This is a genomic window from Streptomyces huasconensis (assembly GCF_021028635.1).
Taxonomy (GTDB): Bacteria; Actinomycetota; Actinomycetes; order Streptomycetales; family Streptomycetaceae; genus Streptomyces; species Streptomyces huasconensis.
The window spans coordinates 5,961,458-6,010,000 of record NZ_CP086119.1; the positions used below are offsets into that span (position 1 = coordinate 5,961,458).

Consider the following 48,543-nt stretch of genomic DNA (forward strand, 5'->3'; position numbering starts at 1 on the left):
CATCACCCAGCACATCGGTGCCTACCAGGTCGCGACCGAGGTGAACGGCGAAGAGCGCGCCATCACCTTCATCGACACCCCCGGTCACGAGGCGTTCACCGCCATGCGTGCCCGTGGTGCGAAGTCCACCGACATCGCGATCCTCGTGGTCGCGGCGAACGACGGTGTGATGCCGCAGACGATCGAGGCGCTGAACCACGCCAAGGCGGCCGACGTGCCGATCGTGGTCGCGGTCAACAAGATCGACGTCGAGGGTGCCGACCCGACCAAGGTGCGCGGTCAGCTCACCGAGTTCGGTCTGGTGGCCGAGGAGTACGGCGGCGACACGATGTTCGTCGACATCTCCGCGCGCCAGGGCCTCAACATCGAGCAGCTGCTCGAGGCCGTGGTCCTGACCGCGGACGCCTCGCTCGACCTGCGGGCCAACCCGGAGCAGGACGCGCAGGGCATCGCCATCGAGGCCCACCTCGACAAGGGCCGCGGCGCCGTCGCGACCGTCCTCGTCCAGCGCGGTACCCTCCGCGTCGGCGACACGATGGTCGCCGGTGACGCCTACGGCCGAGTCCGCGCCATGCTCGACGACAAGGGCGAGAACGTGGAGGAGGCGACCCCGTCGACCCCCGTCCTCGTGCTCGGTCTCACCAACGTCCCGGGTGCGGGCGACAACTTCCTGGTCGTCGACGAGGACCGTACGGCCCGTCAGATCGCCGAGAAGCGTGCCGCCCGTGAGCGCAACGCCGCGTTCGCCAAGCGCACCCGCCGGGTCTCCCTCGAGGACCTCGACCAGGTGCTCAAGGCCGGCCTGGTCCAGGACCTCAACATCATCATCAAGGGTGACGCGTCCGGTTCGGTGGAGGCTCTCGAGTCCTCGCTGCTCCAGCTGGACGTCGGCGAAGAGGTCGACATCCGCGTCCTGCACCGCGGTGTGGGTGCGGTCACCGAGTCCGACATCGACCTGGCGATGGGCTCCGACGCCATCGTCATCGGCTTCAACGTCCGCGCGGCCGGCCGTGCCGCGCAGATGGCGGAGCGCGAGGGCGTCGACGTCCGCTACTACTCGGTGATCTACCAGGCCATCGAGGAGATCGAGGCGGCCCTCAAGGGCATGCTCAAGCCGGAGTACGAGGAGGTCGAGCTCGGCACCGCGGAGATCCGCGAGGTCTTCCGCTCGTCCAAGCTCGGCAACATCGCCGGTGTCCTCATCCGCTCGGGCGAGGTCAGGCGCAACACCAAGGCCCGCCTGCTGCGCGACGGCAAGGTCATCGCGGAGAACCTCAACATCGAGGGTCTGCGCCGCTTCAAGGACGACGTCACCGAGATCCGCGAAGGCTTCGAGGGCGGTATCAACCTCGGCAACTTCAACGACATCAAGGTCGACGACGTCATCGCGACGTACGAGATGCGCGAGAAGCCGCGCGGCTGATCGACTGCCTCACGGCAGTGACTGCCCTGCGGCAGTCTGATCCGCGCGGTCAGTGTCGGGGCCGGTCGAGGGGAGAAATCCCGTCGATCGGCCCCGGCCGTTCCGTGTACGGTTCTTGTGTCCCTGCCAAGTGGTTGGCGGGGCACCGAACCCGTACCGGCGGGACATCCGGATACACATGTATGTGGGGACTCTGTCCTTCGATCTGCTCCTCGGCGACGTACATTCGCTGAAGGAGAAACGCTCTGTCGTCCGCCCGATCGTCGCCGAGCTCCAGCGGAAGTACGCGGTGAGCGTGGCGGAGGTGGGCGGTCAGAACCTGCACCGCAGGGCCGAGATCGGCCTCGCCGCGGTGGCGGGTGACTGGGGCCATCTCACGGACGTACTGGACCGGTGCGAGCGCCTCGTCGCCGCCCGGCCCGAAGTGGAGCTGCTGTCGGTCCGACGGCGGCTGCACGGCGACGACGACTGAACAACAGCAAGACAAGCCCAGGGAATGCCCGGGGATAAGGGAGACGGAGCAGTGGCCGACAACGCGCGGGCGAAAAGGCTGGCGGACCTCATTCGAGAGGTGGTTGCTCAGAAGCTGCAGCGCGGGATCAAGGACCCGCGGCTCGGGACGCACGTGACCATCACGGACACCCGGGTGACCGGTGACCTGCGGGAGGCGACCGTCTTCTACACGGTCTACGGCGACGACGAGGACCGCGCCGCCGCCGCGGCGGGCCTGGAGAGCGCCAAGGGCGTCCTCCGTTCGGCGGTCGGCCAGGCCGCGGGCGTGAAGTTCACGCCGACCCTGTCCTTCGTCGCGGACGCCCTGCCGGACAACGCCCGGGCCATCGAGGACCTCCTCGACAAGGCCCGGATGTCGGACGAGAAGGTGCGGGAGGTCTCCGCGGGCGCCGAGTTCGCCGGTGACGCGGACCCGTACAAGAAGCCCGAGGACGACACGGACGAGACGGACGGCGACGCCCGCGCATGAGCAAGAGCAGCACCACGACGCCGGACGGACTTGTCATCGTCGACAAGCCGTCCGGCTTCACTTCGCACGACGTGGTGGCCAAGATGCGCGGGATCGCCAAGACCCGCCGCGTCGGTCACGCGGGCACCCTGGACCCCATGGCGACGGGCGTCCTCGTGCTCGGGGTGGAGCGCGCCACCAAGCTCCTCGGCCACCTGGCGCTGACCGAGAAGGAGTACCTGGGCACCATCCGCCTCGGCCAGAACACCATCACCGATGACGCCGAGGGCGAGATCACCTCGTCCGCCGACGCCTCCGGGGTCACCCGTGAGGCGATCGACGCGGGCATCGCCAAGCTCTCCGGCGACATCATGCAGGTGCCCTCCAAGGTGAGCGCCATCAAGATCGACGGCAAGCGGTCGTACGCGCGCGCCCGCAAGGGCGAGGAGTTCGAGATCCCGGCCCGGCCGGTGACGGTCTCCGCCTTCACCGTGTACGACGTCCGCGACGCCGTCGCCGAGGACGGCACCCCCGTCCTCGACCTGGTCGTCTCGGTCGTCTGCTCCTCGGGGACGTACATCCGGGCGCTCGCCCGCGACCTCGGCGCGGGCCTCGGCGTCGGCGGCCATCTGACCGCGCTGCGCCGCACCCGCGTCGGGCCGTACAAGCTGGACGCGGCCAAGACCCTGGACCAGCTCCAGGAAGAGCTGACGGTGATGCCGGTGGCCGAGGCCGCCGACCGGGCCTTCCCTCGCTGGGAGGTGGACGACAAGCGCGGCCGGCTGCTGCTCAACGGCGTCCGGATCGACATGCCCGAGGAGTACGCGGGTGTGGGCGCCGTCGCCGTCTTCGACCCGGAGGGCCGCTTCCTGGTCCTCGCGGAGGAGTCGCGGGGCAAGGCCAAGAGCCTGGCCGTCTTCGCCTGAGCGAGGACCGCTCGTATCCCGCTCGTCGTGCAGCCTCGCTTCGTCGTGGGGCCTCGCTCCGTCGTGGAGCGGCGGACACCGGTACGCCGCTCCACGTTCCCCCCACGGTCCCCCCACTCAAGGTGTTTCCACCTCACCGCGCCGATTCACCCCTTCGGGCAGGCGCTCGGAGTGAACCGAGGGAGCGGAAGGGGGCGCGTTCGCGTCGAGTTCTGTTCCGCTGATCACCGCCGACCTACGGTCGACGGACGGGGACCAGCCGGGAGGTTCGAGCATGGCGGGACGGGGTCCGCAGGCCGAGGGCGCCGGGGACGCCGCGGCCGCGGGGGAGCGGAGCGGCCGGACGGTGCCGGGACCGGCCCTCGTGCAGGTGTGCGACCCGGTGGGGCGCCCGCGGGGCACGGGGTTCGCCGCCGACGAGCACGGCACGGTCGTCACCAGCCACGAGGCCGTCGACGGCCTCACGCGGATCGTCCTGCACGCGCCGGACGGACGCACCTGCGTGGTGCCCGCCGACGCCGTCGTGGCGCTGCCCGGCGCCGGCCTCGCGCTCGTGCGCACCGAAGGCCTCGGACTGCGGCCCCTGCCCCTGGCCGTACGGGACTCCGTGGTGGCCGGCGCCTATGTGCGGATCGCCGCGCCCGGCTGGCGCGAGGCACGCGTCCTCGGCTCGTCCCCGGTGACGTACACCGCGGCCGACCGCGAGCACCCGGTGGGCGCCGCCCTGGAGCTGGCGATCGGCACGGACGGCGCCGACGCGCTGCGGCCCGGCGGCGGGGCCACGGGCGGGCCGGTCGTGGACGCCGCGTCCGGCGCGGTCCTCGCCGTACTCGGCACGGCGCTGCTGCCCCGTGACCCGGGCCCCCGCCCACCGGGCGACGCGCCCCGCACCCACCGCCCGCCCGGCTTCGCGATCCCGCTGCGGGAGGCGGCCGCCGCCGATCCCGGCGGGCCGCTCGCGGAGCTGATCGCCCGCAACGCGGCGACCGTCCCCGGGTACGGCCACGACCTCAACCTGGCGGGCGCCCTGCACCTGACGGCCACCTCGGCGGGCTCCGACGGGCCGGGCGAGACCCCCCTGGAGCCGGTCGAACGGCCGGAGGTGACGCGGGAGTTCGACGCCTTCCTCGACGGCCCGGCGCACGTGCTCGGCCTGGTCGGGAACCCCGGCACGGGGCGTACGACGGAGCTGGCCGCGCTCGCCGCCCGGCGCGCCCAGGGCGGCGAGCCCGCGCCGACGCTGTGGCTGCGCGGCGCCGAGCTGCGGGGCACGGACGCGTCCGTCGCCGACGCCGTGGAGCGGGCCCTCGGCCGGGCCGGACGGATCATCCTGGCGGCCGCGCAGGAGGTGCCGGGCAGCGAGGGGCTCGGGGACGTCTCGGCAGGGCGCGTGGCGCGACTCGTGCGGGACGCGGGGCGGCCGCTGCTGGTGCTGCTCGACGGGCCCGAGGAGATGCCGCCCCTGCCCGCCGAGCGCCTCGCCGCGTGGAGTGCGGCCACGGCGGCCTGGCTGCGGGACACGGGCACGCGCCTCGTCGTCGCCTGCCGGGAGGAGTACTGGGAGCAGGCGGGGGCGCACTTCGACAGGGCGTTGCTCCACGGGCCGGCGACAGGGACGGACGCCGTCTCCGGCTTCCCCCGCCGCGTACGACTCGGTGACCTGTCCGAGCCGCAGGCACGTCGGGCCCGCGCGCGGTACGGCATCCCGGAGGGGGCGCTCGCCGAGGCCGACGCGCGGCACCCGCTGACCCTGCGGCTGCTCGGCGAGGTGCGCGCGGCCCGCCCCGACGCGCCGCCGCCGGGCACCCCCGGGCGGGACGAGGTCTTCGCCGCCCACCTGGATCTGCTGTGCCTGCGGGTCGCGGTGCGGCTCGCGGCGGCGAACGGACTGCGCGGCACCGCCGTACGACGCCTCGCCGCGAAGGTGTCCGGGCAGGTCCACGAGGCGGCGCGGCGCTGCCTGGGGCCGGCGCAGGGGGAGCTGGACCGGGCCTCCTTCGAGGACGTCTTCCCGTGGGGCGGGCTCCCCGGTTCCCCCGGCTGCGCGGGGTGGGCGTCGGCCGTGCTGACGGAGGGCCTGCTCGTACCGGCGGGCACGGGCTACCGCTTCGCGCACGAGGAGGTGGCCGACTGGCTCCAGGGCACGCACCTCGACGTGGACGGCGCGCTGGCCTCCCTGGTCCACCGGCACCGGGGCACGACTCGCTCCCCGGTGGTCCCGGAGCAGCGGCGGCGCGGCCCCGTCCCCGACCGCCCGGCCCCGGTGCCGCGCCACCGCATCGGCCCCGTGACCGAGGCCCTGCTGTCCCTTGCCCGGCAGCGCGGCCCGGCGGAACTCGGCGAGCGGCTGCGGGAGTTGGCGGAGGCGCTGACCGACCTCACGCAGGAGGCGGCCTCGGGTCGTGAGGTGGAGGCGGCGTCGGGTGGTGAGGTGGAGGCGGCGTCGGGCGGTGAGGTGGAGGCGGCGTCGGGCGGTGACGCGGAGGCGGTGGCCGAGGCCCGGTGGTGGGCCGTGCGTCTGCTGCGCGGGACGTTGCAGCGTGTGCCCGACGCGGAGCCCTACCTTCCGGTGCTCGAAGTCCTCGCCGAGCGGGGCCTGTTCGAGCCCGCCTTCTGGCTGGGGCTGCCGCTGGGGGAGGCCCCGCGGTTCGCGCTGCTGCGGCGGCGCGTCGTCCGCGACGGGCCGCCGGGCACCTCGGGCCGCTGCCTCGACGCCGTCGCCGGACTCCTCGCCGCCGACCCCGCGGGCGTACAGCCGCATCTGGTCCGCTGGTTCTCCGACGAGCGGCCGCTGGAGGCCGCGCCCGACGCCACCGTCGGCTCCGCCGCACAGGCGCTGCTCCACACCCACCGCCACCGGGCCGTCGACGACCTCACCGAAGTCCTCGTCGACTGTGCCCACGCCCGCGCCGACGAACTGCTCGCCGCCCTCGCCGAGGAGGAGCCCTCCGCCGTCTGCCGCGCCGTCGGCCGCTGGGCGCACGAGGAGCGGCCCGCCCGGCGCGCGGCCGCCGCCCGCCACGGCCTGCGCGCCGCCCCGCACACCACCGCCGACGCCGACCGCGCGCACCTGCGGCACGCCGCCCTCGTCCTGCTCGTCCACACGGACGACGACGCCCTGCACGGCGCCGCCCTCGCCCTGCTCGTCCATGACCCGCAGACGCGCTCCCGGTACCTGTCCCGCGCCCTGCGGCGCTTCGCCGCCGGGGACCCGGCGCTGCCCGCGAGCGCGCCGGCCGAGGCCCTGGCCACCCACCCCGACGAGGCGCTCGCCGCCTTCGCCGCCCGCCTGAAACTGCCGGGCCCGGTCGACGACGACGCCCTGCGCCGCCTGGCCGACGTGACCACGCCCGCCCTCGCCCACCGCGTCGCCACCCTGGTGCGCGACGTCCTGGAGACCCGCCCCGAGGCCGCCGGGCCCGCCGCCGCGTACCTCGATCAGCGGCTCGAACAAGCGCCCGAGGATCACGTCGTCCTCTTCCCCCTGGTGGCCGGGCTGCTGCACAGCCGTCCCCCGCAGGTCAGGGCGGCCCTCGCGCCCGTACTCGCCGCCCCGGGCACCGCCGCCTCGCGGGCCCTGCGGAGCGGACTGCTCGACGTGCTGCTCGGCCAGGAGCGCGACCCCGCCGTCCTGGAGAGCGTCCTGCGGTCCGTGGCCCGCGGCGCCGCCGAACTCGGCGAGGCTGCCACCCGTGAACGCGTCCACCGCACGGGCCTGCTCCTCGGCCGCACCCCGGAGGGCGGCACCCGCTTCGACCGGTGCGTGGTCGAACTGGCGCGCTCCGACCCCGGCTTCGCCACCCTCGTGACCGGCTGGCTGCGCGACGCCCCGCGGGAGTGGGCCGCCTTGGTCGGCCCGAGCGCCGCGCGGACCCTGACGGACCTCGCGGGCGGCGCCCCGGTGCCGGCCTAGCCCGGAGTGACCCCCGCCACCCCCGTCGGGCAGACACCGATGCGAGCCGGGGCCCCGCGGCATGGCAGTCTTAGACCTGCGTAATCGGCAATGGGAACGTACAGACGTAGCGGACGTACACAGGTTCGGCGAGGAGCAAAGAAGTGCAGCGCTGGCGTGGCTTGGAGGACATCCCCCAGGACTGGGGGCGCAGCGTCGTCACCATCGGTTCCTACGACGGCGTGCACCGCGGTCACCAGCTGATCATCGGCCGCGCCGTGGGGCGCGCCCGGCAGCTCGGCGTGCCCGCCGTGGTCGTCACCTTCGACCCGCACCCCAGCGAGGTCGTGCGCCCCGGCAGCCACCCGCCGCTGCTCGCCCCGCACCACCGGCGCGCCGAACTGATGGCCGACCTCGGCGTGGACGCGGTGCTGATCCTGCCCTTCACCACCGAGTTCTCGAAGCTGTCGCCCGCCGACTTCGTCGTGAAGGTCCTCGTCGACAAGCTCCACGCGCGCGTGGTCGTCGAGGGCCCCAACTTCCGCTTCGGCCACAAGGCCGCGGGCAACGTCGACCTCCTCGCCGAGCTCGGCCGGACGTACGACTACGAAGTCGACGTCATCGACCTGTACGTGACCGGCGAGGCCGGTGGCGGCCGCCCCTTCTCCTCGACGCTGACCCGCAGCCTGGTGGCCGAGGGCGACATGACGGGCGCCGCGGAGATCCTCGGCCGCCCGCACCGCGTCGAGGGCGTCGTCGTGCGCGGCGCCCAGCGCGGCCGCGAGCTGGGCTACCCCACCGCCAACGTGGAGACGCTGCCGCACACCGCCATCCCCGCCGACGGCGTCTACGCCGGCTGGCTGCACGTCGAGGGCGAGGCGATGCCGGCGGCGATCTCCGTCGGCACGAACCCGCAGTTCGACGGCACCGAGCGGACCGTCGAGGCGTACGCGATCGACCGGGTCGGTCTGGATCTGTACGGGCTGCATGTCGCGGTGGACTTCCTGGCCTTCGTCCGGGGCCAGGCGAAGTTCGACTCCATCGAGGCGCTGCTGGTCGCCATCGCGGATGACGTGAAGCGGTGCCGGGCGCTGATCGAGGCCGCCTAGTCGCCGTTGGCGGTGCGGGTGCGCGCGCGGCTGCGAGTGCGTCGTGGTTGCGCGCGCAGTTCCCCGCGCCCCTTACGGGGCTTGCCTGGGCGCCCCTGAAGGGGCGGGCGCCCCGCCGGAAACCGCCCAGTGGCACGCCACCTGCGTCTCGCCCCCGCCCGACAGCACCGCCAGATCCTCCCCGCGGCAGCGACCCGCCACCCCCGCCCGCTCCGCCTCGCCCGAGGCCAGCACCTGGCACCGGACATGGAACCGGCAGCCGCCCGGGATGCGGGACGGGTCCGGCGGCTCACCGGTGAGGACCACGGGCTCCCCGGGGGCCTCCGGGAGAACCGACAACAGGGCCTGGGTGTACGGATGCTGAGGTGACGTCAGGACCTCCTCCACCGTGCCCGTCTCGACGATGCGGCCCAGATACATCACCGCCACCCGGTCCGCGATGTTCCACGCGAGGCCCAGATCGTGCGTCACCACCAGTGCGGACAGGCCGAGTTCGTCCCGCAGGCGCAGCAGCAGCGCGAGGATCTCGCCGCGCACGGACGCGTCCAGGGAGGCCACCGGCTCGTCGGCGACGATGAGTTCGGGCTCCAGGACCAGCGCGCCCGCGATGACGACCCGCTGGCGCTGGCCGCCCGACAGCTCGTGCGGGTAGCGCAGGAAGAAGCGCTCCGGGGGGCGCAGCCCGGCCCGGGAGAGCGCCCCGGCGACCGCGGCCCGCTCGTCGCCCCCGTACCCGTGGATGCGCAGCCCCTCGGCCACGGCCTCGTACACCGTGTGCCGGGGGTTGAGCGAACCGCTCGGGTCCTGGAGGACCAGCTGGACGCGTTTGCGGTACGCCTTGAGGGAGCGCGCCGAGTACTCCAGCGGCTGCCCGGCGAACGTCACCGTGCCGGAGGTCGGAGAGACCAGGCCGAGCAGGGAACGGGCCAGGGTCGTCTTGCCGCAGCCCGACTCGCCGACCAGGGCGACGATCTCGCCGCCCTTGATGTCGAGGTCGACGCCGTCCACCGCCCGCGCGGTCGGCGCGCCCCGGCGGCCGGGGAAGGCGATGTGCAGGTCGGCGGCGGAGAGCAGCGGCCCGCCGTCCGGCTCGGCGATGGTCATGCGCGGCTCCTTGTCACGGGTGCTCTGGGTCACGGCGCGCGCTCCGCCGTCGTGGGCGCCGCCGTGGGCTGCGCAGGGAGCGGGGCGCCCGCGTGGACGCAGGCCGCGCGGTGGTGCGGGCCCGCCTCCCGCAGGGCCTGGTCCTCCGTCGCGCAGGAGTCCAGGGCGACCGAGCAGCGCGGATGGAACGTACAGCCCGTGGGGAGCGCCGACGGGTCGGGCGGGTCGCCGGGCAGGCCGCGTGGCGCGAACCGGGACGCCGGGTCGCCGATGCGGGGGAAGGCCGCGGAGAGGGCCTTGCCGTAGGGGTGCCGGGCGTTCTCGTAGACCTGGGTGGCCGGGCCCTCCTCGACGACGCGGCCCGCGTACATCACCGCGAGCCGGTCGCAGGTGTCGGAGAGCACCGCCAGGTCGTGGCTGATCATCATCAGGCCGAGGTCCTGCTCGGACACCAGCTGTTCGATGAGGCGCAGGATCTGGGCCTGGATCATCACGTCGAGCGCGGTGGTCGGCTCGTCCGCGATGATCAGGCGGGGATCGCAGGCCAGCGCCATGGCGATCATGACGCGCTGGCGCTGGCCGCCGGACAGCTCGTGCGGATAGGCGTCCGCGCGTGCGGCGGGCAGCCCCACGTGTTCGAGCAGCTCGCCGACCTTCTTCCGGGCCGCCGCCTGTGTCACCTTCTTGTGCAGGAGGATCGGCTCGGCGATCTGGTCGCCGATGCGGTGCACGGCGTTCAACGAGTGCATCGCGCCCTGGAAGACGATCGAGGCGCCCGCCCAGCGGACCGCACGCACCCGGCCCCACTTCATGGCCAGCACGTCCTCGCCGTCGAGCAGGATCTCGCCGGACACCTTCGTGCCCGCGGGCAGCAGCCGCAGCAGGGCCAGCGCCAGCGTGGACTTGCCGCAGCCGGACTCGCCCGCGACGCCCAGCTTCTGGCCCGCGTCGACGGCGAGGTGCACGCCACGGACGGCGGCGGCGCCGTTCGCGTACGTCACTTCGAGGTCGCGCACGTCCAGAAGCCGGTGCCCTTCGGCCCGGTGCCCTTCGGTTGTCACTACGTCGTTCAACGGGTGGCCCCCAGCCTGGGGTTGAGCACGGATTCCACGGCACGCCCGCAGAGCGTGAACGCGAGCGCGACGATCGCGATGGCGAGGCCGGGCGGTGCGAGGTACCACCAGTGGCCCGCGCTGACCGCGCCTGCCTCGCGCGCGTCCTGGAGCAGGCCGCCCCACGACACGTTGGTCGGGTCGCCGAGGCCGAGGAAGGCGAGCGTGGCCTCGGTGAGGATGGCGCCGGAGATCACGAGGGTGGTCTGTGCGAGGACCAGCGGCATGACGTTCGGCAGCACGTGCCGGGCCATGATGTGGCCGTGGCCGCCGCCGAGCGCCTGCGCCCGTTCGATGTAGGGCCGGGACTCGACGGCGAGCGTCTGCGCGCGGACCAGGCGTGCCGTCGTCGGCCAGGTCGTGACGCCGATCGCCAGGATGATCGTCCAGATCGTGCCGGACATCACCGCGGCCAGCGCGATGGCGAGCACCAGCGTCGGCATCACCAGGAACCAGTCGGTGATCCGCATGATGACGGTCGCGTACCAGCCCTTGAAGTGCCCCGCCGTGATGCCCACGAGGGTGCCGATGGCCACGGACAGGACGGCGGCGAGCAGTCCCACGGAGAGCGAGATGCGCGCGCCCCACACCAGCAGGCCGAGCAGATCGCGCCCGAACTGGTCGGTGCCGAGCGGATAGGCGGCGCTCGGCGACTCCATCGGCTTGCCCGGCGCGTCGGTGACGCTCTGCGCGTCCGAGCCGACGAGCAGCGGGGCGAAGACCGCGGCGAGCGCGATCAGGACGAGCACGGCCAGGCCGAAGAGCCCGGCCCGATGGGTGCGGTACTCCCGCCAGAACCGGGCCGCGGAGTGCCGTCGGCGGGCCCGGGCGAGCGACCGCGCGCTCCCGCCCGGCGCGGCGGCTGCGGTGGGCGCGGCCGCCGCGGACGCGGAAGCCGGTGTGGGCGGGGGAGTCGGCGTGGACGGGGGAGTCGGTGCGGAATCGGTCGTCATCGGCCCACCCGGGGATCGAGCAGCGGATAGATCACGTCGGCCAGCGTGTTCATCAGGATCACCGCGACGGAGAAGACGAAGAACAGCCCCTGCACCAGCGGCAGGTCCGGCACGCTCAGCGCCTGGTAGAAGAGCCCGCCGAGCCCCGGCCAGGAGAAGACGGTCTCGACGAGGATCGCGCCCGCCACCACCGTGCCGAGATTGACGAACATCAGGGTGACGGTCGGCAGCAGCGCGTTCGGCACGGCGTGCCGGCGGCGTACGAGATCGTCGCGGAGCCCCTTGGCACGCGCCGTCGTCAGGTAGTCGCCGCCCATCTCGTCGAGGAGCGAGGACCGCATGACGAGCAGCGTCTGCGCGTACCCGACGGCGACCAGTGTGATCACGGGAAGCACCATGTGGTGCGCGACGTCGACGACGTACGCGAACCCGGTCTCACCGCCCGACTCCAGGCCGCCCGTCGGGAACATCCCGGGAATCGGCCCGATCCCCACCGCGAAGGTGATGATCAGCAGCAGCCCGAGCCAGAACGACGGCACGGAGTACAGCGTGAGCGCGAGTCCGGTGTTGAGGCGGTCGCCCAGCCTGCCGTTGCGCCACGCCGTGCGCGTGCCCAGCCAGATGCCGAGCAGCGTGTAGAGGACGTACGCCGTTCCGGTGAGCAGCAGCGTCGCGGGCAGCGCCTCCGTGATCTTCTCCATCACGGGGGCGTGGAACTGGTACGACGTACCGAAGTCGCCGCTCAGCACCTTGCCGGTGTAGTCCCAGAACTGGGCCATCACGGGCTTGTCGAGGCCGAATTCCTTGCGCATCGCGGCGAGCTGCTCGGCCGAGACGCGCTTGCCGCCCGTCATCTGCTTGACGGGGTCGCCGGGGATGAGCCGGAAGAGGAAGAAGCTGGTGACGAGCACGGCGAACAGCGACACGATGGCGCCGCCGAGCTTGCCCGCCACATAGAGGAGATAGGCGCGGGTGTTGCGGGCCCGTGGCCCGCGGGCCGACGCCGGCCCGGCCTTCGCCGGGTCGCCGTCGGCCCCGGGACCCGGCGGGCCCTCGGTGTCGAGCAGAGCGGGGTTGCTGTCAGCGGTCATGCTTACTCGCGGTCCTCTGCGGTCGAACGGCGGCGCAGGGCGAACAGGACTCCGCCGCCCACGAGCACCACCGCGGCAGCGGCGATACCGATGATGACACCGGTCGAGCTGCCGTCCTTGGAGGAACTCTTCCCATCCGCGGGGACGGCCGACCACCAGCTCCAATATCCGTCCTGGCCGTAAATGTTGCCCGCGGCCGTCGGCATGGTGGTGATGGACTTGATCTGGTCGGTGCGGTAGGCCTCGACGGCGTTCGGATACGCGAGGACGTTCATGTACCCCGAGTCGTACAGCCACGACTGCATCTGCCTGACGATGTCGGCGCGCTTGGCGGGGTCGTACTCGGCGAGCTGCTTGGCGTACAGCTCGTCGTACTTCTTGTCGCAGATGAAGTTGTCGGTGGCGGCGCTCTCCTTGGCCTTCACCGGCAGCGCGGCGCAGGTGTGGATGCCGAGCACGAAGTCCGGGTCGGGGTTGACGGACCAGCCGTCGAAGGCGAGGTCGTACTCACCCGCGTACCAGGGCACGGACACGTCGTCGAGGCAGTTGACCTTCAGCCCGATCCCGAGATCCCCCCACCACTCCTTGAGGTACTTGCCGACCGCCTTGTCGTTCGGGTCGGTGGCGTGGCACAGGATGCGCAGGTCGAGCGGCCTGCCGTCCTTGCCGACGCGCTTGCCGTCGCCGTTCTTCTTGTAGCCCGCCTCGTCGAGGAGCCGGGCGGCCTTCTTCGGGTCGTACGTCATCTTCTGGTCGGCGGAGGGCTTCCAGGCGTAGTCGGAGAAGCGGGGCGGGATGTACCCCGCGCCCTCGACGGCGTTGCCCTGGAACACTTTGTCGACGATCGCCTTGCGGTCGACGGAGAGGAACAGCGCCTGGCGGACCCGCTTGTCGAGCAGGGCCGGATGGCCGTCACCGAACTTCTCGCCGTCCTTCGTCCGTGCGCCCGGGTTGGTGGCGATGGCGAAGAAGCGGCGGCCCGGTCCTTCGTTGACCTTGACGTTCTCCGCGCCCTGCAGCGAGTTCGCCTGCGCCGGGGTGAGCGCCGGCTGACCGGCGACGAAGGACACCTCGCCCTTCCTGAGCGCGGAGACCGCCGCGTCCTGGTCCTTGTACGTCCGGAAGACCAGCTCGTCGAACTTGGGTGCGCCGCGCCAGAAGTCCTTGTTGGCCTTGAACCGCACGTACTGGTCGACCTTGTAGTCCGTCAGGATGAACGGGCCGTTGCCGACGACCGGGAAGTCCTTGTCGTTGTTGAACTTCGAGATGTCGTCGACCTTCTCCCAGATGTGCTTGGGAACGATCGGCACGTCGAGCGCGGCCATGGTGGCCTGCGGCTTCTTCAGCTCGATGACCAGCTTGGTGGGGCTCGGCGCGGTCACCTTCCTGAAGTTGGTGACGAAGTTGGAGTTCGCGGTGGCGGTGCCCTCCTTGGACATCACCTTGTTGAACGTCCACGCGGCGTCCTCGGCGGTCGCCTTCTTCCCGTCCGACCACGTGGAGTCGTCCCGGATCGTGTACGTCCAGGTCAGCTTGTCGGCGGACGGCTTCCAGTCGGTGGCGAAGCCGTCGATCGCACGGTTGTTCTTCGCGTCGTAGTTCGTCAGGTACTCGTACGTGAGGCGGTGCAGGCTGGTGCTGAGCAGCCGCTGGGCGAGGAAGGGACTGAGCGAGTCGACGCTCTGCGCCACGGCGACGGTGAGGACCTTCTTGCCTCCGTCATCCTTGGCCTCGGCTTGCTGCGGAGCGGGGTTGAGGGGCGAGGCGAGACCGGCCGTCAGGGCGAGGGCGGCGGCGCCGGCGGCGAGGAGGGGCCTCAGGGGGCCGCGGCTTCGGCGGGGCCGTGGGGCTGGCGTCGGTGGCGGTGCCGTGGGTGCTGCTGGTCTGCCGTGCTGATCTTGTGTGTCCATGGTCGGTGACCTCGCGTCATCGCTCGCACAGGGATGGCTGGTTGCACGCTGGTTGATCAAGGGACGTCAGCTGATTGATGTGTGTGTCTACCAGCGCCGGTCTGGGCGAGTCAACGGCAGGTGAACCCCATGTGGCCTGCGGAAATAACGAATTGAGACGTGATTTCACCCGCATTGGTCAAGACCTCTGACGCGTCGCTGGTCGGGGCGTGGTGGTGGGGGGAGGGGCTGGTGGGGGCCTCGCTGTGGGGGGTGTTCCGTACGGCGGAACGGTGGGGCGCGGGGCGCCGGGCGCGGTTGCTGTTGCGGTTCCTGATGCTGGGTGAGGCTGGCGGGTCGGGAGAAGTGGGGCGGGAACGCGAGAGGGCCCGCGCCGAGGAGTGGCGCGGGCCCATGGGTGTTCTGCGGGGCCTATTGCTCGGGCTGCGAGGGCTGGTGGGGTGGCTGCGGCTGCTGGGGCTGCTGCGCCTGGTGGGGTGGCTGGAACGGGGCGCCCGGCTGGAAGGGTGCTCCGGGCTGTACCGGCTGGGCGACCTGCTGCTCCGGCTGGGGCTGCGGCTGGCCATGCGGCTGCTGGGGAGCCTGCGGCTGCTGGGGAGCCTGCGGCTGGTGCGGGGCCTGGGGGTGGTACGGGGCTTCGGGTTGCTGCGGATGGCCCTGCTGGGGCTGGGGCTGCCAGGCCTGCGGGGCGCCCGGCTGCTGCGGGTAGGGCTGGGGCGGCATCTGCTGCTGGGGCGGCTGCGGCTGCGGTTGCCCCTGGGGCTGCGGCTGCCCCTGCTGCGGGATCTGTGGCTGGCCGTGCTGGGGGGCCTGCGGTTGGGCGTGCGGCTGCCCCTGCTGCGGGATCTGCGGCTGGCCCTGCGGCTGCGAAGGAACGTACGGCTGCTGTGCCGGCTGCCCCTGCTGCCCGCCGTACGGCACCTGCTGTCCCGGCAGCGGCGGAGCCATGTGCGGCGGCGGATTCCCGTCCGACGTCCAGAGCCCCTGCTGCTGCTGGGCCCGCACGAAGTCCTCGGCGACCATCGCGGAGAGGTTGAAGTACGCCTCCCGCACCTTCGGCCGCATCATGTCGAGGTCGACCTCCGCGCCGGCGGCCAGATGCTCGTCGAAGGGGACGACGACCACGCCCCGGCACCGCGTCTCGAAGTGCGACACGATGTCATCGACCTTGATCATCTTGCCGGTCTCGCGCACACCGGAGATGACGGTGATGGACCGCGAGACCAGGTCGGCGTACCCGTGCGCGGACAGCCAGTCCAGCGTCGTGGACGCGCTGCTCGCACCGTCCACGGACGGGGTGGAGATGATGATCAGCTGGTCGGCGAGATCGAGCACCCCGCGCATGGCGCTGTAGAGCAGACCCGTACCGGAGTCCGTCAGGATGATCGGGTACTGCTTCCCGAGTACGTCGATCGCGCGCCGGTAGTCCTCGTCGTTGAACGTGGTCGACACGGCCGGGTCGACGTCGTTGGCGATGATCTCCAGCCCGGAGGACGCCTGCGAGGTGAAGCGGCGGATGTCCATGTACGAGTTGAGGTACGGGATCGCCTGGACGAGGTCACGGATGGTCGCCCCGGTCTCACGCCGCACACGGCGCCCGAGCGTACCGGCGTCGGGGTTGGCGTCGATGGCGAGGATCTTGTCCTGCCGCTCGGTCGCCAGCGTCGAACCCAGCGCGGTGGTCGTGGTCGTCTTGCCCACGCCGCCCTTGAGGCTGATGACGGCGATCCGGTAGCAGGAGAGGACCGGCGTCCGGATCAGCTCCAACTTCCGCTGCCGCTCCGCCTCTTCCTTCTTGCCGCCGAGCTTGAACCGCGAACCGCCGCCCGAGGGCCGGCTGCTCTTCGTCTTCGGCTTGGTGTTGCGCAGCAGCCGGTCGGATGAGAGCTCCACGGCGGCGGTGTAACCGAGGGGTGCCCCCGGGTTGGTGCGCTCCCGCTGATCGTGCTGGAGGGGCTGGGGCCAGGCGGCGCCGGTACGGGGGTCGATGGGCGGCTGCCCCGGCTGTCCCGGCTGGCCTTGCTGAGGGGCCTGCGGTGCCTGCGGCTGAGGCTGGGCGGCGACGGGGGGCAGCGGCTGGGCCTGGACAGGCGGCTGGGGCTGGGCCTGCGGAGCCTGGGGCTGCTGGGGCTGGGCCGGGAGCGGCTGCTGTCCCTGGGGGGCGGGCGGCTGCGGGAAGCCGTAACCACCGCCCTGCGCGGGCAGGTTGGGCGCGGCAGGAGCGGGCGTTCCCTGCTGCGGGAACCCGTACGCGGCCTGCGGGGCGGGAGCGTCCGGCGCGGCGGGGGCGGGGGCAGGGGTAGGGGCGGGGGCAGGCATCGGCGCGGGCGCGGGCGCGGGAGCCGGCGCGGGCTGCGGCGCGGGCGTGAAGGGCGCACCGGGCGCCGCCTGCGGGAATCCGTAACCACCGGCCTGCGGAGCCTGGGGCTGAACCGGAGCCTGGTGCTGCGGCTGGACCGGCGCCTGGGGCTGCTGAACCGGCGCTTGAGGCTGCTGAACCGGCGCCTGAGGCTGCGGCTGCGGCGGGACAGGGGCCTGCGCCTGTACGGGTTCGGGGGCCGGGGCAGGGGCAGGCGCGGGCTCGGCCTGAACCGGCTGCGCGGGCGGTGCACTCGGCGTAGGCACGGGCCACTGCGGCGCCGAGGCCGGAGCCGCGGGCTGGTAGGCGGGAGGCAGCGGCGGGATTCCGCTCTGCGGCGGGGGCGGCGGAGTCCAGGAGGACGGCACGGAGTCCTGCACATCATCGACGACGGCGGCGGGCACGGCGTCCTCAGGCGCGTCTTCCTCCGTGACGGCGGCGGGTCCGGCGACGACCGGCTCCTCGTCACGCCCCTCATCGGCACCGGCTACGTCGGGCTCGGCCTCGACCACGGCCTTGGGTTCCGGCACCGACTCGGGGGCGGGCTCGGGCTCAGGGTCCGACTTGGCCGCAGGAGCCGAGGCAGCGGCACGCTCCTCGATCTCGCGCTGGAGGGCACGTGCGGAGAACCGCATGGTGGCGCCACTCTCCAGGTCACCGTTCCCTGCAACAGGCTCGACGACCTCGGCGTCGCGCTCAGGCTCCTCCGCACCAGCCTCGGACGAGCCACCGGAGCCCGCACCAGGCGCCGACTCCTCGACCTCAACCCCAGTCTCCGCCTCGGCACCGGCTTCCGTCTCCGCCTCCGCCTCCGCCTTGGCTTCGGCAAGGGCGTCCACCTCGTTCTTCGGTACGACACCGGTCACGTGGACGGAGGCGGCCGGCCCCGCAACAGCGGCGCTCCAGTCGGTGGCCCCGCCACCGGACACCACGGGGGACTCAGCCCCGGAGTCCGTCTCCTCTGCCTCCTCCTTCTCCTCCTTCTCTCCCGTCTCCTCGTCCCGAGCCGCAGGCTGGAACCCGCTCCCGACCGGAAGCTTCGGCACCACGCCGGGAACAGAGGGGGAGGGAGCCGCCGCAGGGGTCTCGGCAGGCTCAACCGGCTCCGCGCGCAGCGGCGGAACCGGCCCCGCGGGCGGAACGATGGGCACGGGCGGCGCAGCGAAGGAAGGCATGGCCGGAGCGGCCGCGGAACCGTCCGAACGCGCAGCATCCGAACCACCAGCGTCCGACCCAACCGGAGTGGACGCCGACGGAGTAGAAACGGACGGAGCAGGGACAGACGAAGTAGAGGCAGGCGGTGTGGAGACGGGCGGACTGGAGACGGGCGGACTGGAGACGGGCGGAGTGGAGACGGGCGGAGTGGAGACGGGCGGCGTGGAACCGCCCGACGTCGAAGCGGCGGACGCCGAAGGCGTCTCCCCGGCACTGCCCGAAGCGTTCTGCGTGTACCAGGCGGGCGGCGCGTAGTCGATGGTGAACTCGCCCGTCGTCTCGGCGGCGGACTCCGCGTCGGACTGATCATCGACGGGTGAGTCCCAGCCCCCGCGGATCTCGTCCCGATCGCTGTTCACAATGCCTCCTGGTGTGGTCGAGCACCCTCGTGCCGTGGTGGGGGGCGACCGTTCCTGTCGTCCGATCCGCCTGGCTCTCCCCGTTGAGGACGCACACGACCCGCTCGCGGGTTTCTGGCGTCGCGCCCTGCCCCAGACTAATCATCAAAACCACCGGTACGGCAGGGCAGCCCACCCCGCCTACGCCGTCCATTGCGTCACGCGCTGCCCGGCAGTGATCCACGTACGACAAAACCTGACGGACAAAACACCCAACAGGGGATAGAGCACGCTGATTTCGCCACGAAAACGGTCTCCGCCCGGCCTCAGTCCATCCGGCGGGCGGCACCCAACAATCCGGTCTCGGCATCGGTGGCCTGCGTCATCACGTACTGCCGGTCGCCATCGGCGCACCACAACGTCACGCCGTCGGCAAGCGTCGGCAACGAATCCACGTCCGCACCCGGCAACCCCAGCTCCCGCCCGATCAGCGTGGCTTCATCAGGCGACACCCGCTGGACCCCCACGAGCCGGGCCTGCCGCATCAACCGGGGAGCGACAGGACTGAGATAGGGCAACACCGTCAGCACCGACTGCCAGGGCCCGGCCACCACCCGCCCCCGAGGCGGCCGCATCCCGCAGTCCCGCACCACGAGCACAGGACTCCCCGCCGAGGCTCCCTGCGGCGGCACCCGCCCCACCTCATGCACAGCCATCCCACTGGGCCCGACCCCAAGCGCCTGAACAAGCCGCCCCCACGCCCCGGCCCGCCCGGTCTCCACAGCCACCCGAGTCCCGATGGCGGCGGCCCGCAACGCGATGACCTGAGCGGTCCACAGGCCACCGATGAACAGGATGTCGTACGGCGTCGGACGGTTGAGCCCGAGAGTCGCGGGCCGGCTCTCCGCGTCCACCCCGATCACCACCCCGTCATCCCCGATGGGCAGGGTGAGCACATCCACCTGATCAGCCGTGAGTCCGTGTCGCCCGTGCCGGGGCCCGATCAGCCCGAAGCCCCCACGCACGGCATCCAGAGCCGTCACCGCGCACCTCCCAGGGGAAGCGTCGCCAACATCCCCGGCAGCTGCTCCCGATCCAACCGCAGCAAGCCCGCTCCCACCTGTCGCGCTCCTCGCTCCAGCCCCTGCCGTGCCGCCGAGAGCTCAACGTCGCTGCGGCCCGTGACCCGCACATGACCGCTCAAGGTGATCTCCTGCCGCGTACCCCGCCCGAGCGTGAGACTGAACGTCGTGGCGAGTGCCGGAACCGCGGTGAGTACAGCGACGAGTTGAGGCAGCGCAGGTCCGCCGTCGCCACCGAGCCGGGGCCACCGCCGTACCCAGTAGGTGGTGTGCCGCCGGTTGTCGCACCGCCACGCGCGCAAGGACTCCTCGGTCCTGCGCTCCGCCAGTTCCGCACGCCCGGCCTGGGCGGTCATCAGAGGGTTGGCACAGGCGGAGGTCGCCACAGCGGCGGCCACCTCGTCCTCGTTCAGCACCGTCACCCGGAATCCCGCCCCCTTCAGCCGGCTCGAAAGCTGGTCGACGGCGCGCACCAGACACTTCTGGGCCCCCGCCAGCCCGCCCCCGCGCGCCGCCACGGCCTCTGGGCACAGCTCCGGGTCCAACTTGAGGGCGATCCACGTGATGCGCACGGCCGGCGCCCCGGTCTGGGCCTGTAGCGGCGCGTAATTGCTGACGGCCACGGACTGCTGAGGCAGGTGCAGTGCGGGTGCGGGCTGTGTGTGGATCACTATCTGCGCGGATTCCAGCCGGATTCCGTCCACTTCGAGTGCCGCGCGGACCAGCCCGACCGGCAGCGGCTGCCGTCCCCGCTCGGCCCGCAACGCGGTCGCGTCGGATTCGATCTGCAACACCGCCGTCAGGAACGTCCCGTCCCCGGCCATGCCGACCTGCCGCCGCGAACGGCCCCTGTAGGCATACGTCCGCAGGGCGGGATCGCATTCGACGGCCAGGGCGAAGGAGGGGTCCGTGCCGGGCGGCACCATCACTTCGGCCGAACGTCGCACGCGCCCCCGGAACTCCCGGGTGATGGCCAGCCATTCATGCCACGGGCGGCCATGGCGACGCCCGAAGGCGAAGAACACCAGCACCGCCGCGATCACCGCTGCCGCTGCGGCCGCCAGGGGATCGACGAGCCAGGCCGCCCCCACCAGGGCAAGGGCCAACTCCACGAGGACCATGGGGCGCAAGCCTGACCAACCGAACTGCGGTGAGCGGGACGTGAGGTGAGGAGCGAAGACGCTGTGGGGGAGAGGTGCAGGTGAAGCGGCCGCCGGTGCCGGTGCACGCGTCCCGGATTCGGCACGACGCCGCCCGGGCCGGGTCCGCACTGACGTAGCCATCGACATAACCCCTCGTAGGTCTCAAATCGGCGTGCGGAACGCGAACTTGAGGCCCCTCGCCCTCACCCACCTCACACGCGCGATCACACAACAGGCATAGTAGGGGGCCGGTCTGACAGCGGAGGCCCGGGGCAGGCGTCCGCCCCGGCCCTGCTCGGGTGGAGCGACGATCGCCCACGCTCGCTCATAGGGGGAACGCAGACGCGCATGGCATCACGACGGGACGAACTCAACGCCTACACCTTCGCGAAGCGCCGCACGCTGGCCGCCTTCGTCCAGCCCTCACCGTCGGGCTCGGAGGAAGGGGCCCCGCGTCCGCTGCGCGCGGTGGTGCCCGGCCTCATCGTCGCCGTGGTGGTCCTGGCGGTGTTCGGAGCGTGGGGGATGTTCCGGCCGGCGGCGAAACCGGGCTGGGACCAGCCCAAAGAACACGTGATCATCGCGAGCGACTCGACGACCCGCTACGTCATCCTGCAGACCGACGGCAAGCGCCAACTGCACCCCGTCCTGAACATGGCCTCCGCCAAGCTCCTCCTCGACTCGGGCAAGGGCGAAGTCATCAAAGTCGACGAGTCGATCCTCGACAAGGGCACGATCCCGCACGGCGCGACGATCGGCATCCCGTACGCCCCCGACCGCCTCCCCTCCGCGTCCGAGGCCGGCACGGCCAAGCGCTGGGCGGTGTGCGAACGCCCCGTCGAAGGCGGAAGCAGCATCCAGAAGGCCGCGTTCGTGCTGGGCGACCGGGACCGGAACAAGACCGAGGGACGCCAACGCCTGCGAGGTGGCGAGCTGCTGTACGTCGTCGGCCCCGACAAGGCCAGGTACGTGGTCGACGCGCGCGGAACCAAGTACCGGATCGCGGAGAAGGAGGACCGCGAACTCCTGCTGCGTGTCCTCGTGAGGTCGGACCACGAACCGCAGCGTGTCTCCAAGCAGTGGCTCGACACGCTGCACCCCGGCGGCGCCATCGCGTTCCCCGAGATCGAGGGTGTCCCAGGAGCCGACGCGAAGGTGCCGGGCCTCCAGAATCGGGCGGCCGACAAGGTCGGCACGATCATCGAGGCGACCGACGGCGACAGGACACGGCACTACGTGGTCCTCCCGGGACGCATCGCCCCCGTGTCCGACTTCACCGCGAAGCTGCTGCTCGGCAGCCCCGACCTCGTCGACCTGGAGCAGGACGGCCGAGCCCGTCCACTGAGCGCCGGAGCCTTCACCCCCGACACCACGGAGTTCGGGGCGGACAACAGGTGGCCGCGTGCGATGCCGACGGCGGCCAACGAGGCATCGACCACGGACGGCAGCCGCAACACCGTCTGCAACGTCCTGCGCGACGTCGACGCCGACAACGGCAAGACCACTCTCAGCACGTGGGCGGGCGCCGACTTCCCGGCCCCGCTCCCCACCGGATCGTCGAGCGCTTACGTCACTCCGGGCTCGGGCCAGCTCTACCGGCAGTTCCTCGGCTCCGAGACCAAGGCGGGCGGTATCTTCCTGGCCACCGACACTGGTTTGCGGTACGCGCTGCAGTCCAACAGCGACAGCGCGACGGACGACGCGAGCATCGGCCTGTCCGCCAAGCAGCGCAAGCAGCAGCAACAGGAGGCACAACAGGCGCAGACACGCCTCGGATACGGGGATACGGACGTGACCCTGATCCCCGCGGCCTGGTCCGCGTTCCTGCCCACGGGCCCGCGCCTGTCAACGGCCGCGGCTCGGCAGCCGCAAGGTGCCTGAGGCCAGGAAGGGAGCGCTGACATGACGTACGCGACCGCTACGTCCGCCGCGCGTGCACGCCGCGCGAGAAAAGCCACGGGTACGGCCGCGGCAGCACTGGCGCTCGGGCTGGCCACGCCGATGCCGGCCGCCGCCGACCCGTCGTCGTCCGGGCAGTGCACATTCCCCTCCAAGAAGTACGAGGGCCGCCCTTGGTCCCTGCAACGCGTGCTCCTGGACGAGCTGTGGCGCCAGTCCACGGGCAAAGGCGTGCGGGTCGCGGTGATCGACACGGGGGTGGACACCCAGAACCCCCAGCTGAGGCCCGCGGTGGACGCGGCACGCGGCCGCAACTTCCTGCCCACCAAGGACGAGAAGGGCAAGAAGATCGATCGAGGCAAGGCCGACGGCACCACGGACACGGTCGGTCACGGCACGCGCGTGGCGGGCATCATCGCGGCGCGCCCCGCCAAGGGAACCGGCTTCGTGGGCCTCGCTCCCGAGGCGACGATCATCCCGATCAGGCAGAACGACGCGGAGGGCCATGGCACCGCGGAGACTCTCGCGCAATCGATCGACTACGCGGTCGGCGCCGGAGCGGACGTCATCAACATCTCGCAGGACACCGCGAACGCGGCCGAGCCCTCTCCCGAACTCAAACGGGCGGTGGACAGGGCGCTCGGCCTGCGGCGGGTGATCGTCGCGTCGGCAGGCAATGACGGCCTGGGCGGCAACGTCAAGAAGACCTACCCCGCCTCCTACGAGGGCGTCCTCGCGGTGGCGGCCTCCGACCGCAACAACGAACGAGCCGCCTTCTCCCAGTCCGGCGGCTTCGTCGACGTGGCGGCCCCGGGCGTCGACATGATCTCGACCGTCCCTCTGGGCGGCCACTGCGCCGACAGCGGCACCAGTTTCGCGGCCCCGTACGTCACCGGCCTCGCGGCCCTCATCAAGTCCAAGCACCCCAACTGGACGCCACGCCAGATCACGGCTCAGATCCAACAAACAGCGGAACGCTCTGTGGCCGGCCATGACCGCCTGGTCGGCTGGGGCGTGGCGGACCCGACCCGGGCCCTGACGGAAGACGCCCACCCACGCGAACGCCCCACGGCCGCGGAGGGAGTACGCGGAGCGGAGGCCCCAACTCCCGCGGAACTCCACGTCGGTGAGACCTCGGAGGAGCGCACGGCCCGCATCGCCACGTATGTCGCCGTGGGCGCCGTCGTGGTGGTGGCGGGGCTGGGTGGAGTTGGGGTGGCGGTGCGGGATGCCGGGCGGCGACGGCGTGGCCGGTAGCCGTCTGGATCAATGCCAGCCGGAACGGCGAGGACTACGCCCATGTCGACTCCGGCAACCGCAGGTAATGCGCTCGCAAAGAAGCGCGTTACGTCTGTCTCAGTTCTTGGGTGTCTCACTCAACGGGTCATTGGAGGACCAGAATTCCGAGCGGACGTTGGGGCGCGGAACAGGGTAAACGTCCTCGTACGATGGCCCGTTGGGCTTGGCCGTGGGGTCAGCTACTTCAGACTCCGTGACGCATGGGGTGGCGACCTCGAAGAATGCCTGGCCGCCCCCACCGATGGTCAAACTGATTCCGAAACCATCGCGTGTCTTGGCGAAAATGGCAGGAAATTTTTCACTCTTGTTGACTTCGGTGATGCGGAAACCGTGACTCCGCCAATGGCGTTCGATGACGCCCAAGAAGCTGCCGCGCCGTTCCTTTGAGATGATCGTCATTACGGTACGTCGCCGTGACACATCGCAACTCCCGGCGGTAGTAGGACCATGGGCCCAATTGACCTCAGGTTTGATGGCGGAGAAAGTGGCGTCGAGCATCGCGTCGGCCCGTTCGGCGGCCTCTTGCATATTCATGTCGGTCTTTTCTTTCTTGTTGCCAGGAGCTCCCTGGCGGTCAGGCGAGCTGCATCCCGTGATCAGAAGGATGCAGCCCATGATGACTGTCGCGGACAGTCGCGGCCAGGTATTCATCGGTAGCGCTCCACTTTGATATCGCCAGAATTGCCGGAAACGACCCTGGCGACGTTGTCTGCTGACACCTGGTCCTTCTGTGGATTAAAATAATTGGAGTGCGCGGGAGTCGGCCCCTGGCCGTCAATGAACGGACGAGGGCCGTCATCTACGACGAAACGTCTGGCGCCGAATGCTTCGCTGGCCGGGTCCTTTCCGAACCAGAGGTCGTCGTCGCCCTTGTCCGCAAAATCGCCCAGGACGTAGGATCCCATCGGCCCGCCGACGAAGAACCCTCCCGCGCCGACTGCTGCCTCCGTCTTGGAGGGAAGGTGCGACACCGGGTCGTTCTCCGCCGCGCCGACGAAAACATGGTCCTTTCCCACGCCGAGATCCTCGGCGCGGTCGACGCCGACGCCTGGGCTGCCCAGGAGAATGATGTCGTCCGCGCCCGGGATGCCGCCCGCCTCTTGAGTCGCCGCGCCCACTGTTCGAGAGCCGTACGAGTGGCCGATGGCGGTGAGATGCGGATCCCCGTTACGATTCGTGACATCCAAACCGTCCATAAAACTGTTGTAGGCCGGAGCCCCCTTCTCGGCCCGGTCCGAGCCCATGACGGCGACATTGCCCAATAGGCTCTCGCGGTCAGGGAGTTGCGGTGCGTCGTATCCCAGCCAGACGATCGAAGCGCTGGACGAGTCGTATGCCTGTGCCCCGATGGCCGTATCGCGTGCCCGTTTGAGGTCGTTCTTGGCGAAATCCTCATCCAGTGCTGTGCCTAGGCCCGGGACGTAGGCGGAGACGTTCCTCGCTGTGTCAGGATTGCCGAAACTGACGATGGCGCGGCCATTCCCTTCGTCTCCGATGCCGAGAAGGAACATGGGCGGCTTGCTGCCGGACGCGAGCTGTCGGTCGATCTCCGCCAACCCTGCCAGCTGCGTCCGAGACTTCTCGTCGTCCTGCCCCGCCAGCTTCCCCATCAGGAGCTGCAAGTTCTCGCGGTTGGCCGCATCCCGCACTTCGGCCGGAATCCCGTCGAGATTGCCGATCACGTCGGGGTAGACGGCCATGTACTCTTCGCGCTGCTCCTGGCTCAGTCCTTCCCACCACTTCATGCGTTCGGTGGCAGACTTTTCATAAGGGATGTCATCGGACAAATATTCTGCCGCAGTTCTTACCGCCTCGGCGTCGGCGGCGGCATCAGCCCACGTCTTGGTATCGACAGTCAAGCCAGGGGCGGCCTTGAGCTTGTGCAGTGCTGAGCTGTACCGTGCGTCGATCTCTTGGGCTTCCCGCAGGGCACGTGCGATGCGATCGGCTATGTCCTGGGCCTTCGCCTGGTGAGGGTTGGCGATGAAAATATGGGGAATGCTAGGAGGTTGGTACCGGAGATAACTGTCCGACGGGCCCAAGCCTGCGTTGCCCGATGTGAGCATTCCGTTGTGACCCACGGCCGTCCCACCCGGGTTCTTCTTCCCGGTAGTCATATTTTCGCCGCCGGCCGGATAATCGATACTGCCGTCGGTGTTCACTGCGTAGGACAGCGCCGCGGCATCGTCCAAGGCGTCCCTCAGCTGTCGCCGAGGCGCACTCAACTCCTCCGCCAAGCCGTGCAGTGCCGAGCGAATCAGGCCCGACTCCGTCTGGATGTAGTGGTAATTTCGTTCAAGTCGCTTCAAGCGGCGGACGGCGGACCGCGCTGATTCGCTCTCCTGCGTTTTCGACAGTGCGCCCGCCATTCCGCCTTCCACGGACGTGCGCGCCGAGTCCGCCTGACGGGACACAGCCCCCCAGCTGTCACCCGCATCATTGAGTTCCGAAAGCTTAAGGTCTCGTAACTGCTGCCAAGTCAGCACGGTGATCACCTCTCTCGTCTGGGTTCAGGCAAGTCCACCGCGTCGGCCTTGCGACCGACTCGGACGTCCACCTCGCCCAGTTCTCTTGCGACGCCACGCAGCTTGGGCTCCAGCGCATCACATTCGTCCCGCACGGTGGCCAGACGTTTCTCCCATGAAGTGAGGACGGCCTTCAAGGCGCCGAGACTCGACAGCCCCTCCGCGCCACTGGTGACCCCCACGTGCCCGGTGGACAGATCCCTTTTGGCCTGGGCAGTACTGGTCCTCAGGTCATGTGCAGTCTGTGCGGCGCGAATCCAGGGCTTTCCTGTGTGCCGAAGAGTCCCGGCGCCGCTGTCTCCCCCGCCGCCCGGCTCGGCAGCGGCTGTCGATGCCTGGTTGAGCTCCATCTGTGTGGAGTGGCGCCCAGCCGCATCGGCTTTGAGTCGCTCCCACTCGTCCCACGCCATGCGTGGCCTCCCTCCTTCATGCGCTCATGTGGACGTCAGCCGCGCTCCGAATGCCCAGCTCAGCATGACGTCGTGAACGTGCGTGAGAGTAGCGGCAATGGACCGCGAGGGATTGAGTACGTGTACTCAGACGGATTGAGCATCGGCTGCGGTGCGTCGGCTGAGCGCAGATGACACCATGCATCTTGGGACTGCCGGCGGGGGACGATGGTGGCCGGTTCCTAACCCTGCTCCGCTGTAACGAAGTTGGTGCGGCTGCGGGGTGTAACTAGAGTGACGCATGCGCGATCAGCGACCACCAGCCGACCCGATCACGCGAGCGTCGGCCGGGTGGGGGACGGGGAGGGAAGGCCTAGTGCTTCCTACGGACGGGCACGGGGGCACTGCGCCGACATCAGGTGCCGATGTCAAGCGTGGGCTCGAAGCGTTGAAGACGTTTCGCCGACGCATCAACACGCTGCTCACGGAGTTCGAGGGCTCGGCCGGAAGCGCGTCGAAGGTCGGGACGCAGAAGGTCTCCCGCACCTCGTTCAGCGGCACGGGCAGCGCCTTCCCTGAGGCCGACGGGCTGTACTCGCAGTACGACCAGGTACACGAAAGGCTGACCTCGCTCTCAAAGATGCTCGGTGACCAGATCGAGGCGATGGGGATCGCCGTTCATGGCGCGGACATCGGCTTCGACAACCTCGAGGATGATCTGCGGCAGCGCTTCTGGGCGATTCAGACCAGGGTCGACCACGAGCAGGAGGCGGCCGGGCGCGAGCGTGGTGGCAGGCCGGACGATCAGGGTGGCCACGGCAGTGACAGGTCCGGGGCGGGGTGGTCCTAGTGGGTTTCGAAGGACACCGGCTGAACGACATGATCGACCTGGTCGAGCAGGCGAAACCAAGTGACCTGGAGAGTGCCGGCGAGGCGCTGTTGAAGGCGCGGGACGCGATCGCCGCGGCAGCCGAGGAACTCGGTCAGCACATCGACAGGGTCGACTGGGAGGGCGAGGCGGGCCGGGCCTTTCGCAAGTGGGGCAAGAACCTGGTCAAGGACACGCACAAACTCTCCGACTTCGCTGACACCGCGGGAACGCACATGGGCTCCGCGGGGGCTGGGTTGGCATCGGTACGTAGCTCGATGCCGCCGCGCGACAATCGGGCCGACGCGAAGACCGTGGAGGACATCCCCTCCCCGAAGAGGGTTGAGGGGACCGAGGAGTACGTCGCCGCTGTCAAGGCGGAGAGGCACCGCCAAGAGGCGATCAACCAGATGAATCGGCTGGCGTCCTTCTACCGGGTCTCGCAGGATGGGATGGCGCGGCAGCAGGCACCTGCGTTTTCGGCGATGCCCAACGTGGGCATGCCGCAGCCGGATCGGAGGAGAACGCCCGTCACTCCCGGAGGGGGCCAGGGCGTACAGCCCTCTGGTTCGGCAGCCACAGTTGCGCAAGCAGCCTCCCCTCCCGACCCGGCTGATCTCAAGGGGGCGGGTGACGGTGCACCGGGAGGCAGTGGCTCCCCAGTGCCGAGGGGTGAAGTGCACGGCCCCATCGCCGTTCCGGATCGTCCTGTGGGCATGGAGATCAACAGTGTCCACACGTTGCCCCCACAGTCCGTAGCCCCCGGGCCTGGTCCTCATGCTCCAGTCCCCGGTCCCGTGCCGCATGACGGCGGTCCGGGTTCCCCGGTCGGCAGCGGACGTATCCATCCGAAGGTCGGTGGGCCCACCCCACGCACACCTGCTCCCGCAGGCAACGGGAAAGCGACGACGTCGGCTCAGGGCCGAGCGGGCAGCTCAAGGGGAGTGCATGACGGAGCTGGGCACCCGGCGGCACCGCCCTTCGGGCGTGGGGGTTCCACCGGTCCATACGCACAAGGGCGGACCATCAGTGGTCCGACGGCATCAGGACAACCAGCAATGGGGCGCAGCGTCACCGGCGGCACTCCGCGACCCGTCGGGGCACCGGGCCAGCCTCCTGGAGGCCGGAACAGTGCTGCTGCAGGCAGAGCCCAAGGTGTGATCGGGGGTCGGCCTGCTTCGAGCCCCGTCTCCGGCGCGGGCGGGCCAAGAGCGCTGCGAGGGCCCGTCATCGGTGCCGCAGGGCCGGGAATCTCCGGAACGGAGCGTGGCAGTGGCGGCCAGCGCGGAGTCAGAGGAGGGGCTGCTCAAGGCGCTGCCGACCGGGGGCAGGCCCCTCGCCGTCTCCCAGGGTCCTCGGGTGGCGTTGTCGGAACACCGACTGGACGCATGGCTACCGCGAAAGGGACTGGAGAGGGATTCACGGTCGGCGGCGCGGGCCTGGTGCGAGGAACTGCGGATGATCAGCAACGGTCCACCCCTGAAGGGAACGGGATGATGCAGGAGCCCGACTGCGTGGTCAGCGCTGAAGAGACGCGTCTACGGGACGGACAGTAGCGCCCTGCATCCCCAGTGATCGGTTAGTCGCGAGCGAGGAAGTGCAGGGCATGAAGGCAGGATTCGGTCAGGTCGGCAGCGGATGGGTGCCGTTGGCAGGGCCTGGGCAGAGACGCTTCAGCCGCGTGGCCACGGTGGCCGGGTTGCTGACACTCCTCGCGGTGGGGGCGGCGCCCGGCGTCGCGGCCGACGACGTTCAGTCCAAGCAGTGGTACTTGTCGGCGATGAAGGCCGATGAAGTCTGGAAGTCCAGCACGGGTGTGGGCGTCAAGATTGCAGTGATCGACACCGGCGTCTCGCGGACGCCCTCTCTCAAGGGACGGGTGGAGTCCGGCAAGGACTTCTCGGGCGTGAGCGGCGGACCCTTGGATGATTACGACGGTCACGGGACCACAATGGCGGAACTCATCGTGGGAACGGGGCGAGGAGGGCTGAAGGGTCTGGCTCCCGGAGCCGAGGTCATCTCCTTTCGCATCGGTCTGGGCAAGCGCTTTGACGACAAGCCGGACAGAGTGCCTGCTGCCATTCGTGCCGCTGCCGACAGTGATGCGCAGATCATCAGCATGTCGTTCACCAGTGAGTACATGAGCCCCACCGAGAAGAAGGCCGTGCAATATGCCCGGTCCAAGGGGAAGCTGCTGTTCGCCGGTGTCGGAAACGATGCGGAGAAGAAGAACTACATCGGCTATCCGGCTGCGTACGCGGACGTCACTGGAGTGTCCGCCGCTGGCAAGACGGGAAAGGTGGCCAAGTACTCGGAATTCGGCGCCTTCGTGGACTTGGCCGCCCCCGGCCTCGGCATCCCCCACTGGTGCGACGCAACCTTCCGCTCCTACTGCCAAGAGGGCGGTGGCGGCACCAGTTCCGCCACCGCTATCGCCTCCGCCTCCGCCGCCCTCGTCTGGTCCAAGCACCCGAAGTGGACCGCCAACCAGGTTCTCCGCGTCCTCATCGACACCGCGGGGCGTGACTGGCCCAAGGACGAGCCCAGTGACTATCTCGGGTACGGGCTGATCCGCCCGGCCCGCAATGTCGTGAAGGGTGAGGGAAAGCCCGGCCCCGCGGACATCGATCCCCTGACGAACAAGAAGACCGCGGTCGCTGGAAGCGACGAGGACGGCACCGCTCCTTCCGCCTCCGCCTCCGCGCCCGCACCGCCCGCGCAGAAGGCCACCTCAGGCGAGCAACAAGCCACCGCGGCGAAGTCCTCGGACGGCGACGGCTCCTCCCGGATGTGGCTCATCGGCGGTGGCCTCGCCGCTGTCGCCGTGTTCTGCGGGGGCGGTTACGCCGCGGTGCGCGCACGGCGCGGAGCCTGAACTCGGCACCTGCTGATACATCCCGACGAAGGACCATGAAGGGAGCCCACCGTGGCTGAGGGCCAGAAGTTGAACAACCAGCAAGTGGCACTTCTGAAGAAAGAGATCGTGGGCAAGTACGACTCGGTCCAGAAGCAGCTCAAGCGTCTCCAGGGCACGCTCGACACGATGGAGGGCAACTGGCGGGGCATCGGAGCGCATGCCTTCGACAAGAAGCAGACCGAGATCAACGAGCACATGCGGGCGATCGGCAACATCCTGGTGGACTTCCTCGAAGGCATCAGCGGCAACGAAAAGCTCGTGGACGGCCTCGAGGATCAGGTCCAGTCGACGATGAACAGCATCGACGTCCAGTACGGCGGCAAGCACTCGGCCATCAGCAGCTACTGAGCGCCGGAGCACTGAGCAAGAATCAACCACTGAGAAACGGGGCAGGCATGGCAAACGTTCACCTCGACGAGCTCGCCGTCAAGTACGGCGGCCTTGACGCCATCACCACCGAACTCGGCATCCAGGCCAAGCAGCTCGAAGCCGACCTCGCCGACATCAAGCGCGCCGTGGCCAAGGTGGCCGAGGGCTGGGAGGGCGAGGCCCACACGGCGTACACCGTCAAGCAGAAGGAGTGGGACAAGCACGTCGAGGCGATTCACCGGGCCCTTGTGGAGATCGGCCGGAAGGTCGGCCAGGCCGGCGGCGATTACCGCGGCGGCGACCTCAAGGGTGCCAGCTACTTCCAGTGAGCCCGCGCGACTGCGGGACGAGAAGGCAGTCGTAGGACGTGTTGCAGGGGTGGACGCGCGCGGGAGGCGTCCACCCCTTCACGTCGCCCGGGGGCGCCGTTCCTCACTCCGCGGGGAGCCCGCCGTTCCGCGGGGACGGCTCCAGATCGAACTCCCCGTCCCGCGCCCCCAGCACGAACGCCCGCCACTCCGCCTCGGTGTACCGCAGTACCGTCTCCGGCTCCAGCGACGACCGCATCGCCACCGCACCCCCGGGCAGATCCGCGATCTCGACCCGCTCCTCGTGCTGTTCGGTGCCGGGAGCGCTGCGCCACTCGACGCCGGAGATGTCGAGGGCGTAGAGCTCCTCCTTCTCGCGTTCCTTGCGGGCCTTGGTCTGCGCCTCGGTTTCGGGTGCGTCGGTCATGGCGGAAGGGTCCCTTCACAACATACGAAAGTGCTGGAGACTCACCCTACTTGGGGCACTCCGTCGCTGTTCAGAGGTTGGCAAGGCCCACGACGGCCGCCGGTTCGGCCCTGGCGGCGGTGGTCAGTACTCCCCGGCCACCAACCCCGTCTGCACCATCGGCTTGCCCCGCCGACGTGACACGAAGATCCCTCGCCCGGCCGGCATCGGACGCGGCCGTACGCCGCCCAGGATGTCGCCCTCGTCCGGGTCGCCGGCCAGGACCACCCCCTGCGCGCCCAGCTCCTTCATCCGCTGCATGAACGGCTCGTACGCCGCACGCCCCGCGCCCGCCGTCGAGCGGGCGACGATGAAGCGGACGCCCACGTCCCGGGCGAAGGGCAGAAGCTCGGTGAGGGCCCCCAGCGGGTTGCCGCTGGACGTGGACACCAGGTCGTAGTCGTCGACGATCACGTACACCGTCGGGCCCCGCCACCAACTGCGCTCGCGGAGCTGCCGCGCGGTGACCTCCGCCGTCGGGGTACGCCGCTGGATCAGGTCGGCCAGCGCGGCCATGTGGTGGTCCATGGCGTTGGACATGGGGATGTATTCGGCCAGGTGGGAGGCCGGGGCGGCGTCGAGGAGGGTGCGGCGGTTGTCGACCACGAAGAGCTTGCAGACGTCACCGCTGTAGCGCTCCGTCAGCCGCTTGATGAGCAGCCTGAGCAGGTTGGACTTGCCCGACTCGCTCTCGCCGAAGACGAGGAAGAACGGGTCCTGCTCGAAGTCCACGAAGACCGGTTCGAGGTTGTTCTCGTCGAGGGCGAAGGAGACGCCCCGGTCGGGGAAGACGTTGCCCGGGGGCAGCTGTTCGGCCGGAAGCTCGCGCGGCAGCAGGCGGACCGCCGGGGCGCCGGGCTCCGTCCAGTGGCGGGAGACCTCGGCGGCCATTGCGGCCGTCGCGTCGGCCAGGTCCGTGTCGGAGGAGAGCCCGTCGATGCGGGGCACGGCTGCCATGAAGTGCTGCTTCTGCGGGGTCTGGCCCCTGCCGGGGACACCGGCGGGGACGTTGGCCGCGACCTTGCGGTCGAACTCGGAGTCCATGGTGTCGCCGAGCCGCAGTTCGAGCCGGTTCATGAGGTGGTCCTTGAGGTTCGCGCGGACCTCCATGGAGCGTGACGCGGTGAGGATCAGGTGGACGCCGTAGCCGAGGCCGCGGGCCGCGATGTCGAGCACGGCGGGTTCCAGACCTTCGTACTCGGCACGGAAGGTGCCCCATCCATCGATGATCAAAAAGACGTCACCCCACGGCTGGTCCGTCACCGAGATCTCGCCGCGCGCCCGACGTGCCCGGAAGTCGGCGATCGACGCGATGCCCGCCGTACGGAAGTACTCCTCGCGGCGGGTCAGCACGCCGTACACCTCGGCGAGCGTGCGCCGCACCCGCTCGGGGTCGAGCCGCGAGGCGACCCCGCCGACGTGCGGGAGGCCGGCGACGGACGCCATGCCTCCGCCGCCGAAGTCGAGTCCGTAGAGCTGCACTTCGTACGGTGTGTGGGTGAGGGCGAAAGCCGCCATCAGCGAGCGCAGCAGGATCGACTTGCCGGACTGGGGGCCGCCGACGACCTGCATGTGACCCGCCGCGCCGGAGAAGTCGCACCACAGGGGTTCGCGACGCTGCTCGTACGGCTTGTCGACCAGGCCCAGCGGTACGACGAGGCGTCCCGCGCCCGCGTAACCGGGCTGGGTGAGTCCGCGTCCCTCGACGGCGGTGAGACCTGTCAGCAGCGCATCCAGCGGTGGCGGGCTCTCCAACGGCGGCAGCCACACCTGGTGGGCGGCGGGGCCCTGTGCCTCCAGCCGCCGTACGATGACGTCGAGCACGGTGTCGGCGAGCGCGTCGTCCGTGTCGGGGGCGTCGGGGCCGGTCGCGGGACGCGGCGCCGGCATCGGCGCGGTCCCGTACCGCACCGGCACCTCGGCCGCCGTGAACAGCACCGGACGGCGGTCCACCGGGCGTGGTCCGCCGGGGGCCGCGGCCTGCGCCGATCCGGAGCGGTAGACACCTGAGACGTACGCCGCCTTGAACCGCACCATCTCGTCCGTGCCGAACTTGAGGTAGCCGGAGCCGGGGACGTTCGGCAGGTGATAGGCGTCCGGCACGCCGAGCGCGGCGCGCGACTCGGCGGCGGAGAAGGTGCGCAGCCCGACGCGGTAGGAGAGATACGTCTCCAGCCCTCGGAGCCGCCCCTCCTCCAAGCGTTGCGAGGCGAGCAGCAGATGCACACCGAGTGACCGGCCGATCCGGCCGATCTGCACGAACATGTCGATGAAGTCGGGCTTGGCGGTGAGGAGTTCGCTGAACTCGTCGATCACCAGGACCAGCGAGGGGATGGACTGGAGCGGGGCGCCCGCCACCCGCGCCTTCTCGTAGTCGTGGATGTTCGCGTAGTTGCCCGCGTCCCGCAGCAGTTCCTGCCGTCGGTTCAGCTCGCCCCGGATGGAGTCGCCCATGCGGTCGACCAGTGTCAGGTCGTCCGCCAGGTTGGTGATGACCGCCGCGACGTGCGGCATCTGCGCCATGCCGGCGAAGGTGGCACCGCCCTTGAAGTCGGCGAGTACGAAGTTCAGGGTCTCGGAGGAGTGCGTCACCGCGAGGCCGAGGACCAGAGTGCGCAGCAGCTCCGACTTTCCGGAGCCGGTGGCGCCGACGCACAGGCCGTGCGGGCCCATGCCCTCCTGCGCGGCCTCCTTGAGGTCGAGCATCACGGGACGGCCGTCCTCACCGACCCCGATGGGGACACGCAGCCGCTCCGCCTCGGTGCGCGGACGCCACGTCCTGCTGGTGTCCACCGAATCGGCGTCGCCCAGATTCAGCAGATCCGTGAACTCCAGGTTGGCGAGCAGGGGTTCGGCCTCGTCGCCACCGGAGGGCACGCGCAGGGGCGCGAGTTGGCGGGCCAGCGCCTCGGCCCCTTCGTAGGACAGGACGTCGGGTGTCCCCTCGTAGACCAGGCCGTGGCCCGACTCGATCCGCATCGACCCCGGACGTACCGCGAGCGACAGACCCCCGCGCCCCTCGGCCAGCTCTCCCGGGACCAGCTCCACGACCGTCACACCCTGCAACCCCTCGGGCGAGGCCAGGGCCGACAGCGGAGGCAGCGACAGACCGTCGAGCATGACGACGATGTGCGGCTCCTCCGGCAGCGGGTCGCCCTCCGGATGGAAGCGCGGACGCCCCTGGAGCCGGGCGGCGAGCATGCTCTCCAGCTCCGTCGGGTCACCGGTGATGAGACGGCGGCTGCCGGCCCCGTCCGCGGCGCCCGGCATCTGGCTGTGCGGCAGCCACTTGATCCACTCCCAGGCGGGCCCCGCGGACCGGCCCGCACCGACGGCGATCACCAGGTCCTGAGGGGAGTGCAGCGAGGCGAGGGACGCGCCGAGCGCACGGGCCGTGCCGCGTGCCGTCTCGGGGTCCCCGCTGATCGTCACGTGGTAGAAGGCGCGCAGCGAGACGGCCATCGGGAGATCTTCGAGCGTGCTGTGCGCGACGAGGAAGCGCTGCATCGCGCCTGCGGTGAGCGGCTCCAGCTCGTCCACCGGAGCGGTCTGCGGCGGAACGAGGGGAGTGGCGAGCTCCTGCGGGCCGAGACCGACGCGCACCTGCCCGAAGTCCTCGTCGCCCGCGCGGCGTTCCCAGACCCGGCTGCACTCGGCGACCAGCGCCCACAGCTGCTCGGGTGAGGGGTGGAGGTAGTACTGGGCGTCGCGCTGAGCCTTCGCGGTCTCCCGCGCCGCGCGGCGGGTCTGCTGCAGGTACCGCAGGTAGTCGCGTCGGAGGTCGGCCAACTGCCCCTGGCTGCCGCGCCGGTAGCGGATGAGCATGGCCACCGACATGGCCACCGTCGAGGCGACCATGACCATGCCCATGATCTTCATGAACGGATGTGCGTTGGGCATGAAGAAGAAGACCACGGAGCCACCCATGCCGAGCATGGGCAGCAACTGCATCATCGCGCCCTCCTGCTGGTCCCGCGGTAGCTCGGGCGGAGGCTGCAACACCACCTCTTCGCTGGGCACTGCCGAGGGCAGAGCCCGAGGTGGGCGCTTGACGACGATGTGGCTCACTGGGCACCAAATCCCTTGCCGGCCGCGGCGTTCCGTCCGCCGCCCCGTGTCGGGCGGACGGTGACCGTCGGCTGATCCTACTGACATGCACGCAGACGATCGGGCGATAGGGTGCCGGTGCGCGTGTGAACGCAAGTGAACCAAGCCGCAGGGTGGCGTGGACAACGGATCGCATACGCCCGCGACGTCACGCCGCAGGGCCCGCACGCGGGATCAAGATCCGGCCGGGTGTGCTCATACGCCACCTGACACGGTCCGTCACACGGCACAGTGTTGCGGCACACACGGACCGGCGTCAGCGATTGAGGGGGAGCAGCAGGTGAGCATGACGGCCTCCGCGACGGCCGGCGGAGCAGCACAGCCCAGCCGTGGCGAAGCGTCGGGGACCAACGCGGGGTTCGGGTTCTGCCGGGTCACCATCGTCGCGCCGGACAGCCGGATCGACGTGTCGCTGCCCGACGACGTCCCTGTCGCCGACCTCTACCCGGAGATCCTGCGCCTGTCCCGGCAGGGCCCGGTGGAGGGCGCACCGGTCGGCTACCACCTCGTACGCCGGGACGGCCTCGTCCTGGACAGTGGCCGCTCCTTCGCGACGCAGCGCATCCTCGAGGGCGAACTGCTCACCCTGCGCCCCTTCTCGGAGTCGCTTCCACCGCCCGTGTTCGACGATGTGTCCGAAGCGGTCGCGTCCGCGGTGACGCGCGACCGCATGCTGTGGAACGGCGACCTGACGCGCCGCGCCGGCCTCACCGGCACCACGGTGCTCTCGGTCCTCCTGGCCTTTGTGACGTGGACGACCGCCCCTGGCCACGACATGCACGGGCTCCCGGGAATCCTGGCCGCCGTCGCGGGTGTCCTGCTGCTCACCCTTTCCGCCGTGCGGGCACGGATCTACGACGACCGCGCCGCATCGGTGGCCCTCGGTCTCGGTGCGTTGCCGAACCTCGCCGTGGCGGGGTCGGGGCTGCTGGCGCTGACCGCGGGGCACGGCATCGGCCGGCTCCAGGCGCTGCTCGCCTTCGCGGCCGTGCTCGTCGCTTCGACCATCCTCACCCTGGTGTCGCCGCGCGGGGACGCCCCGTTCGTCGCCTGCCTCTTCGCCTCGGCCGTGAGCCTGCTCGCGACGTTCCTCGCGGCGCTGTGGCGGCTGTCCCCCGTCGAGACTGCCGCCCTGTGTGCCCCGCTCGCCGTCGGGGCCCTCGCCTTCCTGCCGGGACTGTCCATGCGGTTCGCCCGCCTTCCCATCGGGTTCGAGCCGCCGCACGGCAGCCGCAGCGGGTACGACGCGGAGCCCGCCCAGCAGGAACCCGTCGACGCCGAGCGCATCGCCGCCCAGGCGCGCCGCGGTCACGAGCTGCTCGTCGGTCTCGTCGGCGGCTGCGCCTTGCTGACCATCGGTTCGGCAGCCGTCCTCGGCTTCTCCGATGACGTATGGGCGCAGCTCCTCGCCCTCGCCACCGGCATCGCCATGCTGATGCGCGCCCACCTCTTCCGCTACACCGCGCAGGTCGGCTCCGCCTTGGGCGCCGGTCTGGCCTCCCTGGTCCTGCTCGGCGCCGGCCTCTGTCTCAACCCGCCGGAGGGCCTCATGCGCGCCGCGCGGGCGGGCGACACGGCCGCGCTCGACCTGCGCACCGTATGGCTCGTCGCGGCCATCGCGGCGGCGGTGGTGCTGGTGACGGCTCTCGGGCTCATCACTTCGCGCACCGGTGTGACGCCCTTCTGGGGCCGCTTCCTGGAGATCGCCGAGGCCTTCGTGCTGCTGACGTTGGTGCCACTGGCCCTCGCGGTCTTCGACGTGTACGCCAGGGCCAGAGCGATGACGAGCTGACGAAGGCTGGCTGCCCAGCCGACCAGCGGCCCTGCTGCCCAGTTGACGAGCCGAGTGATCACCCCACCGCCCAGACCCGCAGAAGGGCCCTACCCGCGCGATTTTCGGTCCGCCCCCGTCCCCTTTCACCCAGTCCCGGCTCACGGCATCCGAGGGCAGGAAGAAGTGGACCTCGCTGCTCGTCGGCGTACTGCTCGCGCTGGTCGCGGCACTCTGTTCGGCGGGCTGGCTCCTCTGGGGACCGGGTTCCGACGGGACGGCATCGGCCAACAGTCCGGAATCGGCCCCGCGGGCGCCCGACGCCATCAGGGAGACGGTCGAGACGCCCCCCAAGACCCCCGAGGGCGACACCGCCGCCAAGCACGCGGTCGAGCTCAGGGAAGGCGGGACGGCTCCGACGCCCGGTTTGTGGGCGACCGACAAGATCGTGGCCAAGGGGATCGCCGATGTCGTCAAGGGCCCCGGCCACCCGATGTTCCCGCTGCGCATGAGCGGCGGGAAAGTCATCGCCTACCGGGAAGCCGCGAGCTCACCCTCCGCGGCCGTCAGCCTCGATCCCGAGTCGGGCGAGGAAACCATCCTGCTGCTCTTCGGGCAGGCCTCCGTGCCGGAGGTGACCGCCCTCGAACCTCCCGACGTGGTGTACGAGCGCGGCCGGATCTTCCTCTCCGCGACCGGGGTCGCACGAGCGGAGGACGACGGTCCCCGCCTGCCGCTGATGAGAGGATTCGAGAGCAGCGGCTGACGGCGGGTTCCCCCACCCGGGGTGCGCGGTCGGGGCCGGGCAAGCCGACTGGTACCCTGTGTGACGACCGTCTTTCTGCGCTCCCGGCCCTCGATGGCCGGACCCCGCGCCCGACGGCCCATCCCCGCCTCCCGAGTCCCGGAAGCTCCCCTGAGATGTAGACCAGGGGCACTCGGAGGCACACGAAGACATCACGAGGAGTACGCGTGTCGCTCGACGCCGCTACGAAGAAGCAGATCATGACCGAGTTCGGCCAGAAGGAGGGCGACACCGGCTCCCCCGAGGTTCAGGTCGCGCTGCTCTCCCGCCGTATCTCGGACCTGACCGAGCACCTCAAGACGCACAAGCACGACCACCACTCCCGTCGTGGTCTGCTGATCCTGGTCGGCCAGCGTCGCCGCCTTCTCCAGTACCTGGCCAAGAAGGACATCCAGCGCTTCCGTGCCCTGGTTGACCGCCTCGGCATCCGTCGCGGTGCGGCGGGCGCCAAGTAAGTCGCCGTGAAGGGAGCGGTTCCCACTCGAAGCACTCGAAGGGGGCCGCTCCCTTTGCTGTACGTGCGCGGTGTCACCGACGCTTTGTAGTCTGGTGACACGATGCGCACCCTCACAGGTGCGTGGGTACCCATACGTGGGTACGAGCAGAATCCGTACCCCCCAGTGGGTACGAGCACAACCCCATGAGGGAGAGGCGCACCTCGCCGCCGCCGGTCCTCGGTAGTGGCCCCCGGGAGATGTCCCGGGTGCTTCGATCGAAGACCGGCCCGCACAAACGGCGCGCTTCTCCACACAGTCCCGGTCCACGCAGGGCACACGTCCACGCAGGACACACGGGACGCCGCCTCCGGGCCACACGGGCCCAGGGGCGAGAAGACGAAACGTAGACACGTAGGAGAACAGTGGAGAACGAGACCCACTACGCCGAGGCCGTCATCGACAACGGCACGTTCGGCACCCGCACCATCCGCTTCGAGACGGGCCGCCTCGCCCGTCAGGCCGCCGGCTCCGCCGTGGCCTACCTGGACGACGACACGATGGTCCTCTCGGCCACCACCGCGTCCAAGAAGCCCAAGGACCAGCTCGACTTCTTCCCCCTCACGGTGGACGTCGAGGAGCGCATGTACTCGGCCGGCAAGATCCCCGGCTCCTTCTTCCGCCGCGAGGGCCGCCCGTCCGAGGACGCGATCCTCACGTGCCGCCTGATCGACCGGCCGCTGCGTCCCTCCTTCAAGAAGGGCCTGCGCAACGAGATCCAGGTCGTCGAGACGATCATGGCGCTCAACCCCGACCACCTGTACGACGTGGTCGCGATCAATGCCGCCTCCTGCTCCACGCAGCTGGCCGGCCTGCCCTTCTCGGGTCCGATCGGTGCCACGCGCGTGGCGCTCATCAAGGGCCAGTGGGTCGCCTTCCCGACCCACACCGAGCTCGAGGACGCCGTCTTCGACATGGTCGTCGCCGGTCGCGTCCTGGAGGACGGCGACGTCGCGATCATGATGGTCGAGGCCGAGGCCACCGAGAAGACCATCGAGCTCGTCAAGGGCGGCGCCGAGGCGCCGACCGAGGAGGTCGTGGCCGCCGGTCTCGAGGCCTCGAAGCCCTTCATCAAGCTCCTGTGCAAGGCCCAGTCGGACCTCGCCGCCAAGGCCGCCAAGCCGGTCGGCGAGTTCCCGATCTTCCTCGACTACGAGGACGACGTCCTGGAGGCCCTGACCGCCGCGGTCAAGACCGAGCTGGCCCAGGCGCTCACCATCGCCGGCAAGCAGGAGCGCGAGGCCGAGCTGGAGCGCGTCAAGGCGCTGGCCGGCGAGAAGCTGCTCCCGCAGTTCGAGGGCCGCGAGAAGGAGATCTCCGCCGCGTACCGCTCGCTGACCAAGTCCCTGGTCCGTGAGCGCGTCATCAAGGAGAAGAAGCGGATCGACGGCCGCGGTGTCACCGACATCCGCACCCTCGCCGCCGAGGTCGAGGCCATCCCGCGCGTGCACGGTTCGGCGCTGTTCGAGCGCGGCGAGACCCAGATCCTGGGTGTCACCACGCTGAACATGCTCCGCATGGAGCAGCAGCTCGACACGCTCTCCCCGGTGACGCGCAAGCGCTACATGCACAACTACAACTTCCCGCCGTACTCCACCGGCGAGACCGGCCGCGTCGGCTCCCCCAAGCGCCGCGAGATCGGCCACGGCGCCCTCGCCGAGCGCGCGATCGTGCCGGTGCTGCCGACGCGCGAGGAGTTCCCCTACGCGATCCGTCAGGTCTCCGAGGCCCTCGGCTCCAACGGCTCGACGTCCATGGGCTCCGTCTGCGCCTCCACCATGTCGCTGCTGAACGCCGGTGTGCCGCTGAAGGCCGCCGTCGCCGGTATCGCCATGGGTCTGATCTCCCAGGAGATCGACGGCGAGACGCACTACGTCACCCTCACCGACATCCTCGGTGCGGAGGACGCCTTCGGCGACATGGACTTCAAGGTCGCCGGCACGAAGCAGTTCGTGACCGCGCTCCAGCTCGACACCAAGCTCGACGGCATCCCCGCCTCGGTCCTGGCCGCCGCGCTGAAGCAGGCCCGTGACGCACGTCTGCACATCCTCGACGTGATGAACGAGGCCATCGACGTCCCGGACGAGATGTCCCCGAACGCCCCGCGGATCATCACCGTCAAGATCCCCGTGGACAAGATCGGTGAGGTCATCGGCCCCAAGGGCAAGATGATCAACCAGATCCAGGAGGACACCGGCGCCGACATCACGATCGAGGACGACGGCACCATCTACATCGGTGCCGCCGACGGCCCGGCCGCCGAGGCCGCCCGCGCCACGATCAACGGCATCGCCAACCCGACCATGCCGGAGGTCGGCGAGCGCTACCTGGGCACCGTCGTGAAGACGACGACCTTCGGCGCGTTCGTCTCCCTCATGCCGGGCAAGGACGGACTGCTGCACATCTCGCAGATCCGCAAGCTCGCCGGCGGCAAGCGCGTGGAGAACGTCGAGGACGTCGTCGGCGTGGGCCAGAAGGTCCAGGTCGAGATCGCCGAGATCGACTCCCGCGGCAAGCTCTCCCTCATCCCCGTCATCGACGGCGAAGAGGGCGACGAGCAGGCCGCCGACCAGAAGGACGACACCGACAAGTGACGTCGCGTAGCACCACGACGACGGCCCGCACCTCCTCGGAGGCGCGGGCCGTCGCCCGTACCCAAACCCTCATCAAGGGCGAGCACGGTATCGGCACGGTCCGCAGGACCACTCTCCCCGGCGGCCTGCGCGTCGTCACGGAGACCCTGCCCTCCGTCCGCTCGGCGACCTTCGGCATCTGGGCCGGCGTCGGCTCGCGCGACGAGACCCCGTCGCTGAACGGCGCCACGCACTACCTGGAGCACCTCCTCTTCAAGGGCACCAAGAAGCGCAGCGCTCTCGACATCTCCTCCGCGCTCGACGCGGTCGGCGGCGAGATGAACGCCTTCACGGCGAAGGAGTACACCTGCTACTACGCACGCGTGCTCGACACCGACCTGCCGCTCGCCATCGACGTCGTCTGCGACATGCTGACGGGCTCCCTGATCCGCCAGGAGGACGTCGACGCCGAGCGCGGCGTCATCCTCGAAGAGATCGCGATGACCGAGGACGACCCGGGCGACTGCGTGCACGACCTGTTCGCGCACACCATGCTCGGCGACACCCCCCTCGGCCGCCCGGTCCTCGGCACCGAGGAGACGATCAACGCCCTCGACGCCGACCGCATCCGCCGCTTCTACAAGAAGCACTACGACCCGACGCGCCTGGTCGTCGCCGCCGCGGGCAACGTCGACCACAACAAGGTCGTACGCCAGGTCCGCGCCGCCTTCGAGAAGGCCGGCGCCCTCACGCGCACCGACGCCACCCCGATGCCCCCGCGCCAGGGCTCGCGCGCGCTGCGCACCGCGGGCCGCGTCGAGGTCATCAACCGCAAGACCGAGCAGGCCCACGTCATCCTCGGCATGCCGGGCCTCGCCCGCACCGACGAGCGCCGCTGGGCGCTGGGCGTCCTGAACACCGCGCTCGGCGGCGGCATGTCCTCCCGCCTCTTCCAGGAGGTGCGGGAGAAGCGGGGCCTCGCCTACAGCGTGTACTCGTACACCTCGGGCTTCGCCGACACCGGCCTCTTCGGTGTGTACGCGGGCTGCCGCCCCAGCCAGGTGCACGACGTGCTGAAGATCTGCCGTGATGAACTGGACCGCGTCGCCGAGCACGGACTGTCGGACGACGAGATCGGGCGCGCCATCGGCCAGCTCGCGGGCTCCACCGTCCTCGGCCTGGAGGACACCGGCGCCCTGATGAACCGCATCGGCAAGAGCGAGCTGTGCTGGGGCGAGCACATGTCGGTCGACGAGATGCTCGCCAAGATCTCGGCGGTCACCCCCGACGAGGTCCGTGACGTGGCCCGCGACGTGCTCGGCCACCGCCCGTCCTTGGCGGCCATCGGCCCCCTCAAGGACAAGCAGGCGGCCCGCCTCCACGACGCGGTCGCGTAGGTAGCGCAGTCCCCGCAAGGGACCGACGTAAGGAATGAAGGACATGAGCAAGCTGCGCGTGGCGGTCATCGGCGCCAAGGGCCGCATCGGCTCCGAGGCCGTCAAGGCCGTCGAGGCCGCCGACGACATGGAACTGGTCGCCGCACTCGGCCGGGGCGACGAGCTGCGGACGCTGGTGGACACCGGCGCCCAGGTCGCGGTCGAGCTGACCCATCCCGACTCGGTGATGGACAACCTCGACTTCTGCGTGGGCCACGGCATCCACGCCGTGGTCGGCACGACGGGCTGGACCGACGAGCGCCTCGCGCGGCTGCGCACCTCGCTGGCGGCGTCCCCGGAGACGGGCGTGCTCATCGCCCCGAACTTCTCCATCGGCGCGGTCCTGACGATGAAGTTCGCGCAGATCGCCGCGCCCTACTTCGAGTCCGTCGAGGTCGTCGAGCTGCACCACCCGAACAAGGCCGACGCTCCCAGCGGCACCGCCGCGCGCACCGCCCAGCTCATCGCCGAGGCGCGCAGGGAAGCGGGCAGCGACCCGCAGCCCGACGCCACGACGACGGCACTGGACGGCGCCCGCGGCGCGGACGTCGACGGCGTGCGGGTCCACTCCGTGCGCCTGCGCGGCCTCCTGGCCCACCAGGAGGTCCTGCTCGGCGGCGAGGGCGAGACCCTGACGGTGCGCCACGACTCGCTGCACCACAGCAGTTTCATGCCGGGCATCCTGCTCGGCGTGCGCCGTGTGGTGAGCACTCCGGGCCTGACGTTCGGCCTGGAACACTTCCTGGACCTCGGCTGACCCGGGAAGCGGACCCCATGCGAGCGAAGATCACCTACGCCGTCACGGCTGCCGTCCTGGTCGTCTACTTCGTCCTGGTCGGCAGCCGCGGCGTGCTCCTGATACAGCACGGCACCGCGCTGACCGTCACCTTCGGGGTGGCGGTGCTGATCTTGCCGTTCATCGGCGTCTGGTTCCTGTGGAAGAACACCCAGTTCGTCCAGCGGGCCAACCGCCTCGCCGCCGAACTGGAGGCCGAAGGCGGCCTGCCCGTCGACGAGTTGAGGCGCACGCCCTCGGGCCGTATCGACCGCGACTCGGCCGACGAGGTCTTCGCCCGCCGCAAGGCCGAGACGGAGGACGCGCCGGACGACTGGCGCTGCTGGTTCCGCCTCGCCGTCGCCTACCACGACGCGCGGGACACCCCCCGCGCCCGCAAGGCCATGCAGCGAGCCATCGCGCTGCACGCGGGCAAGCCGGTGAACGTCTAGCGGCCGGAGAACGCCTCACGCACGGAGCGGCCCGGACCCGCGGCCTCAGGCCGTGACGCGGTACTCGTCGGCCCACACCTCGATGGAGTCCGCGGCCCGGTTGAACGCCTCGTGCCGCGCCAGGAAGTCGGCGCTCCGATCGGTCAGCAACAACTGCTGCCCGTCACCCGCCGCATCACGGCGTACGAGGATGAGGGCCTGCCCCTGCACCGTGCGGGGCAGGCCGAGCCACCGCACCGGCTGCTGGGCGGTCCGCACGGCCTCGACCTGCGCCCACGGCACCGTCCGCGTCCTCAGGAAGTGGACCCTGCGCACGCCACGCGCGCTCACCCAGGTGCCCACGCGCAGCAGCCGCAGGGCGCCCGCGATGCAGAGCACCGCGAGCCCCGCGCAGAGCGCCGCGCCCGCGAGCGACTCCGCGAACGCGATGATCACAGAGGCGAAGAGGACATAAGAGGCGAGCAGCAGCACAAGCGCGGCGACGCCCACCCGCCAGGGACCGGGGCGGTAGGGGCGCCGCCACTGGTCGCGGTCCTCGAAGGGCAGCGCGGCATCGAGTGACGCGTCGTCGAAAGCGCGATCCGCGGTCAGGAAAGGCAGGGGCACGGGCTGATCCTCACTCGATCCACGCAGGGGCTGTGCCCGGTGAGGCTACCGAGCCGTGCCCCGCGCCACCACCCTTGGGGGGCCGGACGAGTGCTCAGGACCGGCCAGGTCAGCGCCCGTCCGCGGCCTCGGACTGCTGCGTCCGGGCGGGTGACTGATCGGGGGACATGGCAGGCATCCCGAAGAGCAGGGAGCCCACGAGACCGGCCACGACGGTCAGACCGATGAGCGCACGGCCCGCGATCTGACTGGCCGACGCGCGCTCACGGGGTGGGGGAGTGACATTGCTGCGGAACTTGTCGGCTTCGGCGATGAAGGCGAACGGGACGGGCTCTCGCCGACGGAACATGGGGCGCGCTTCTCCTCACGGGTCTCGAACGTTCTCTCTTGACTCGATAGACGATCGAATCGCCCAAAAGGTGCCCCGTTTCGGCAAATTAGTCGAAGAATGTCGTGGCGGGTCACCGAACGGCGGATTGTCGGTGCCGGGCCATAGAGTGGGCGCCGCCCGAGTGATGCACATGGAAGGACCCCCGCCTGTGAGCGAGACCCCCACCGAAGACCTCAAGCCCAGCTTCCGCAGCGAGGTCACCGTCGAGCTCGTGAAGCACGCCGCCACCGACTCCGACGTCCTGTGGGCCGCCCGTGTCTCCACGGCGGGCGAGCAGTCCCTCGACGAGCTCCAGAAGGACCCGGAGCGCTCCAAGGGGCTGATCAACTACCTGATGCGGGACCGCCACGGCAGCCCCTTCGAGCACAACTCGATGACGTTCTTCATCAGCGCCCCCATCTTCGTCTTCCGCGAGTTCATGCGGCACCGCGTCGGCTGGTCGTACAACGAGGAATCGGGTCGCTACAGGGAGCTGGAGCCCGTCTTCTACGTCCCCGACGAGTCCCGCAAGCTGGTCCAGGAAGGCCGCCCCGGCAAGTACGTCTTCGTGGAGGGCACACAGGCCCAGCAGGAGCTGACGGGCCGCGTCATGGAGGACTCCTACCGCCAGGCGTACGAGGCGTATCAGGAGATGCTCGCCGCCGGCGTCGCCCGCGAGGTCGCCCGCGCGGTGCTCCCCGTCGGCCTCTACTCGTCGATGTACGCGACGTGCAACGCCCGTTCGCTGATGCACTTCCTTGGCCTCCGCACGCAGCACGAGCTGGCCAAGGTCCCCTCCTTCCCGCAGCGCGAGATCGAGATGGTCGGCGAGAAGATGGAGCAGCACTGGGCGGAACTGATGCCGCTCACCCATGCGGCCTTCAACAAGAACGGACGCGTGGCGCCGTAAGGCACTGATGTACGGATGTGCGGAGCGAAGTGTCCGTATTGCGGCACTTCGTGAAGTTCATCTAGCCTGATCAAACGGACCCGGCACTGCCTGAACCCCCGAGCAGGCAGTGCCGGGTCCTCACGTGACAGGCCCCCTCACGTCCCCCGAGGGCAGACCCCGCGCTGAGCAGCGAGTAGCGTGTTACCCATGGCTCCGACCTCCACTCCGCAGACCCCCTTCGGGAGGGTCCTCACCGCCATGGTCACGCCCTTCACGGCGGACGGCGCACTCGACCTCGACGGCGCGCAGCAGCTCGCCGCCCACCTGGTGGACGCAGGCAATGACGGCCTCGTCATCAACGGCACCACCGGTGAGTCCCCGACCGTCAGTGACGCGGAGAAAAACGATCTCGTACGAGCCGTACTGGACGCCGTCGGAGACCGCGCCCACGTCGTCGCGGGCGTCGGCACCAACGACACCCGCCACAGCATCGAGCTGGCCCGCGCTGCCGAGCAGGCCGGCGCCCACGGCCTCCTGACCGTCACGCCGTACTACAACAAGCCCCCGCAAGAGGGCCTGCTCCGGCACTTCACGGCGATCGCGGACAGCACCGACCTGCCGGTCATGCTGTACGACATCCCGGGCCGCAGCGGCGTACCGATCAACACCGAGACGATCGTCCGCCTCGCCGAGCACCCCCGCATCGTCGCCAACAAGGACGCCAAGGGCGACCTCGGCCGCGCCAGCTGGGCCATCGCCCGCTCCGGCCTCGCCTGGTACTCCGGCGACGACATGCTGAACCTCCCGCTCCTGTCGGTCGGCGCGTGCGGCTTCGTCTCCGTCGTCGGCCATGTCGTCACCCCCGAGCTGCGCGCGATGCTCGAAGCGCACCTGACGGGCGACGTCCAGAAGGCCACGGAGATCCACCAGAAGCTGCTCCCCGTCTTCACCGGCATGTTCCGCACGCAGGGCGTGATCACGACGAAGGCGGCACTCGCCCTCCAGGGCCGCCCCGCGGGCCCGCTGCGCCTGCCGATGGTGGAGCTGACGCCCGAGGAGACGGCACAGCTCAAGATCGACCTCGCCGCCGGCGGGGTACAGCTGTAGCCACAGACTTCACAACTGAATACGTCCCGAACAACAACTGCTACTGCACGAACGTCATACGCGCCACGTGCCCCGGAGGTACGTGGCGCGCGTGGTGAGGAGAGTCTTTTGAGTCATCCGCATCCTGAACTCGGCGCCCCGCCGAAGCTCCCGAAGGGCGGCCTGCGGGTCACCCCGCTCGGCGGCCTCGGCGAGATCGGCCGCAACATGACCGTCTTCGAGTACAACGGTCGCCTGCTGATCGTCGACTGCGGAGTGCTCTTCCCCGAGGAGGAGCAGCCCGGAATCGACCTGATCCTGCCGGACTTCTCGTCCATCAGGGACCGCCTCGACGACATCGAGGGCATCGTCCTCACGCACGGCCACGAGGACCACATCGGCGGTGTCCCCTTCCTCCTGCGCGAGAAGCCGGACATCCCGCTGATCGGCTCCAAGCTCACCCTCGCGCTCATCGAGGCGAAGCTCCAGGAGCACCGCATCCGTCCGTACACGCTCGAGGTCGTCGAGGGCGACCGCGAGCACCTGGGACCGTTCGACTGCGAGTTCATCGCCGTCAACCACTCCATCCCGGACGCCCTGGCCGTCGCCATCCGCACCCCCGCGGGCATGGTCGTCGCCACCGGCGACTTCAAGATGGACCAGCTGCCGATGGACGGCCGCCTCACCGACCTGCACGCGTTCGCACGGCTGAGCGAGGAAGGCATCGACCTTCTCCTCTCCGACTCCACGAACGCCGAGGTCCCCGGCTTTGTCCCGCCCGAGCGCGACATCTCGAACGTGATCCGAGGTGTCTTCGCCGGCGCCCAGAAGCGCATCATCGTCGCCAGCTTCGCCAGCCACGTGCACCGCATCCAGCAGGTCCTGGACGCCGCCCACGAGTACGGCCGCAGAGTGGCCTTCGTCGGCCGCTCGATGGTCCGCAACATGGGCATCGCCCGCGACCTCGGCTACCTCCGCGTCCCGCCGGGCCTCGTCGTCGACGTCAAGACGCTCGACGACCTGCCGGACAACGAGGTCGTCCTGGTCTGCACGGGCTCCCAGGGCGAGCCGATGGCCGCGCTCTCCCGCATGGCCAACCGCGACCACCAGATCCGCATCGTCCAGGGCGACACGGTGATCCTGGCGTCGTCGCTCATCCCGGGCAACGAGAACGCGGTCTACCGCGTGATCAACGGCCTGACCCGCTGGGGCGCCAACGTCGTCCACAAGGGCAACGCGAAGGTGCACGTCTCCGGCCACGCCTCGGCCGGCGAGCTGCTGTACTTCTACAACATCTGCAAGCCCAAGAACCTGATGCCGGTCCACGGCGAATGGCGCCACCTGCGCGCCAACGCCGAGCTGGGCGCCCTCACCGGAGTCCCGCACGACCGCATCGTCATCGCCGAGGACGGCGTCGTCGTCGACCTCGTCGAGGGCAAGGCCAAGATCGTCGGCAAGGTCCAGGCCGGATACGTGTACGTGGACGGCCTCTCCGTCGGCGACGTCGGCGAGCCCGCGC

At 70.4% G+C, this 48,543-nt stretch carries 38 protein-coding genes (2 of these 38 only partly in view); 22 read left to right on the top strand and 16 right to left on the bottom strand.

Annotated elements, in window-relative coordinates; translation table 11 throughout:
• From infB to J2N69_RS27235, 6 genes are all read left to right on the top strand, one after another.
• Window positions 1-1,423: the final stretch of a translation initiation factor IF-2 gene (gene infB / locus J2N69_RS27210; RefSeq protein WP_230903050.1), read on the top strand. The gene continues 1,679 nt to the left of window position 1, outside the view; the window shows 1,423 of its 3,102 coding nt (coding positions 1,680-3,102); the start codon falls outside the window, past its left edge; it ends in the stop codon at window positions 1,421-1,423.
• Between the two features lie 178 nt (window positions 1,424-1,601).
• Window positions 1,602-1,895, top strand: coding sequence for a DUF503 domain-containing protein (locus J2N69_RS27215; protein ID WP_127913108.1), 294 nt, complete (start codon window positions 1,602-1,604; stop codon window positions 1,893-1,895).
• A 51-nt stretch (window positions 1,896-1,946) separates the two neighbouring features.
• Complete coding sequence (gene rbfA / locus J2N69_RS27220; RefSeq protein WP_127913109.1) at window positions 1,947-2,405, top strand: 30S ribosome-binding factor RbfA; 459 nt, start codon at window positions 1,947-1,949, stop codon at window positions 2,403-2,405.
• Window positions 2,402-3,310, top strand: coding sequence for a tRNA pseudouridine(55) synthase TruB (gene truB, locus J2N69_RS27225; protein ID WP_230903051.1), 909 nt, complete (start codon window positions 2,402-2,404; stop codon window positions 3,308-3,310). The genes rbfA and truB overlap by 4 nt, the downstream gene beginning before the upstream one ends.
• 274 nt (window positions 3,311-3,584) lie before the next feature.
• Entirely contained in the window at window positions 3,585-7,223 is a 3,639-nt protein-coding gene (locus J2N69_RS27230) for a S1 family peptidase (protein ID WP_230903052.1), read from the top strand.
• A 143-nt stretch (window positions 7,224-7,366) separates the two neighbouring features.
• The gene (locus J2N69_RS27235; protein ID WP_230903053.1) at window positions 7,367-8,311 is read left to right on the top strand and encodes a bifunctional riboflavin kinase/FAD synthetase; all 945 of its coding nucleotides are present in this window, start codon (window positions 7,367-7,369) and stop codon (window positions 8,309-8,311) included.
• 72 nt (window positions 8,312-8,383) lie between these two features.
• Here J2N69_RS27235 and J2N69_RS27240 read toward each other — a convergent pair whose 3' ends face one another.
• The 8 genes from J2N69_RS27240 to eccE all read right to left on the bottom strand — a co-directional run bounded on the left by J2N69_RS27240 (window position 8,384) and on the right by eccE (window position 20,758).
• Window positions 8,384-9,415 carry an oligopeptide/dipeptide ABC transporter ATP-binding protein gene (locus J2N69_RS27240; RefSeq protein WP_230904893.1) on the bottom strand — a complete coding sequence of 344 codons (1,032 nt, stop codon included), beginning with the start codon at window positions 9,413-9,415 and terminating at the stop codon, window positions 8,384-8,386.
• Window positions 9,416-9,444: 29 nt separating this feature from the next.
• Window positions 9,445-10,596: an ABC transporter ATP-binding protein gene (locus tag J2N69_RS27245; protein WP_408056811.1), complete on the bottom strand. Its 1,152-nt coding sequence runs from the start codon at window positions 10,594-10,596 to the stop codon at window positions 9,445-9,447.
• Window positions 10,485-11,480 (bottom strand): ABC transporter permease, encoded by a 996-nt coding sequence (locus J2N69_RS27250; protein ID WP_230903055.1) that lies wholly within the window; start codon window positions 11,478-11,480, stop codon window positions 10,485-10,487. The genes J2N69_RS27245 and J2N69_RS27250 overlap by 112 nt, the downstream gene beginning before the upstream one ends.
• Window positions 11,477-12,571, bottom strand: a complete 1,095-nt coding sequence (locus J2N69_RS27255; protein WP_230903056.1) for an ABC transporter permease — start codon at window positions 12,569-12,571, stop codon at window positions 11,477-11,479. Before J2N69_RS27255 ends, J2N69_RS27250 begins: the two co-directional genes overlap by 4 nt.
• A gap of 2 nt (window positions 12,572-12,573) precedes the next feature.
• Window positions 12,574-14,481, bottom strand: a complete 1,908-nt coding sequence (locus J2N69_RS27260) for an ABC transporter substrate-binding protein (protein WP_230903057.1) — start codon at window positions 14,479-14,481, stop codon at window positions 12,574-12,576.
• Window positions 14,482-14,892: 411 nt separating this feature from the next.
• Entirely contained in the window at window positions 14,893-18,414 is a 3,522-nt protein-coding gene (locus tag J2N69_RS27265) for an SCO5717 family growth-regulating ATPase (protein WP_269075636.1), read from the bottom strand.
• A gap of 305 nt (window positions 18,415-18,719) precedes the next feature.
• Window positions 18,720-19,436: a hypothetical protein gene (locus J2N69_RS27275; RefSeq protein WP_230903060.1), complete on the bottom strand. Its 717-nt coding sequence runs from the start codon at window positions 19,434-19,436 to the stop codon at window positions 18,720-18,722.
• Window positions 19,433-20,758, bottom strand: coding sequence for a type VII secretion protein EccE (gene eccE / locus J2N69_RS27280; RefSeq protein ID WP_230903061.1), 1,326 nt, complete (start codon window positions 20,756-20,758; stop codon window positions 19,433-19,435). Before eccE ends, J2N69_RS27275 begins: the two co-directional genes overlap by 4 nt.
• 207 nt (window positions 20,759-20,965) lie before the next feature.
• Between eccE and eccB the strand changes: the two genes are divergently transcribed.
• Together eccB and mycP are read left to right on the top strand one after the other, a co-directional pair.
• Window positions 20,966-22,498 carry a type VII secretion protein EccB gene (gene eccB / locus J2N69_RS27285; RefSeq protein WP_230903062.1) on the top strand — a complete coding sequence of 511 codons (1,533 nt, stop codon included), beginning with the start codon at window positions 20,966-20,968 and terminating at the stop codon, window positions 22,496-22,498.
• A gap of 21 nt (window positions 22,499-22,519) precedes the next feature.
• Window positions 22,520-23,773, top strand: a complete 1,254-nt coding sequence (mycP, locus tag J2N69_RS27290; protein ID WP_408056812.1) for a type VII secretion-associated serine protease mycosin — start codon at window positions 22,520-22,522, stop codon at window positions 23,771-23,773.
• 99 nt (window positions 23,774-23,872) lie between these two features.
• Here the strand turns inward: mycP and J2N69_RS27295 are convergent, their stop codons facing one another.
• Genes J2N69_RS27295 through J2N69_RS27305 form a run of 3 tightly spaced genes read right to left on the bottom strand, consistent with a single transcriptional unit; the run spans window position 23,873 to window position 26,750 of the window.
• Entirely contained in the window at window positions 23,873-24,466 is a 594-nt protein-coding gene (locus J2N69_RS27295; RefSeq protein WP_230903063.1) for a hypothetical protein, read from the bottom strand.
• Window positions 24,463-26,310 (bottom strand): alpha/beta hydrolase, encoded by a 1,848-nt coding sequence (locus tag J2N69_RS27300; RefSeq protein WP_230903064.1) that lies wholly within the window; start codon window positions 26,308-26,310, stop codon window positions 24,463-24,465. Before J2N69_RS27300 ends, J2N69_RS27295 begins: the two co-directional genes overlap by 4 nt.
• Window positions 26,307-26,750, bottom strand: coding sequence for an amino acid ABC transporter permease (locus J2N69_RS27305; RefSeq protein WP_230903065.1), 444 nt, complete (start codon window positions 26,748-26,750; stop codon window positions 26,307-26,309). Before J2N69_RS27305 ends, J2N69_RS27300 begins: the two co-directional genes overlap by 4 nt.
• 355 nt (window positions 26,751-27,105) lie before the next feature.
• On the opposite strand from J2N69_RS27305, the gene J2N69_RS27310 reads away from it, so the two are divergent.
• A complete protein-coding gene (locus tag J2N69_RS27310; protein ID WP_230903066.1) occupies window positions 27,106-27,579 on the top strand; it encodes a hypothetical protein in 474 nt (157 codons plus the stop codon).
• On the opposite strand, the gene J2N69_RS27315 is transcribed toward J2N69_RS27310, so the two are convergent.
• Entirely contained in the window at window positions 27,576-27,719 is a 144-nt protein-coding gene (locus J2N69_RS27315; protein WP_230903067.1) for a hypothetical protein, read from the bottom strand. The two genes, J2N69_RS27310 and J2N69_RS27315, sit on opposite strands and share 4 nt — an antisense overlap.
• Window positions 27,720-29,203: 1,484 nt before the next feature.
• Between J2N69_RS27315 and J2N69_RS27320 the strand changes: the two genes are divergently transcribed.
• The 3 genes from J2N69_RS27320 to J2N69_RS27330 all read left to right on the top strand — a co-directional run bounded on the left by J2N69_RS27320 (window position 29,204) and on the right by J2N69_RS27330 (window position 31,212).
• A complete protein-coding gene (locus J2N69_RS27320; RefSeq protein WP_230903068.1) occupies window positions 29,204-30,472 on the top strand; it encodes a S8 family serine peptidase in 1,269 nt (422 codons plus the stop codon).
• Window positions 30,473-30,556: 84 nt separating this feature from the next.
• Entirely contained in the window at window positions 30,557-30,862 is a 306-nt protein-coding gene (locus tag J2N69_RS27325; protein WP_230903069.1) for a WXG100 family type VII secretion target, read from the top strand.
• Window positions 30,863-30,909: 47 nt separating this feature from the next.
• Window positions 30,910-31,212, top strand: coding sequence for a WXG100 family type VII secretion target (locus J2N69_RS27330; RefSeq protein ID WP_230903070.1), 303 nt, complete (start codon window positions 30,910-30,912; stop codon window positions 31,210-31,212).
• 103 nt (window positions 31,213-31,315) lie between these two features.
• Here the strand turns inward: J2N69_RS27330 and J2N69_RS27335 are convergent, their stop codons facing one another.
• Both J2N69_RS27335 and eccCa read right to left on the bottom strand, forming a co-directional pair.
• Window positions 31,316-31,618: a DUF397 domain-containing protein gene (locus J2N69_RS27335; protein WP_127911223.1), complete on the bottom strand. Its 303-nt coding sequence runs from the start codon at window positions 31,616-31,618 to the stop codon at window positions 31,316-31,318.
• A gap of 123 nt (window positions 31,619-31,741) precedes the next feature.
• The gene (eccCa, locus tag J2N69_RS27340) at window positions 31,742-35,725 is read right to left on the bottom strand and encodes a type VII secretion protein EccCa (protein WP_230903071.1); all 3,984 of its coding nucleotides are present in this window, start codon (window positions 35,723-35,725) and stop codon (window positions 31,742-31,744) included.
• 325 nt (window positions 35,726-36,050) lie between these two features.
• Here eccCa and eccD point away from each other — a divergent pair, with 325 nt between their 5' ends.
• The 7 genes from eccD (at window position 36,051) to J2N69_RS27375 (ending at window position 44,070) form a co-directional block, all read left to right on the top strand.
• A complete protein-coding gene (gene eccD / locus J2N69_RS27345) occupies window positions 36,051-37,556 on the top strand; it encodes a type VII secretion integral membrane protein EccD (protein ID WP_408056919.1) in 1,506 nt (501 codons plus the stop codon).
• A 427-nt stretch (window positions 37,557-37,983) separates the two neighbouring features.
• On the top strand, window positions 37,984-38,301 hold the full coding sequence (locus J2N69_RS27350; RefSeq protein ID WP_230903073.1) for a hypothetical protein: 318 nt from the start codon (window positions 37,984-37,986) through the stop codon (window positions 38,299-38,301).
• Window positions 38,302-38,507: 206 nt separating this feature from the next.
• A complete protein-coding gene (rpsO, locus tag J2N69_RS27355; RefSeq protein ID WP_030363216.1) occupies window positions 38,508-38,795 on the top strand; it encodes a 30S ribosomal protein S15 in 288 nt (95 codons plus the stop codon).
• Window positions 38,796-39,199: 404 nt separating this feature from the next.
• Window positions 39,200-41,428, top strand: coding sequence for a polyribonucleotide nucleotidyltransferase (locus J2N69_RS27360; protein WP_230903074.1), 2,229 nt, complete (start codon window positions 39,200-39,202; stop codon window positions 41,426-41,428).
• A complete protein-coding gene (locus J2N69_RS27365) occupies window positions 41,425-42,804 on the top strand; it encodes a M16 family metallopeptidase (protein ID WP_230903075.1) in 1,380 nt (459 codons plus the stop codon). The genes J2N69_RS27360 and J2N69_RS27365 overlap by 4 nt, the downstream gene beginning before the upstream one ends.
• 43 nt (window positions 42,805-42,847) lie before the next feature.
• Window positions 42,848-43,600 carry a 4-hydroxy-tetrahydrodipicolinate reductase gene (gene dapB, locus J2N69_RS27370; protein WP_230903076.1) on the top strand — a complete coding sequence of 251 codons (753 nt, stop codon included), beginning with the start codon at window positions 42,848-42,850 and terminating at the stop codon, window positions 43,598-43,600.
• Window positions 43,601-43,617: 17 nt separating this feature from the next.
• Entirely contained in the window at window positions 43,618-44,070 is a 453-nt protein-coding gene (locus tag J2N69_RS27375) for a tetratricopeptide repeat protein (protein ID WP_127911226.1), read from the top strand.
• Window positions 44,071-44,115: 45 nt separating this feature from the next.
• Here J2N69_RS27375 and J2N69_RS27380 read toward each other — a convergent pair whose 3' ends face one another.
• Both J2N69_RS27380 and J2N69_RS27385 read right to left on the bottom strand, forming a co-directional pair.
• Window positions 44,116-44,676, bottom strand: coding sequence for a PH domain-containing protein (locus tag J2N69_RS27380; RefSeq protein WP_230903077.1), 561 nt, complete (start codon window positions 44,674-44,676; stop codon window positions 44,116-44,118).
• 109 nt (window positions 44,677-44,785) lie between these two features.
• Window positions 44,786-45,025, bottom strand: coding sequence for a hypothetical protein (locus tag J2N69_RS27385; protein WP_127911227.1), 240 nt, complete (start codon window positions 45,023-45,025; stop codon window positions 44,786-44,788).
• Between the two features lie 190 nt (window positions 45,026-45,215).
• Here J2N69_RS27385 and thyX point away from each other — a divergent pair, with 190 nt between their 5' ends.
• From thyX to J2N69_RS27400, 3 genes are all read left to right on the top strand, one after another.
• Window positions 45,216-45,956: an FAD-dependent thymidylate synthase gene (gene thyX / locus J2N69_RS27390; RefSeq protein WP_127911228.1), complete on the top strand. Its 741-nt coding sequence runs from the start codon at window positions 45,216-45,218 to the stop codon at window positions 45,954-45,956.
• A gap of 189 nt (window positions 45,957-46,145) precedes the next feature.
• Window positions 46,146-47,045, top strand: coding sequence for a 4-hydroxy-tetrahydrodipicolinate synthase (dapA, locus tag J2N69_RS27395; RefSeq protein WP_230903078.1), 900 nt, complete (start codon window positions 46,146-46,148; stop codon window positions 47,043-47,045).
• 108 nt (window positions 47,046-47,153) lie between these two features.
• Window positions 47,154-48,543, top strand: the 5' portion of a protein-coding gene (locus J2N69_RS27400) for a ribonuclease J (protein ID WP_127911229.1). 296 nt of this gene lie beyond the right edge of the window; 1,390 of the gene's 1,686 nt are visible here — the first part of the coding sequence; its start codon is at window positions 47,154-47,156; its stop codon lies beyond the right edge, outside the window.

What these genes read in the sequence shown, in the direction of transcription:
- J2N69_RS27215 (WP_127913108.1), top strand. Translation starts at nt 1,602, where the DNA reads ATGTATGTGGGGACTCTGTCCTTCGATCTGCTCCTCGGCGACGTACAT.
- truB (WP_230903051.1), top strand. Translation starts at nt 2,402, where the DNA reads ATGAGCAAGAGCAGCACCACGACGCCGGACGGACTTGTCATCGTCGAC.
- J2N69_RS27230 (WP_230903052.1), top strand. Translation starts at nt 3,585, where the DNA reads ATGGCGGGACGGGGTCCGCAGGCCGAGGGCGCCGGGGACGCCGCGGCC.
- J2N69_RS27240 (WP_230904893.1), bottom strand. Translation starts at nt 9,415, where the DNA reads ATGACCATCGCCGAGCCGGACGGCGGGCCGCTGCTCTCCGCCGCCGAC.
- J2N69_RS27250 (WP_230903055.1), bottom strand. Translation starts at nt 11,480, where the DNA reads ATGACGACCGATTCCGCACCGACTCCCCCGTCCACGCCGACTCCCCCG.
- J2N69_RS27255 (WP_230903056.1), bottom strand. Translation starts at nt 12,571, where the DNA reads ATGACCGCTGACAGCAACCCCGCTCTGCTCGACACCGAGGGCCCGCCG.
- J2N69_RS27260 (WP_230903057.1), bottom strand. Translation starts at nt 14,481, where the DNA reads ATGGACACACAAGATCAGCACGGCAGACCAGCAGCACCCACGGCACCG.
- eccE (WP_230903061.1), bottom strand. Translation starts at nt 20,758, where the DNA reads ATGGCTACGTCAGTGCGGACCCGGCCCGGGCGGCGTCGTGCCGAATCC.
- eccB (WP_230903062.1), top strand. Translation starts at nt 20,966, where the DNA reads ATGGCATCACGACGGGACGAACTCAACGCCTACACCTTCGCGAAGCGC.
- mycP (WP_408056812.1), top strand. Translation starts at nt 22,520, where the DNA reads ATGACGTACGCGACCGCTACGTCCGCCGCGCGTGCACGCCGCGCGAGA.
- J2N69_RS27295 (WP_230903063.1), bottom strand. Translation starts at nt 24,466, where the DNA reads ATGAATACCTGGCCGCGACTGTCCGCGACAGTCATCATGGGCTGCATC.
- J2N69_RS27305 (WP_230903065.1), bottom strand. Translation starts at nt 26,750, where the DNA reads ATGGCGTGGGACGAGTGGGAGCGACTCAAAGCCGATGCGGCTGGGCGC.
- J2N69_RS27320 (WP_230903068.1), top strand. Translation starts at nt 29,204, where the DNA reads ATGAAGGCAGGATTCGGTCAGGTCGGCAGCGGATGGGTGCCGTTGGCA.
- J2N69_RS27330 (WP_230903070.1), top strand. Translation starts at nt 30,910, where the DNA reads ATGGCAAACGTTCACCTCGACGAGCTCGCCGTCAAGTACGGCGGCCTT.
- J2N69_RS27335 (WP_127911223.1), bottom strand. Translation starts at nt 31,618, where the DNA reads ATGACCGACGCACCCGAAACCGAGGCGCAGACCAAGGCCCGCAAGGAA.
- eccD (WP_408056919.1), top strand. Translation starts at nt 36,051, where the DNA reads ATGACGGCCTCCGCGACGGCCGGCGGAGCAGCACAGCCCAGCCGTGGC.
- dapB (WP_230903076.1), top strand. Translation starts at nt 42,848, where the DNA reads ATGAGCAAGCTGCGCGTGGCGGTCATCGGCGCCAAGGGCCGCATCGGC.
- J2N69_RS27375 (WP_127911226.1), top strand. Translation starts at nt 43,618, where the DNA reads ATGCGAGCGAAGATCACCTACGCCGTCACGGCTGCCGTCCTGGTCGTC.
- J2N69_RS27385 (WP_127911227.1), bottom strand. Translation starts at nt 45,025, where the DNA reads ATGTTCCGTCGGCGAGAGCCCGTCCCGTTCGCCTTCATCGCCGAAGCC.
- dapA (WP_230903078.1), top strand. Translation starts at nt 46,146, where the DNA reads ATGGCTCCGACCTCCACTCCGCAGACCCCCTTCGGGAGGGTCCTCACC.